Source organism: Burkholderia sp. PU8-34 (genome assembly GCF_053427725.1).
The window spans coordinates 54,313-110,044 of sequence record NZ_JBSAXC010000006.1; the positions used below are offsets into that span (position 1 = coordinate 54,313).

At 67.1% G+C, this 55,732-nt stretch carries 50 protein-coding genes and 1 pseudogene (1 of these 51 cut by a window edge); 25 read left to right on the forward strand and 26 right to left on the reverse strand.

Annotated features, from left to right (window positions below; all coding sequences use genetic code 11):
- Positions 1–25: 25 nt before the first annotated feature.
- Positions 26–511: a YajQ family cyclic di-GMP-binding protein gene (locus ACV22Z_RS16395; RefSeq protein WP_176077091.1), complete on the reverse strand. Its 486-nt coding sequence runs from the start codon at positions 509–511 to the stop codon at positions 26–28.
- 142 nt (positions 512–653) lie between these two features.
- On the opposite strand from ACV22Z_RS16395, the gene murB reads away from it, so the two are divergent.
- From murB to ACV22Z_RS16410, 3 genes are all read left to right on the forward strand, one after another.
- Positions 654–1,697 carry a UDP-N-acetylmuramate dehydrogenase gene (gene murB / locus ACV22Z_RS16400; RefSeq protein WP_448077344.1) on the forward strand — a complete coding sequence of 348 codons (1,044 nt, stop codon included), beginning with the start codon at positions 654–656 and terminating at the stop codon, positions 1,695–1,697.
- A gap of 243 nt (positions 1,698–1,940) precedes the next feature.
- Positions 1,941–2,315: an ArsR/SmtB family transcription factor gene (locus ACV22Z_RS16405; protein WP_448077345.1), complete on the forward strand. Its 375-nt coding sequence runs from the start codon at positions 1,941–1,943 to the stop codon at positions 2,313–2,315.
- Positions 2,312–3,394, forward strand: coding sequence for an SRPBCC domain-containing protein (locus ACV22Z_RS16410; RefSeq protein WP_448077346.1), 1,083 nt, complete (start codon positions 2,312–2,314; stop codon positions 3,392–3,394). Before ACV22Z_RS16405 ends, ACV22Z_RS16410 begins: the two co-directional genes overlap by 4 nt.
- 199 nt (positions 3,395–3,593) lie before the next feature.
- On the opposite strand, the gene argF is transcribed toward ACV22Z_RS16410, so the two are convergent.
- On the reverse strand, positions 3,594–4,523 hold the full coding sequence (gene argF, locus ACV22Z_RS16415; protein ID WP_448077347.1) for an ornithine carbamoyltransferase: 930 nt from the start codon (positions 4,521–4,523) through the stop codon (positions 3,594–3,596).
- A gap of 410 nt (positions 4,524–4,933) precedes the next feature.
- Here argF and ACV22Z_RS16420 point away from each other — a divergent pair, with 410 nt between their 5' ends.
- Complete coding sequence (locus ACV22Z_RS16420; protein WP_448077348.1) at positions 4,934–5,257, forward strand: DUF3579 domain-containing protein; 324 nt, start codon at positions 4,934–4,936, stop codon at positions 5,255–5,257.
- A gap of 153 nt (positions 5,258–5,410) precedes the next feature.
- Here the strand turns inward: ACV22Z_RS16420 and rpsT are convergent, their stop codons facing one another.
- Positions 5,411–5,683: a 30S ribosomal protein S20 gene (rpsT, locus tag ACV22Z_RS16425; RefSeq protein WP_006398494.1), complete on the reverse strand. Its 273-nt coding sequence runs from the start codon at positions 5,681–5,683 to the stop codon at positions 5,411–5,413.
- Positions 5,684–5,984: 301 nt separating this feature from the next.
- On the opposite strand from rpsT, the gene murJ reads away from it, so the two are divergent.
- Positions 5,985–7,535, forward strand: coding sequence for a murein biosynthesis integral membrane protein MurJ (gene murJ, locus ACV22Z_RS16430; protein WP_448077349.1), 1,551 nt, complete (start codon positions 5,985–5,987; stop codon positions 7,533–7,535).
- Positions 7,536–7,543: 8 nt separating this feature from the next.
- Positions 7,544–8,386, forward strand: a complete 843-nt coding sequence (locus ACV22Z_RS16435) for a SirB1 family protein (RefSeq protein WP_448077350.1) — start codon at positions 7,544–7,546, stop codon at positions 8,384–8,386.
- Between the two features lie 104 nt (positions 8,387–8,490).
- Here the strand turns inward: ACV22Z_RS16435 and ACV22Z_RS16440 are convergent, their stop codons facing one another.
- From ACV22Z_RS16440 to lpxK, 5 genes are all read right to left on the reverse strand, one after another.
- Positions 8,491–9,249: a 3-hydroxyacyl-CoA dehydrogenase gene (locus ACV22Z_RS16440; protein WP_448077351.1), complete on the reverse strand. Its 759-nt coding sequence runs from the start codon at positions 9,247–9,249 to the stop codon at positions 8,491–8,493.
- A 185-nt stretch (positions 9,250–9,434) separates the two neighbouring features.
- Entirely contained in the window at positions 9,435–10,097 is a 663-nt protein-coding gene (adk, locus tag ACV22Z_RS16445; protein ID WP_448077352.1) for an adenylate kinase, read from the reverse strand.
- A 213-nt stretch (positions 10,098–10,310) separates the two neighbouring features.
- Positions 10,311–11,096, reverse strand: coding sequence for a 3-deoxy-manno-octulosonate cytidylyltransferase (kdsB, locus tag ACV22Z_RS16450; RefSeq protein WP_448077353.1), 786 nt, complete (start codon positions 11,094–11,096; stop codon positions 10,311–10,313).
- A gap of 154 nt (positions 11,097–11,250) precedes the next feature.
- Positions 11,251–11,445: a Trm112 family protein gene (locus ACV22Z_RS16455; RefSeq protein WP_006482216.1), complete on the reverse strand. Its 195-nt coding sequence runs from the start codon at positions 11,443–11,445 to the stop codon at positions 11,251–11,253.
- Entirely contained in the window at positions 11,426–12,454 is a 1,029-nt protein-coding gene (lpxK, locus tag ACV22Z_RS16460; protein WP_448077354.1) for a tetraacyldisaccharide 4'-kinase, read from the reverse strand. Before lpxK ends, ACV22Z_RS16455 begins: the two co-directional genes overlap by 20 nt.
- A gap of 461 nt (positions 12,455–12,915) precedes the next feature.
- Between lpxK and xseA the strand changes: the two genes are divergently transcribed.
- Together xseA and sodB are read left to right on the forward strand one after the other, a co-directional pair.
- Complete coding sequence (gene xseA / locus ACV22Z_RS16465) at positions 12,916–14,298, forward strand: exodeoxyribonuclease VII large subunit (RefSeq protein ID WP_448077355.1); 1,383 nt, start codon at positions 12,916–12,918, stop codon at positions 14,296–14,298.
- 181 nt (positions 14,299–14,479) lie between these two features.
- The gene (gene sodB, locus ACV22Z_RS16470; RefSeq protein WP_017333980.1) at positions 14,480–15,058 is read left to right on the forward strand and encodes a superoxide dismutase [Fe]; all 579 of its coding nucleotides are present in this window, start codon (positions 14,480–14,482) and stop codon (positions 15,056–15,058) included.
- Between the two features lie 372 nt (positions 15,059–15,430).
- Here sodB and ACV22Z_RS16475 read toward each other — a convergent pair whose 3' ends face one another.
- Positions 15,431–16,132, reverse strand: a complete 702-nt coding sequence (locus tag ACV22Z_RS16475; protein WP_448077356.1) for a hypothetical protein — start codon at positions 16,130–16,132, stop codon at positions 15,431–15,433.
- Between the two features lie 436 nt (positions 16,133–16,568).
- Here ACV22Z_RS16475 and ACV22Z_RS16480 point away from each other — a divergent pair.
- Both ACV22Z_RS16480 and ACV22Z_RS16485 read left to right on the forward strand, forming a co-directional pair.
- A pseudogene (locus tag ACV22Z_RS16480) lies at positions 16,569–17,381 on the forward strand (MFS transporter); the annotation flags it as partial.
- 35 nt (positions 17,382–17,416) lie between these two features.
- Positions 17,417–17,560: a hypothetical protein gene (locus ACV22Z_RS16485; RefSeq protein ID WP_448077357.1), complete on the forward strand. Its 144-nt coding sequence runs from the start codon at positions 17,417–17,419 to the stop codon at positions 17,558–17,560.
- Positions 17,561–17,714: 154 nt separating this feature from the next.
- Here the strand turns inward: ACV22Z_RS16485 and ACV22Z_RS16490 are convergent, their stop codons facing one another.
- Positions 17,715–18,422: a Crp/Fnr family transcriptional regulator gene (locus ACV22Z_RS16490; RefSeq protein WP_448077358.1), complete on the reverse strand. Its 708-nt coding sequence runs from the start codon at positions 18,420–18,422 to the stop codon at positions 17,715–17,717.
- Positions 18,423–18,504: 82 nt separating this feature from the next.
- Between ACV22Z_RS16490 and ACV22Z_RS16495 the strand changes: the two genes are divergently transcribed.
- The 3 genes from ACV22Z_RS16495 (at position 18,505) to ACV22Z_RS16505 (ending at position 20,790) form a co-directional block, all read left to right on the forward strand.
- A complete protein-coding gene (locus tag ACV22Z_RS16495; RefSeq protein WP_448077359.1) occupies positions 18,505–19,032 on the forward strand; it encodes an Mpo1 family 2-hydroxy fatty acid dioxygenase in 528 nt (175 codons plus the stop codon).
- Positions 19,029–20,048, forward strand: coding sequence for a 2-dehydropantoate 2-reductase (locus tag ACV22Z_RS16500; RefSeq protein ID WP_448077360.1), 1,020 nt, complete (start codon positions 19,029–19,031; stop codon positions 20,046–20,048). Before ACV22Z_RS16495 ends, ACV22Z_RS16500 begins: the two co-directional genes overlap by 4 nt.
- A gap of 115 nt (positions 20,049–20,163) precedes the next feature.
- A complete protein-coding gene (locus ACV22Z_RS16505) occupies positions 20,164–20,790 on the forward strand; it encodes a class I SAM-dependent methyltransferase (RefSeq protein WP_448077361.1) in 627 nt (208 codons plus the stop codon).
- Positions 20,791–20,820: 30 nt separating this feature from the next.
- On the opposite strand, the gene ACV22Z_RS16510 is transcribed toward ACV22Z_RS16505, so the two are convergent.
- Positions 20,821–22,095: an EAL domain-containing protein gene (locus ACV22Z_RS16510; protein WP_448077362.1), complete on the reverse strand. Its 1,275-nt coding sequence runs from the start codon at positions 22,093–22,095 to the stop codon at positions 20,821–20,823.
- 195 nt (positions 22,096–22,290) lie between these two features.
- A complete protein-coding gene (gene mdtD / locus ACV22Z_RS16515; protein WP_448077363.1) occupies positions 22,291–23,727 on the reverse strand; it encodes a multidrug transporter subunit MdtD in 1,437 nt (478 codons plus the stop codon).
- Positions 23,728–23,967: 240 nt separating this feature from the next.
- On the opposite strand from mdtD, the gene ACV22Z_RS16520 reads away from it, so the two are divergent.
- Complete coding sequence (locus ACV22Z_RS16520) at positions 23,968–24,291, forward strand: DUF2917 domain-containing protein (RefSeq protein ID WP_448077364.1); 324 nt, start codon at positions 23,968–23,970, stop codon at positions 24,289–24,291.
- Positions 24,292–24,439: 148 nt separating this feature from the next.
- Positions 24,440–25,834, forward strand: coding sequence for a CoA transferase (locus ACV22Z_RS16525; RefSeq protein ID WP_448077365.1), 1,395 nt, complete (start codon positions 24,440–24,442; stop codon positions 25,832–25,834).
- A gap of 111 nt (positions 25,835–25,945) precedes the next feature.
- Here the strand turns inward: ACV22Z_RS16525 and ACV22Z_RS16530 are convergent, their stop codons facing one another.
- Positions 25,946–26,692: a GntR family transcriptional regulator gene (locus tag ACV22Z_RS16530; protein ID WP_448077366.1), complete on the reverse strand. Its 747-nt coding sequence runs from the start codon at positions 26,690–26,692 to the stop codon at positions 25,946–25,948.
- 209 nt (positions 26,693–26,901) lie between these two features.
- Here ACV22Z_RS16530 and ACV22Z_RS16535 point away from each other — a divergent pair, with 209 nt between their 5' ends.
- Positions 26,902–27,747 carry an aldo/keto reductase gene (locus ACV22Z_RS16535; RefSeq protein ID WP_448077367.1) on the forward strand — a complete coding sequence of 282 codons (846 nt, stop codon included), beginning with the start codon at positions 26,902–26,904 and terminating at the stop codon, positions 27,745–27,747.
- A gap of 28 nt (positions 27,748–27,775) precedes the next feature.
- Here the strand turns inward: ACV22Z_RS16535 and ACV22Z_RS16540 are convergent, their stop codons facing one another.
- The 6 genes from ACV22Z_RS16540 to ACV22Z_RS16565 all read right to left on the reverse strand — a co-directional run bounded on the left by ACV22Z_RS16540 (position 27,776) and on the right by ACV22Z_RS16565 (position 35,203).
- Entirely contained in the window at positions 27,776–29,611 is a 1,836-nt protein-coding gene (locus ACV22Z_RS16540; protein ID WP_448077368.1) for a hypothetical protein, read from the reverse strand.
- 274 nt (positions 29,612–29,885) lie between these two features.
- Positions 29,886–30,911 carry a HoxN/HupN/NixA family nickel/cobalt transporter gene (locus ACV22Z_RS16545; protein ID WP_448077369.1) on the reverse strand — a complete coding sequence of 342 codons (1,026 nt, stop codon included), beginning with the start codon at positions 30,909–30,911 and terminating at the stop codon, positions 29,886–29,888.
- A gap of 209 nt (positions 30,912–31,120) precedes the next feature.
- Positions 31,121–33,235 (reverse strand): elongation factor G, encoded by a 2,115-nt coding sequence (gene fusA, locus ACV22Z_RS16550; RefSeq protein WP_448077370.1) that lies wholly within the window; start codon positions 33,233–33,235, stop codon positions 31,121–31,123.
- 208 nt (positions 33,236–33,443) lie between these two features.
- A complete protein-coding gene (locus ACV22Z_RS16555; protein ID WP_448077371.1) occupies positions 33,444–33,944 on the reverse strand; it encodes a DUF192 domain-containing protein in 501 nt (166 codons plus the stop codon).
- A 189-nt stretch (positions 33,945–34,133) separates the two neighbouring features.
- Complete coding sequence (locus ACV22Z_RS16560; RefSeq protein WP_448077372.1) at positions 34,134–34,355, reverse strand: hypothetical protein; 222 nt, start codon at positions 34,353–34,355, stop codon at positions 34,134–34,136.
- A gap of 269 nt (positions 34,356–34,624) precedes the next feature.
- Complete coding sequence (locus ACV22Z_RS16565) at positions 34,625–35,203, reverse strand: pseudouridine synthase (RefSeq protein ID WP_448077373.1); 579 nt, start codon at positions 35,201–35,203, stop codon at positions 34,625–34,627.
- 275 nt (positions 35,204–35,478) lie between these two features.
- Between ACV22Z_RS16565 and icd the strand changes: the two genes are divergently transcribed.
- Positions 35,479–36,735, forward strand: a complete 1,257-nt coding sequence (gene icd / locus ACV22Z_RS16570) for an NADP-dependent isocitrate dehydrogenase (RefSeq protein ID WP_448077374.1) — start codon at positions 35,479–35,481, stop codon at positions 36,733–36,735.
- A 274-nt stretch (positions 36,736–37,009) separates the two neighbouring features.
- The gene (locus ACV22Z_RS16575) at positions 37,010–39,238 is read left to right on the forward strand and encodes an NADP-dependent isocitrate dehydrogenase (protein ID WP_448077375.1); all 2,229 of its coding nucleotides are present in this window, start codon (positions 37,010–37,012) and stop codon (positions 39,236–39,238) included.
- 121 nt (positions 39,239–39,359) lie between these two features.
- On the opposite strand, the gene ACV22Z_RS16580 is transcribed toward ACV22Z_RS16575, so the two are convergent.
- Positions 39,360–39,584: a hypothetical protein gene (locus tag ACV22Z_RS16580; protein ID WP_448077376.1), complete on the reverse strand. Its 225-nt coding sequence runs from the start codon at positions 39,582–39,584 to the stop codon at positions 39,360–39,362.
- 580 nt (positions 39,585–40,164) lie between these two features.
- On the opposite strand from ACV22Z_RS16580, the gene ACV22Z_RS16585 reads away from it, so the two are divergent.
- Positions 40,165–41,754 (forward strand): multicopper oxidase family protein, encoded by a 1,590-nt coding sequence (locus ACV22Z_RS16585; protein ID WP_448077377.1) that lies wholly within the window; start codon positions 40,165–40,167, stop codon positions 41,752–41,754.
- Positions 41,755–41,926: 172 nt separating this feature from the next.
- Here ACV22Z_RS16585 and ACV22Z_RS16590 read toward each other — a convergent pair whose 3' ends face one another.
- The gene (locus ACV22Z_RS16590; RefSeq protein WP_004196460.1) at positions 41,927–42,130 is read right to left on the reverse strand and encodes a cold-shock protein; all 204 of its coding nucleotides are present in this window, start codon (positions 42,128–42,130) and stop codon (positions 41,927–41,929) included.
- 547 nt (positions 42,131–42,677) lie between these two features.
- Here ACV22Z_RS16590 and clpS point away from each other — a divergent pair.
- The 4 genes from clpS to ACV22Z_RS16610 all read left to right on the forward strand — a co-directional run bounded on the left by clpS (position 42,678) and on the right by ACV22Z_RS16610 (position 47,828).
- Positions 42,678–42,992, forward strand: a complete 315-nt coding sequence (gene clpS, locus ACV22Z_RS16595) for an ATP-dependent Clp protease adapter ClpS (protein ID WP_448077378.1) — start codon at positions 42,678–42,680, stop codon at positions 42,990–42,992.
- Positions 42,989–45,289, forward strand: coding sequence for an ATP-dependent Clp protease ATP-binding subunit ClpA (gene clpA / locus ACV22Z_RS16600; RefSeq protein WP_448077379.1), 2,301 nt, complete (start codon positions 42,989–42,991; stop codon positions 45,287–45,289). The genes clpS and clpA overlap by 4 nt, the downstream gene beginning before the upstream one ends.
- A gap of 104 nt (positions 45,290–45,393) precedes the next feature.
- Complete coding sequence (locus ACV22Z_RS16605; RefSeq protein ID WP_448077380.1) at positions 45,394–46,773, forward strand: amino acid permease; 1,380 nt, start codon at positions 45,394–45,396, stop codon at positions 46,771–46,773.
- A gap of 284 nt (positions 46,774–47,057) precedes the next feature.
- The gene (locus tag ACV22Z_RS16610; protein WP_448077381.1) at positions 47,058–47,828 is read left to right on the forward strand and encodes a COG4705 family protein; all 771 of its coding nucleotides are present in this window, start codon (positions 47,058–47,060) and stop codon (positions 47,826–47,828) included.
- Positions 47,829–47,881: 53 nt separating this feature from the next.
- On the opposite strand, the gene dut is transcribed toward ACV22Z_RS16610, so the two are convergent.
- From dut to ACV22Z_RS16635, 5 genes are all read right to left on the reverse strand, one after another.
- The gene (gene dut / locus ACV22Z_RS16615) at positions 47,882–48,328 is read right to left on the reverse strand and encodes a dUTP diphosphatase (protein WP_448077382.1); all 447 of its coding nucleotides are present in this window, start codon (positions 48,326–48,328) and stop codon (positions 47,882–47,884) included.
- Positions 48,329–48,399: 71 nt separating this feature from the next.
- Positions 48,400–49,611 (reverse strand): bifunctional phosphopantothenoylcysteine decarboxylase/phosphopantothenate--cysteine ligase CoaBC, encoded by a 1,212-nt coding sequence (gene coaBC, locus ACV22Z_RS16620; RefSeq protein WP_448077383.1) that lies wholly within the window; start codon positions 49,609–49,611, stop codon positions 48,400–48,402.
- Positions 49,612–49,691: 80 nt separating this feature from the next.
- A complete protein-coding gene (lspA, locus tag ACV22Z_RS16625; RefSeq protein ID WP_448077384.1) occupies positions 49,692–50,192 on the reverse strand; it encodes a signal peptidase II in 501 nt (166 codons plus the stop codon).
- A gap of 2 nt (positions 50,193–50,194) precedes the next feature.
- Positions 50,195–53,032 carry an isoleucine--tRNA ligase gene (gene ileS / locus ACV22Z_RS16630; RefSeq protein WP_448077385.1) on the reverse strand — a complete coding sequence of 946 codons (2,838 nt, stop codon included), beginning with the start codon at positions 53,030–53,032 and terminating at the stop codon, positions 50,195–50,197.
- Positions 53,033–53,133: 101 nt separating this feature from the next.
- Complete coding sequence (locus ACV22Z_RS16635) at positions 53,134–54,126, reverse strand: bifunctional riboflavin kinase/FAD synthetase (protein WP_448077386.1); 993 nt, start codon at positions 54,124–54,126, stop codon at positions 53,134–53,136.
- Between the two features lie 122 nt (positions 54,127–54,248).
- On the opposite strand from ACV22Z_RS16635, the gene purN reads away from it, so the two are divergent.
- Together purN and ACV22Z_RS16645 are read left to right on the forward strand one after the other, a co-directional pair.
- Positions 54,249–54,911, forward strand: coding sequence for a phosphoribosylglycinamide formyltransferase (gene purN, locus ACV22Z_RS16640; protein WP_448077387.1), 663 nt, complete (start codon positions 54,249–54,251; stop codon positions 54,909–54,911).
- Positions 54,908–55,732: the 5' portion of an RsmB/NOP family class I SAM-dependent RNA methyltransferase gene (locus ACV22Z_RS16645; RefSeq protein ID WP_448077388.1), read on the forward strand. Its footprint extends 459 nt past the window's final position; the window shows 825 of its 1,284 coding nt (coding positions 1–825); its start codon is at positions 54,908–54,910; its stop codon lies off the right edge, out of view. The genes purN and ACV22Z_RS16645 overlap by 4 nt, the downstream gene beginning before the upstream one ends.

The window sequence follows — 55,732 nt, forward strand, 5'->3', positions numbered from 1 at the left end:
CGGCCCGGCGGCAGCACGCGACCGGTCAGTCGCGGAAGTTGTTGAAGTCGAGCGGGGTGTCGGTCACGTCCTTGCGCAGCATCGCGATCACGCTTTGCAGGTCGTCGCGCTTCGCGCCCGACACGCGCACCGCGTCGCCCTGGATGCTCGCCTGCACCTTGATCTTGCTGTCCTTGACGAGCCGCACGATCTTCTTCGCGAGATCGCCGGTCACGCCTTTCTTGACCGTCACGACCTGCTTGACCTTGTCGCCGCCGATCTTCTCGATCTTGCCGTAATCGAGGAAGCGCACGTCGACGTTGCGCTTCGCCATCTTGCCGATCAACACGTCCTTGACCTGGCCGAGCTTGAAATCGTCGTCGGCGAACAGCGTCAGTTCGCGTTCCTTCTGCTCGACGCGCGCGTCCGAGCCCTTGAAGTCGAAGCGCGTCGAAATTTCCTTGTTCGACTGCTCGATGGCATTCTTTACTTCGATCATGTTCGCTTCGCTGACGACGTCGAACGATGGCATGGCATTCTCCCTGTAAAACACGCGGGCCCGGCTCACGCACGGGCACTCGCTATAATTGCGGACTGTTTGCCATTTTACCGGTGCCCCTTCGTTTGCCCAAGGCCGGCCGCGCGCCGCCGGGCACGCATGACCGCGATTGCCGATGCTTCCAGCCGATTCCACCCTGTCGCTGCTCCCCGACCATCCGCTTGCCGCGCACAACACGTTCGGTTTCGACGTGAAGGCGCGGCTGGCCGCGCGCGTGACGCACGCGGACCAGTTCGCGGCGCTGCATCACGACGCGCGCGTCGCCGGTCTGCCGCACCTCGTGCTCGGCGGCGGCAGCAATGTCGTGTTCACGCGCGATTTCGACGGCCTCGTGCTGCTCGACGAAATCGCCGGCCGCCGCATCGTTCGCGAAGACGATGACGCGTGGTATGTCGAGGCGGGCGGCGGCGAGACCTGGCACGCGTTCGTCGCGTGGACGCTCGAGCACGGCATGCCGGGCCTCGAGAACCTCGCGCTGATTCCCGGCACGGTCGGCGCCGCGCCGATCCAGAACATCGGCGCGTACGGGCTCGAGATGAAGACGTATTTCGATTCGCTCGTCGCCGTCGAGCTCGCGACGGGGCGCAGCGAGCGCTTCGATGCCGCGCGCTGCGCGTTCGGCTATCGCGACAGTTTCTTCAAGCGGGAAGGCCGCGCGCGCTTCGCGATCGTGTCGGTGACGTTCCGGCTGCCGAAGCGCTGGACGCCGCGGCTCGGCTACGCGGACGTCGCGCGCGAACTCGATGCGCGCGGCATCGCGCAACCCGCGGCAACGGCGCGCGATGTGTTCGATGCGGTGGTCGCGATCCGCCGCGCGAAGCTGCCCGATCCGCTCGCGCTCGGCAATGCGGGCAGCTACTTCAAGAATCCGGTGATCGATGCCGCGCAGTTCGACGCGCTGCGCGCGCGGGTGGCCGACGTCGTGTCGTATCCGCAGCCGGACGGGCAGGTGAAGCTCGCGGCCGGCTGGCTGATCGACCGCTGCGGCTGGAAGGGCCGTACGCTCGGCGCCGCGGCCGTGCACGACCGCCAGGCGCTCGTGCTCGTCAACCGAGGCGGCGCGACGGGGGCGGACGTGATCGCGCTCGCGCGCGCGATCCAGGACGACGTGTTCGCGAAATTCGGCGTCGAGCTGGAGCCGGAGCCGGTTTGTCTGTGAGCCGGGCCGCCACGCCCGCGTGACGGCACCGCGCCGGCTGTCGCCGATCGCACCCGGCAAGCAGTCCCTTTTTTTCTCGAAGCTCGCCGGTCGCGCGACCGGCGTGTCCCGCATCGCGCGGCGCCGCTCGGCGGCGATGCGCGCCTTTCCATTCTGCTGCTCGCTCGTCCACGTCGTCGCGTCGCCCCGACCCACGCCCGTCACTTCCTTGACTCTCATTTAACCTTGAGGTTAAATGAAATCATGCGCTCCACATCCGATTCCCTGTCTGCGGTGTTCTCTGCACTGGCCGACCCCACCCGCCGCGCGATCCTGCTGCGGCTGGCCGAGGGCGCGGCGCCCGTCAGCGAGCTGGCCCGGCCGTTCGACATGTCGGCGCCGGCGATCTCGAAGCATCTTCGCGTGCTGTCGGACGCAGGGCTGATCGAGAGGGAAGTCAATGCGCGCTGGCGAATCTGCCGGTTGCGCGCGGACGGGATGCGCGATGCGCACGGATGGCTCGAAGCCTATCGGCAATATTGGGAAGAGAGCCTCGATCGACTGACGGCGTTCGTCGAACAATCGTGCGCGGGCGGCACGGCCGGCGACGACGTCCCACCTCGGCGGGAGAAGTCATGAGTCAGGCAGCGACGTTTCATCTCGAATTGAACCGGTTCATCCGCGCGCCGCGCGAGCGTGTCTTCGACGCGTTCACGAACGAAACTGCGCTGGCGACCTGGCATTGTCCGCGAGGGATGAGCGTGATCGAAGCGAGCGCCGACGCGCGGGTCGGCGGCAAGTACCGCATCGTGATGGGCGGGCGCGACGGTTCGCGGCACATCGCGGGCGGCGAATACCAGAAGGTCGATCGCGTGGACTTTCTGGCGTACACATGGGCTTGGGAGGTCGGGGCGATGCCGGCCGACCTGAAGACGCTGATCGAGGTCACGTTCACCGACCAGGACGGCGGCACGCATCTGCACATGCGTCACAGCGGCTTTCCGAGCGAGCAGGAGCGCGATTCGCACATGGGCGGGTGGCAATCGGTGTTCAACCGGCTCAACGATCTGCTGGACCCGGAGGGCAGCGCGGGAACCGTCGTCGTGTTCGGCGATCCGCGCAGCAGCTATTGCCGTACGGTGCGCATGGCGCTCGCGGAAAAGGGCGTCGCGTACGCGCTGCAGCCGCTGCCGCCGCATTCGCCGGAAGTGCTCGCGCACAACCCGTTCGGACGCATCCCGGCATTCTGCGACGGTCCGATCGAGTTCTATGAAACGCGGGCGATCCTCGGCTACATCGATGAAGCGTTCGACGGCCCGAGCCTGCTGCCCCGGTGGGGCGCCACCGCGCATGCGCGCGGCGAGCAATGGATCAGCCTGATCAACTGCCACGCGTACGACGCGATGGTGCGCCGCTACGTGCTGCAGTACGTCTTCCCGAAGGGCGAGGGCGGCCAGCCCGATCGCGCGGTGATCGACGCGGCGCTGCCTGACATCGACAAGCATCTGCAGGTGTTCGACGCGGCGTACGGCGGCCGCGATTACCTGGTCGGCGGCGAGCTGTCGATGCCGGATCTGTTTCTGGCGCCGATCCTGGCTTACGTCGGCATGTTTCCCGAAGGGGCGGAATTGCTGCAGAAGTACCCGAACGTCACGCGTGCGCGGGCGGTGATGCGCGAGCGGCCCAGCTTCGGCGCCACCCAGCCGGCCTTGGGCTGAGCGCGGTGCGCCGGCGCGGGCGTTCATTTCGCGCATGCGATCGTCGTACGCCAGGCGGGCGCGCGGCTCGCCTGTGTCCATGAGGGCCGCATGATGCGCGCGAATGTCGATTTCCCCGCGTCGAGGCGCATGAGCGTGGCACGCGGCAAAATAAAAAGCGCCGGTCGGCGACCGGCGCTCGTGGGGCAACGCGTATGCGTCAGTGCTTCAGCCGGCCGAGCAGCAGGAACTCCATCAGCGCCTTCTGCACGTGCAGGCGGTTTTCCGCCTCGTCCCAGACGACGCTCTGCGGGCCGTCGATCACGCCGGCCGTCACTTCCTCGCCGCGGTGCGCGGGGAGGCAGTGCATGAAGAGGGCATCGGGGTTCGCGTGGCCCATCATCTCCTCGTCGACGCACCAGTCGGCGAACGCCTGCTTGCGCGCTTCGTTCTCGGCCTCGAATCCCATGCTCGTCCACACGTCGGTCGTCACGAGATCGGCGCCCTTGCACGCTTCGTTCGGATCGTCGACGACTTCGTAAAACGGCGCGCTTTCCGGCGCGACCAGCTTCATGTCGAGTGCGTAGCCGGGCGGCGTGGACAGGCGCAGCTTGAAGCCGAGGATCTGCGCGGCCTCGATCCACGTATAGAGCATGTTGTTCGCGTCACCGACCCAGGCCACCGTCTTGCCGGCGATCGGGCCGCGGTGCTCGTAGTACGTGAAGATGTCGGCGAGCACCTGGCACGGATGGTATTCGTTGGTCAGGCCGTTGATCACCGGCACGCGGGAGTTGTCCGCGAAGCGCTGGATGATCTCCTGCTCGAACGTGCGGATCATGATGATGTCGACCATCCGCGAGATCACCTGCGCGGAATCCTCGACCGGCTCGCCGCGGCCGAGCTGCGTGTCGCGGGTGCTCATGAACACGGCGTGGCCGCCGAGCTGGAAGATGCCGGCTTCGAACGACAGCCGCGTGCGCGTCGAGTTCTTCTCGAAGATCATCGCGAGCGTGCGGTCGTGCAGCGGGTGATAGGTCTCGTAGTTCTTGAACTTGCGCTTCAGGATTCCCGTGCGTTCGAGCACGTACTCGTAGTCTTCCAGCGAGAAATCCTTGAACTGCAGGTAGTGACGAATGGTTTTGGCGGTCATGAAACGAAATGCGGCGGGTCTCACCCGGCCGCAGGGCCGGACGGCACCGCCGTCGGGTGTGGATAACTCAAAGCAGCATAAAGGATTTTCTGTGCTTTGACGAGCCGGGCCGAAAAGCGGGGCTGGATCGAAGTGCGTGGCGCGCGATCGCGGGCCAGCGGGCACGAAACGACGCGCGATGCCGCGCTGCGGTATAATCCAAAAGTTTTCTCCAGCCCGGCAGGCAAGCCTCATTCGCGCGCTGCCGGACACAAGCCGTGCGCTGCACAAAACCGGTGCGGCGTGCCGGGAAGCGCGCCAGCGGCCCGCCTGCGGGTGCGCACGGGCGCCACCGGCGTCATGCCTGCTTTGTGTTTGCGTGTCCAGGCGCCGTTGCCTGCGCATCGCCGGGCCGTCACTTGGGTAACCACATGGCTGAAACCCCTCCGACCGAATACTTCATCCAGGGCATCACGAAAGACGGGAAGAAATTTCGCCCGAGCGACTGGTCGGAGCGTCTTGCTGGCGTGATGTCGTGTTTCGGGCCCGGTGCAAGCGGGCCGAATGCCAGGCTCAAATATTCGCTGTACGTGCGTCCGACGATGCTCGGCGACACGAAATGCGTGATTCTCGATTCCCGTCTGCGCGACGTCGAGCCGATGGCGTTCGATTTCGTGATGAACTTCGCGAAGGACAACCACCTCGTCGTCACCGAGGCGTGCGAACTGCCTGACTACGCGAACCACAAGAGCTGAGCAGCCGGGCGAGGGCGCCTGCCGCGCCCGCCCGGTTCGTTCCGCCGCGGCCTTTCCGGCAGTGGACGGTGCAAAACAAAAAAGCCCGCGAATGCGGGCTTTTTTGTCGATCGCAGGAAACAGGGGCGCCCGCGCGAGGCGGGCACACCGGACTTACGCTGCTGCCTGCAGGCCCTTGACGGCTGCGGCGAGGCGGCTCTTGCTGCGAGCGGCCTTGTTCTTGTGAACGATCTTCTTGTCGGCGATCGTGTCGATCGTCTTCACGGCAGCCTTGAACAGCTCGGCAGCCTTTGCCTGGTCGCCGGCATCGACTGCCTTGCGAACGGCCTTGATCGCGGTACGGAATTTCGAGCGCAGCGCCGAGTTGTGCGAGTTTGCCTTCGCGGCCTGGCGGGCGCGCTTGCGTGCTTGTGCGGAGTTAGCCATGACGGTTCCTTATCCTGTCCTGTTTCCAGAGCTTGGAGCCTGACGGCCAAGCGCTGCTTTTCGATCCGTCCCCTGAGAACGATTGCCCAGGGGCACATAAAAAACGTTGGTTTTATCCGAGGCCCGGACACGGAAGCGGCAGGTGCCGCGTATGTAACAGGCTCAGAAACCGGCGATTATAGCAACAAAATCAAGCGCGTGGCAAGTTTGACGTCCGATGAGGATGCAGGCGGGGGCCGCGGGCGTCCTTTTCGTCGTTCGGCCGTGACGCGCCGCACAACCTCCGTATAATAAGCGCCCCATGAATCTATTCCGAGCCCTGCTGACGGTCAGCGGCTTCACGCTGCTGTCGCGCGTGACCGGACTGGCCCGTGAGACGCTGATCGCCCGTGCGTTCGGTGCCAGTCAATATACCGACGCGTTCTACGTCGCGTTCCGCATCCCGAACCTGCTGCGCCGCCTGTCCGCGGAAGGCGCGTTCTCGCAGGCGTTCGTGCCGATCCTTGCCGAGTTCAAGAACCAGCAGGGGCACGACGCGACGAAGGCGCTCGTCGACGCGATGTCCACCGTGCTTGCGTGGGCACTCGCCGTGCTGTCGGTGGTCGGCATCGTCGGCGCGACGTGGGTCGTGTTCGCGGTCGCGTCCGGCTTGCGCACCGACGGCCAGGCGTTCCCGCTGGCCGTCACGATGACGCGCATCATGTTCCCGTACATCGTGTTCATTTCGCTGACGACGCTCGCGTCCGGCGTGCTGAACACGTACAAGAGCTTCTCGCTGCCTGCGTTCGCGCCGGTGCTGCTGAACGTCGCGTTCATCGTCGCGGCCGTGTTCGTCGCGCCGCACCTGAAAGTGCCCGTGTACGCGCTCGCGTGGGCAGTCATCGCCGGCGGCGTGCTGCAGTTCCTGGTCCAGCTGCCGGGCCTGAAGAAGATCGACATGGTGCCGCTGGTCGGCCTCAACCCGATGCGTGCGCTGCGGCATCGCGGCGTGAAGCGCGTGCTCGCGAAGATGGTGCCGGCCACCTTTGCGGTGTCGGTCGCGCAGCTGTCGCTGATCATCAACACCAACATCGCGTCGCGGCTCGGGCAGGGCGCGGTGTCGTGGATCAACTACGCGGACCGCCTGATGGAGTTCCCGACCGCGCTGCTCGGCGTCGCGCTCGGCACGATCCTGCTGCCGAGCCTGTCGAAGGCGCACGTCGACGCGGATGCGACCGAATATTCGGCGCTGCTCGACTGGGGGCTGCGCGTGACGTTCCTGCTCGCCGCGCCAAGCGCGCTCGCGCTGTTCTTCTTCGCCGAGCCGCTCACCGCCACGCTGTTCAACTACGGCAAGTTCGACGCGCATACCGTCACGATGGTCGCGCGTGCGCTCGCGACCTACGGGATCGGTCTCGTCGGCATCATCCTGATCAAGATTCTCGCGCCGGGCTTCTATGCGAAGCAGGACATCAAGACGCCGGTGAAGATCGCGGTCGGCGTGCTCGTCGTCACGCAGCTGTCGAACTACGTGTTCGTGCCGCTGATCGCCCATGCGGGCCTGACGCTCAGCATCGGCGTCGGCGCTTGCCTGAACTCGCTGCTGCTGTTCCTCGGCCTGCGTCGGCGCGGTATCTACCAGCCGTCGGAGGGCTGGCCACGCTTCTTCGCGCAGCTCGCAGGCGCGTCGCTCGTGCTCGCCGGCACGATGCACTGGTTCGCGATCAGCTTCGACTGGACCGGGCTGCGCACGCAGCCGCTCGCGCGCATCGCGCTGATGGCCGCGTGCCTCGTGCTGTTCGCTACACTATATTTCGGTATGTTGTGGGTGATGGGCTTCAAATACGCTTACTTCAGAAGGCGCGCCAAGTGACGACCGCAATGACCCGGGTCCTCGATTATTTCAGTACGCTCGTGGCGGACGACGACAGCCTGCCGGTGACCGAGGCCGCGCTTTCGCTTGCGCAAGATGCGTACCCGGATCTCGACCTGCAGGGCACGCTCGCCGAACTCGACATGATCGCGGCGCGGTTGCGCCGGCGGGTTGCCGACGACGCCGTCCTGAAGGACCGGGTCGTCGCGCTGAACGATTTCTTCTTCCGCGAGCTCGGCTTCGCCTGCAATCACAACGATTACTACGATCCTGACAACAGCCACCTGAATGTCGTGCTGAGGCGGCGGCGCGGGATCCCGATCTCGCTGTCGGTGCTGTATATCGAACTGGCCGAGCAGATCGGCGTGCCGGCGCGCGGCGTGTCGTTTCCCGGCCATTTCCTGCTGCGCGTCACGCTGTCGGACGGCGACCTGATCATCGATCCGACCAACGGCCATTCGCTGTCCGAGGCCGAGATGGTCGAAATGCTGGAGCCGTACGTCGCGCGGGCGGCGGGCGCGGTGGACAGCGCGTTGCGCGCGCTGCTGCAGCCGGCGACGAGCCGCGAGATCATCGCGCGGATGCTGCGCAACCTGAAGACGATCTATCTGCAGACGGAACGCTGGCAGCGGCTGCTCGCCGTGCAGCAGCGGCTCGTGATCCTGCTGCCGGAACATCTCGACGAGGTGCGCGACCGCGGTTTCGCATATGCGCGGCTCGACTACCTGCGGCCGGCGCTCGAGGATCTCGAACGGTATCTCGGCGAGCTGCCGGACGCGGAAGACGCGAGTGTCGTGGAATCGCAGGTGACCGAATTGCGGCAGCGGATGCAGCGCGGTGACGAAGACTGAGCGAAGACTGACCGTTTCGCCGCACCCATGCTAAACGCCCGCCATGCGCATTGCGCGCGTCGCGGGCGTTTTTGCTGGTACGCGTGAAGCGCGTTGTCAGGACGTCATTTCGGCTGCATCCGGATCGCGCCATCGAGGCGGATCACCTCGCCGTTGAGCATCGGGTTCTCGACGATCTGCCGGACCAGCAGCGCGTATTCGGCCGGCTTGCCGAGCCGTGGCGGGAAAGGCACCATCGCGCCGAGCGCGTCCTGCACGTCCTTCGGCATGCCGAGCAGCATCGGCGTCTCGAACAGGCCGGGCGCGATCGTCATGACGCGGATGCCGCTGCGCGACAGGTCGCGCGCGATCGGCAGCGTCATGCCGGCAACGCCGGCCTTCGATGCCGCATACGCAGCCTGGCCGATCTGGCCGTCGAAGGCCGCAACCGACGCGGTGCTGATCACCACGCCGCGCTCGCCGTCCGCGTTCGGCGCGTTCGCCGCCATTGCGACGGCGGCGAGACGGATCATGTTGAACGTGCCGACGAGGTTCACGCTGATCGTCTTCGCGAACACGTCGAGCGGATGCGCGCCGTCCTTGCCGACAGTCTTCGCGGCGGGCGCGATGCCTGCGCAGTTCACGAGGCCGCGCAGCGTGCCCGCGCGCGTCGCGGTGTCGACCGCGGCCTGCGCGTCGTCCTCGCGCGACACATCGCAGCGGACGAACACGCCGCCCAGTTCGCGCGCCAGTGCTTCGCCTGCTTCCTCGTTCAGGTCGGCGAGCACGACCTTGCCGCCTTCGTGTGCGAGCATCCGCGCCGTGCCGGCGCCGAGGCCCGATGCGCCGCCCGTGATCAGAAAGACGTTCCCGCGAATCTCCATGACTGTCCCCTTGGTGGTAGGTAAAGGCGGCGACCTGCGTGCAAGCCGGCAGTGTCGGGATCGATCCGGTCGATTGTAAGGGGCGCCGGCGTGTGCCGGCGCAATGAGAACGTCCGTGCGAATCGGACGCGCACGAAAAAAAACCGCCCGGGACGGGCGGTTTTCTTCAAGGCGGGACGCGCGGCTTACTTCAGCGCGTCGAACGCACGGTCGCGGATCTCGTCGACGGCGCCGAGACCGGAGATCTTCCGGTATTGCGGCGCCTTCAGGCCGTTCTCCTCGCCGCGCGTTGCCCAATCGCCGTAGTAGGTGATCAGCGGCTTGGTCTGCGCTTCGTACACTTCGAGGCGCTTCTTGACCGTTTCTTCCTTGTCGTCGTCGCGCTGGATCAGTGCTTCGCCCGTCACGTCGTCCTTGCCCTCGACCTTCGGCGGGTTGAATTTGACGTGGTACGTGCGGCCCGAGGCCGGGTGCGTGCGGCGGCCGCTCATGCGCTCGATGATTTCCGAGAACGGCACGTCGATCTCGAGCACGTAGTCGATCGCGACGCCGGCGTCCTTCATCGCGTCGGCCTGCGCGATCGTGCGCGGGAAGCCGTCGAACAGGTAGCCGTTCGCGCAGTCCGCTTCCTTCAGGCGCTCCTTGACGAGGCCGATGATCAGCTCGTCCGGCACGAGCTTGCCGGCGTCCATGAAGCCCTTCGCCTCGACGCCGAGCGGCGTGCCGGCCTTCACGGCCGCACGCAGCATGTCACCCGTCGAGATTTGCGGGATGCCGAATTTTTCCTTGATGTAGTTTGCCTGGGTGCCCTTTCCCGCGCCGGGCGCGCCCAACAGGATCAAACGCATGGTGATATCTCCAGTATGTAGATTCGTGTGGCGAGACTCGAAGGCGTCGGCGACGCAGTGCGCGGCAGCTTGCCTGGCACGCGGCGGACCGGTCTGACGCGGCGCGTCGGCTCAAGCGACGCGCGGCTGCCGGCAGGGCCGCGGTGAGGTCAAGCGGGCACGCGCGGATCGCGGACGGCTCGCACAATCGCCTGATTATGCCATGGGTTTTTTTTATTCCGGCCGAAAAAGGGCCTGCACGCGCGCAAGATCGGCCGGCGTGTCGATGCCGGCCTCCGGCGCGCGCTCGGTGATCAGCACCGCAATCCGTTCGCCATGCCACATCGCGCGCAGCTGTTCGAGTTGCTCGGCCTGCTCGATCGGCGCCTGCGCGAGCGACGGATACGTGCGCAGGAAGCGCGCGCGATACGCATAGAGGCCGATATGCCGATACACCGGAAAGGTCGGCGCGGGCATGGCCGACACGTCCGGCCAGTGCGGCTGGTACGCATCGCGGCTCCACGGAATCGGCGCGCGCGAGAAGTACAGCGCGACGCCCTGCGCGTCGAGCGCGACCTTCACGACGTTCGGGTTGAACACGTCGGCCGCGGCGTGGATCGGGTGCGCGGCAGTCGCGATAGCGCATGCGGGATGCGCGGTGAGGTGCGACGCTACGTCGCGGACCAGCACCGGGTCGATCAGCGGTTCGTCGCCCTGCACGTTGACGACGACCGTGTCGTCGCTCCAGCCGAACGCAGCCGCGACTTCGGCGAGACGGTCGGTGCCGGACGGATGGTCGGCGCGCGTGAGCACCGCGTCGAAGCCGTGGTCGCGCGCGGCGTCGAGCACGCTCTGCGCGTCGGACGCGACGAGCACTTGCTGCGCGCCCGCTTCGCGCGCCCGTTCGGCGACGCGCACGACCATCGGCTTGCCGCCGAGATCGGCGAGCGGCTTGTTCGGAAGCCGGGTCGAGGCGAGCCGGGCGGGAATGACGGCGATGAAGGGCTGCGGGTGAGTCATCGGACAGGCAAATCGTATGAGGAAGGCGGCGGGCGGCGCGTGCGCAGCGCCCGCCGGGCGGCCGGGCCGCATGGGGCCCGGGCCGGGTTCACCGGACCAAATTCAGCGACCAAATTCAGCGACCAAATTCAGCGGCCAAATTCAGCGGCCAAATTCAGCGGCCGGCCGGATCGACCGGCGTGCCTTCGACGGTCTGGCGCGCTTCGTCGACGAGCATCACGGGGATGCCGTCGCGGATCGGGTAGGCGAGCTTGTCGGCGTTGCAGATCAGTTCCTGCGCGGCGCGGTCATAGTGGAGCGGGCCTTTGCAAATAGGGCACACGATGATTTCAAGCAGGCGAGCGTCCACGGAGTTTCTCCACAACGAGGGCAATGAGGCGAGGATCGAGCGCGGCTTCGACCGGGACGACCCAGATCCGAACGTCGCGCCAGGAAGCGCCCAATTTTACTGCATCCTTCTCGGTGATCAGGATCGTGTCGACCTGCTCGTCGACGAACGGATTGTCCGCGAACGCGTAGTGATCGGGCAGCGCGCGGGTCGCGGGCGCGAGGCCCGCCGCGCGCAGCGTCGCGAAAAAGCGCTCCGGCGCGCCGATGCCGGCCGCCGCGAGCACGCGCTCGCCGGCGAACTGCGACAGCGGGCGGCGCAGCGCCGGCCGGTCGAGATGCCAGGCGGCGCCGGGCGCGAGCTTCAGTGCGTACGTGTCGGGCCACGGCGGCAGCGCGCCGCTGTACGGATCGTTGACGAGCGTCGCGTCGCGATGCCGCGACAGCGGTTCGCGCAGCGGCCCGGCCGGCAGCAGGAAGCCGTTGCCGCCGAGGCGGTGGTCGAACACGACGAGCTCGACCGTGCGCGCGAGACGGTAGTGCTGCAGGCCGTCGTCGCTGACGATCACGTCGACGTCCGGATGCGCGGCGCGCAGCGCCTGCGCGGCGGCGACGCGGTCGGGGCACACCCACACCGGCGCGCCGGTACGGCGGGCGATCAGCAGCGGCTCGTCGCCGGCCTCGCTCGCGCGCGACGCGGCCGTTACCGCGGTCGGCGTCCGGACGTTCGCGCCGTAGCCGCGCGACACGACGCCGGGCGTGAAGCCCGCCGCGCGCAGCGCATCGACGAGCGCGATCACGGTCGGCGTCTTGCCGGTGCCGCCGACGGTCACGTTGCCGACCACGACAACGGGCACGCCAACGTCGACCGTCTTTTGCCAGCCTTGCGCATAGGCCGTGCGGCGCAGCGCCGCGCACAGGCCGAACACGCACGCGACCGGCGTGAGCGCCCACGCGAGCGCGCCGCGGCGCTGCCATTCGCGTGTGAGGCGCGCCTCGAGGCGGGCGAGCGGGCCGCCGGGCGCGCTCATCGGGCGAGGCGCGGCGCGCGCGGCGCCACGGCGTGGAACGGGGTCGTCAAGGCGAATTCTCCGTATTCTCCGTTGTTGCGGTGCGAGCCGCGGGTTCTCTCGGAAGGCGGCACTCTAGCGCGCGGCACGCCGGCGGGGCAAGCGTCACCGGACTTTACCGCTGGCGGGGACGGATCGGGCGAGCCTGTGGATAACTCTGTGAAAAACCCGCCCGTCGAATGCCGCACACGCCCGTCCGGTGGGCCTCGAATCGGATGAGAATCATTCCGAAAGATCCAAAACCATATAAAAATCAATGCGTTGGCATCAATTGTCTGGCGTTTTGCGGGGTTTTTTGCGGGTTTTGGCAGGCGAATGCCGGCATGTGGACACTTTTCGCGTTGTGCAATGCACTCGTGCGCCGCTGGACGCCCGGCCGATGTCGGACTATCGTGTCGCCGCCAGCATTCATCCGATCGTCCATGCTCTCCGATTCCCCTTTTGCCGCGCCGGGCGCGGCGCGCGGCGGCGATGAAGTCATCCCCGTCTCGGCGCTCAACCGCGCGATTTCCACGATGCTCGAGCGCTCGTTCCCGTTGTTGTGGGTCGCGGGCGAAGTGTCGAACTTCACGCGCGCCGCGAGCGGCCACTGGTATTTCTCGATCAAGGACCAGCAGGCGCAGATGCGCTGCGTGATGTTCCGCGGCCGCGCGCAGTATGCGGAATTCACGCCGCGCGAAGGCGACCGGATCGAGGTGCGCGCGGTGGTCACGATGTACGAGCCGCGCGGCGAGGTGCAGCTCAACGTCGAAGCCGTCCGGCGCACCGGGCAGGGGCGCCTGTTCGAGGCGTTCCTGCGGCTCAAGGCGCAGCTCGAGGCCGAGGGCCTGTTCGCGCCCGAGCGCAAGCGGCCGCTGCCCGCGCATCCGCGGGCGATCGGCATCGTCACGTCGCTGCAGGCCGCTGCGCTGCGCGACGTGCTGACGACGCTCGCGCGCCGCGCGCCGCACATTCCGGTGATCGTCTACCCGGCGCCCGTGCAGGGGGCCGGCTCGGCCGAGAAGCTCGTCGCGGCGGTCGAGACCGCCAACGCGCGGCGCGAGGTCGACGTGCTGCTCGTGTGCCGCGGCGGCGGCTCGATCGAGGATCTGTGGTCGTTCAACGACGAAGCGCTTGCGCGCGCGATTGCCGCGAGTGCGTTGCCGGTCGTCAGCGGCGTCGGCCATGAAACCGATTTCACGATCGCGGATTTCGCCGCCGACGTGCGCGCGCCGACGCCGACCGGCGCGGCCGAGCTCGCGAGCCCGCAGCGCGCGCTGCTGCTGCGCGAGGTCGGCGACCGGCAGGGCGCGCTCGCGCGCGGGATGCGCCGCACGCTCGAGCAGCGCGCGCAGCAGCTCGACTGGCTCGCGCGCCGGCTCGTGAGCCCGGCCGAACGGCTGCAGCGGCAGCGCACGCACGTCGAGCAACTCGCGGTGCGTCTCGCGTCCGCGGCGGCACGGCCCGTGCGCGACGCGCGCGCGCGGTTCGCGCTTGCGCAGCTGCGCTGGCAGCGCGCGCGGCCCGACGTGACGCAGCCGCGCCACGCGCTCGCCGGGCTGTCGCAGCGCCTCGCGGTCGCGCTGCAGCGCCGTCACGAGCGCAACACGGCGCGCGTCGCAGCCTGCGCGGCGCGGCTCGAGGTGCTGAGCCCGCAACGCACGCTCGAGCGCGGCTATGCGGCGCTCATCGATGCGCAGACGGGCCGCGCGGTGCGCGCGCCGAGCGCGCTGAAGCCGCAGCGGCGCCTGACCGTGCATCTCGCCGAAGGCTCGGCAGACGTGTCGCTCGCCGACGTGCAGCCGCGGCTGTCGGATACGTTCTGACGGAATGGCCGGCGCAGGCGGCGCGCATTTGTTCACCACATCGGACGATGCGCGAACGCCGGTTTTCCGCATACCGCGGATAAATGGCCCGCGAGTTTGCGGGGTTATTCTTCCTCGCCTACAATCGGACGCTCGGCAGCATTCAACACAGCCTCCCTACATACTCAACGAAGGAATCGCCATGGCTCATACGCTCCCGCCGCTCCCGTACGCTGAAGACGCACTCGCGCCGACCATCTCGCAAGAGACGATCCAGTACCACTACGGCAAGCATCACCAGGCTTATGTGACGAACCTGAACAACCTGATCCCCGGCACGGAATTCGAAAACCTGTCGCTGGAAGAGATCGTGAAGAAGTCGTCGGGCGGCATCTTCAACAACGCCGCGCAAATCTGGAACCACACGTTCTTCTGGAACAGCCTGTCGCCGAACGGCGGCGGCGCACCGACGGGCGCGCTCGGCGACGCGATCAACGCGAAGTGGGGTTCGTACGACGCATTCAAGGAAGCCTTCACGAAGGCTGCAGTCGGCACGTTCGGCTCGGGCTGGGCATGGCTCGTGAAGAAGGCCGACGGTTCGCTCGACATCGTGTCGACGAGCAACGCGGCAACGCCGCTGACGACGGCAGACAAGGCGCTGCTGACGATCGACGTGTGGGAACACGCGTACTACATCGACTACCGCAACGCGCGTCCGAAGTTCGTCGAAGCGTTCTGGAACATCGTGAACTGGGATTTCGCCGCGAAGAACTTCGCGTAAGTCACCGACACTGTTCCGTCACAATAAAGTTTGGAAACGGCAACAAAGTTTGGGACGTTGACGGGGTGACCCGCAACAAACTTTGGAAATCGTAACCGATCTGAAGGCCCTCCGTCGCGAGGGCCTTTTTGCTTCTTCGTGGATTTCCGCGGATGTTGCTTACCGGCCCCTTGCCGCTGTCCACCATCGCTTGACTCGAGCGTCCGATTTTCGGTGTGGATTCAATCGGTCGAGTCTCTTGGACGCCGCAACGCCGCACAACGAATAGTGGCCGAAGGCACACGAAAAAGGCTGTCCGCAGCGAGACAGCCTTGTTAGAGGACTACCGAAGTCTTGGGATTTAGCACAAGCGCGTCGACGCCCGCGCACGAGTTACTGCCAATCCGTCAACTCTTGCCGCGTCAGATCAAAGTCCTCCGGGTCTACCATCAAGTGCTCGACCGCGTGCACGAACCATGCCCCGTTCTTGAATACGTAGCACACGAAGTGGTGCGAATCGTCGGCGTCGCCTTGCTCGAGCAGATGAAGTACGCAGTTGTCCACTACTGCAGTCGAGTACGCCGACCCATCACCATACATCTCATCGTCGAAGGCGTACCACTCACGACCGACACGGAAAAAGCGGAGGTACTTTCCCTGATGAACGTTTCCTGCGTGCAAACGGACCCACTCGATCTGGTCGCCACGCTGATTCGCTTGCGCGGTCACAGTGCTTACTGTGTCGGCTGTCAAATTCGGATACATGGGCAAGCGTCCCGATTGGACAGCTTGAGTTGCTGTCATGATCATTTGATGTTCCTCAAAGTCGGAATTGGCGGTGACTTCAATGGCAGTGGCGGCAATGTTGGCAACAACATCGACGATCTGGCCATACTCCGCTCGAAGTCTTTCCATCCGCGAGGACACGATCTGCGGGGGGGGCAACTTTCCGGCACGCTCGGCCGCGATCGCGGCACTGTAGTTCCGGTCGACCAACAGATTTGATACTAGGTCGCGCCCGCGAGCCATCGACAACTTAAAGCCAGCCGCATTTACGGCGCTGCGAACGTCATCGATGATGATCTTGATGGACATGGGGACTTCGAGTGGTCAGCAGGCGATCCGATTAAAGCCCATGCTGACGCTGAAAAGTCACCATGAGAAGAAGGAGTCGCAGTCGAAGTCGGATCAACTTACCCAGCGGGGTCCGCAATTGCTTGCAGCTGGAAACTATTGTACACCGCTTGCGCCCGTTGATAAGGCTCAGTGCCAAGAGTCTCGGCGACACGGACGTCCGCTTAGTAGCGAAGCGGTCACGCAAGTGACGGAGTGGCGAACGCCGGCTCTTGGCCAATCGCCAACGGTCAGCCCCGCGTTCCCCGGTAATCTGCGATGGGTTCTTTTTGCTCGGATTTCGACGGCCGCGCCAGCAGACAAATACGGTGCGGGGGAGCTTGACGATTGTCTCGCGTCAGTAGCGCCTTACAACACTGTGATATGAGTATGCGTCGTCGATCGGTTCTATCATGACGGTGTGCTCACCGCGGTGTGGGTGATCGTCTACGCGTGGTACTTCGCCGACGATCCGCGCCGGCACCGCCACATGTCCGCCGATGAGGCAGCCGACCTGCCGCCTGCCCGCGCCGACGCTGCCGCCACGGTGCGCGCTCGCACGCCGTGGCGGCGGCTGCTCGCGCGCATCGCGCCGACGATGGTCGTGTACTTCTGCTATGGCTGGACCGGGTGGCTGTTCTTCACATGGCTGCCGACCTTCTTCATGCACGGCCGCGGCCTCGACCTGAAACAGTCCGCATTTTTCTCGGCCGGCGTGTTTCTGTCGGGCGTCGTCGGCAATACGGCGGGCGGCGTGCTGAGCGATCGCGTGCTGAAGCGCACCGGCAACGTCGTCGCCGCGCGCCGCAACGTGATCATCGTCGCGTTCGTCGGCGCGCTCGCGTTCCTCGTGCCGGTGCTGTTCGTCAAGTCGCTGACGTTGACCGCGGTGTCGATGAGCGTGTCGTTCTTCTTCCTCGAGATGACGATCGGTCCGATCTGGGCGGTGCCGATGGACATCACGCCGCAGCACGTCGGCGTCGCGAGCGGCCTCGTGAACGCGGGCTCCGCGGTCGCGGGCATCTTCACGCCGATCGTGTTCGGCTTCGTCGTCGACCGCACCGGAAGCTGGACGCTGCCGTTCGCGGGCTCGATCGCGCTGCTCGTGCTCGGCGTCGCGATGACGTTCTTCATGCGGCCCGACATCCCGCTGCGCGACGATGCGCACGCGGTGCACCCAGTGCACGCAGACGATGCGGAATACGAACTGACCGGGCCGTCCGGACACTGAACACGGAGTAGGCATCGAGGAACCTGCCACGCTTCATGACCTCGCCGGCGCTCGATGCCGCGACCCGCAAGGCCCTGCGGCGCTTGCTGCCGTTTCTCGTGCTGATGTACATGCTCGCGTTCGTCGATCGCGCTCGCGATGGCGCAGCGGCATCGGGCGATCAGCCGACGCGGTCGTGACGGGCGCGGCCTGCCGATATCGCGACCGAGGCCGATATCAGTCGGGCATGTGTGGGTTATGGGTCGCGCTTTGCGCGGGCATGCGGCCTCGCGCGCCGGATGGGCAGCGCGGCGCGCGGGCGGGCCGCAGCAAAACCGCCCGGCGGCCCGCCGGTCAGTCTGCGCCGGCTTGCAGCCCGCTCGCGCGACGCAGCGCGCGTACATCGACAAGCTCGATTTCACCGACGTGCAGTCGCACGACACCGTCCGCCTCGAGCGACTTCAACAGCTGATTCGTCGTCTGCCGCGTCAGCGACAGCATGGCCGCGAGCTTTTCCTGCGACAGCCGGATGCGCGTGCGGCCGGCGCTGATGCCGCCGTAGCCGTCGGCGATCATCAGCAGGCGCGCGGCAAGCCGCTGCGCGGCCGGCATCACGCTCATCGCTTCGACGGTCAGGAAGCTGAGCCGCAGCTTCTGCGCCATCAACAGCGCGAACTGCCGCCAGTATTGCGGCGTCGCGTCGAGCATCGCGAGCAGCGCCGCCTGCGGCACGTGCAGCAGCAGCGCGTCGTCGAGCGCGATCGCGTCGTGCGTGCGCGGCAGGCCGTCGAACAGCGCGATCTCGCCGAACCACGTGACCGGCTCGGCAACCGTCAGCAGCGCTTCCTTGCCCTGCGGATCGACCGCGCCTATCGTGAGGGAACCGCACAGCACCGCATACAGCCCGCATGGCGGGTCGCCGCGGCGGAACAGCGCGTGGCCGGCCGGCAGGCGGCGCAGCGCGGCATGCGCGAGCAGCTCCGCGCGCAGTGCGTGCGGCAGCGCGGCAAACCACGGGTGCGCGTCGAGTTGCGGCAGGTAGCGGTCGAGGGGCTCGGGCATGGGCGGCGCGATGTCGGGTAGGCGACAGAAGCTCTCCGGCGTGACGGGCATCATAGCGCGCAACGAACGACAAGGAGACGCGATGAAAACGCTCGAAGACCATCTATCCCGATATGCGGCCTATCACCGCGATGCACGCAACATTGCGACGCACCTGGTCGGCATTCCGATGATCGTGTTCGCGGTCGAGGTGCTGCTGTCGCGGCCCGCGCTCGGCACGCTGGCGGGCGTCGCGCTGTCGCCGGCGCTGCTGCTTGCGATTGCGTTCGCCGTGTTCTACCTGCGTCTCGACCTGCGCTTCGGCGCCGTGATGACGGCGCTGTTCGCGCTCGGCCTGTGGGCCGGGCAGACGGTGGCGATGCTGCCGATTGCGCATTGGCTCGGGATCGGCATCGGCGCGTTCGTCGTCGGCTGGATCGTGCAGTTCGTCGGGCACTGGTTCGAGGGACGCAAGCCCGCGTTCGTCGATGATCTGGTCGGCCTGGCGGTCGGGCCGCTGTTCGTCGTCGCCGAAGTCGCGTTCTTCGCGGGGCTGCGCGGCGACGTGCGGCGCGCGGTCGAGGAGCGGGCGGGGCCCGTGCATGGCGGCGCGCACGACGTGCACGTATGACCATGCCGACACCTCGCATCTGCGTGCTCGGCGCGGGCGCCGTCGGCTGCTATCTCGGCGGCCGGCTCGCGGCGGCCGGGCAGGGCGTCCGGCTGATCGGCCGCGCACGGATCGGCGACGCGATCCGCACGCACGGGCTGACGCTGTCGGACCTTCACGGCTATCGTGCGCGGGTCGCACCGGCAGACGTCGCGTTCGACATCGATGACGCCGCCGCGGGCGACGCGCAGCTCGTGCTCGTCACCGTGAAATCGGCGGCGACGCCGGAGGTCGCGGCGCAGCTTGCCCGCGTGCTGCGGCCCGGCACGCTCGTGATCAGCTTCCAGAACGGTGTATGCAATACCGACACGTTGCGCGCTGCGTTGCCGCAGGCCACCGTGCTTGCCGGGATGGTGCCGTTCAACGTGATCGAACGCGGGCCGGGCGCGTTTCACCAGGGTTCGTCGGGCCTGCTCGCGGTCGACGCGGCGCCCGCGCTGCAGCGGTATGCCGGCGCGTTCGCGCGTGCCGGGCTGCCGATCGCACTGCACCGCGACATGCCCGCCGTGCAGTGGGCAAAGCTGCTGTTCAACCTGAACAACGCGGTCAATGCGCTCGCGAACCTGCCGCTGCGCGACGAGCTCGCGCAACGCGCGTATCGCCGCTGCCTCGCGCTCGCGCAGCGCGAGGCGCTGCGCTGGCTGCGGCAGGCCGGGATCCGGCCGGCACGTGTGACGCCGCTGCCCGCCACGTGGGTTCCAGCGGTGCTCGATGCGCCCGATCCGGTGTTCCGCGTGCTCGGCGCGCGGATGCTCGCGATCGATCCGCTCGCGCGTTCGTCGATGTCGGACGACCTGGCCGCGCGCCGCCCGACCGAAATCGAGTGGATCAACGGCGAGGTGGTGCGGCTCGCCGCGCGCTTTGGCGCGTCCGCCCCCGTGAACGCGCGGCTTTGCGCGCTCGTGCACGATGCGGAAGCGGCTGCAGAACGGCCGGCCTGGCGCGGCGATGCGCTGTGGGCGGCGCTGGCGGGGTGAGCATCGTGGTGCACGCACGTCTCGCCCCCGCCGGATTCGCGCCAAGCGACTCCGCGCTGCGCAAGGACTAAAATTGGGGGCGCGTCATGTGACGCCCTTGCGGAGCGCAATCGCCATGGTGGATCGCCCGACTCTCGATGCCTACGATGCTTACGCGGCAGACTACGCGCAGACCTGGCTCGACGAGGGCCCGCCCGACGACACCTACGCGCTCCTCGAGCAGCATTTCGCGCCGGGACCGACGGCGGACGTCGGCTGCGGCGCGGGACGCGACACCGCGTGGCTCGCGGCGCGCGGTTTCGACGTGCGCGGCTACGACGCGAGCACCGCGCTGCTCGACGAGGCGCGGCGGCGCCATCCTGACCTCCCGTTCGAACACGCGGTGCTGCCGGCGCTCGCCGGCGTGCCGTCCGGCGCGTTCCGCAACGTGCTGTGCGAGACCGTCGTCATGCACCTGGATCATGCGGAAGCAGTGGCCGCGGCCGCGCGGCTCGTCGAGCTGCTGATGCCCGGCGGCACGCTGTACATGAGCTGGCGGGTGGCGGGAAACGGTTCGCTGCGCGACGAGCGCGGGCGCCTGTACACGGCGCTCGACGGCGCCCGGATGCGCGCCGCGCTCGGCGATGGCGTACGGGTGATCGACGAGCATGAAGTCGTCAGCGCGTCGTCCGGCAAGCGCGTGCACCGGCTGATCGTCCGCAAGGCGGACGCCGCGCAGCATGCCAATCCGTCGCCTGCATGAACGGTCCGGTTGCCGCCGGCCGAGCGGCGCTCAGTTCCGGTGGAACGCGGCTTCCCAGTTGATGTCGACGCACAGCACCTGCATCCCGCTTGCAGCGGGCGCCGCGATCGATGCGGTCACGCACAGGTGTGCTTCGTTGATCGACAGATACGGCGGCGTCAGGTGCACGCGGCCCGGCGCGCGCATCGCGTGGATGAAGTACGGCCGGCGTTCCCAGCTCGCGCCTTCCGAATGCAGCAGCGGGCGGAAGCGTTTCGCGCGCTGCGACAGGCTGCAGCACGCCAGTACGTTGTCGCCGATCTGCCGCCCCGACGCGTCGAGCAGGAAGCAGCGTGCGGTTTCCGGCAGGCCGAGCACCGTGGCGGCCGCCTCGGTGAGCGTCTCGCCTGCGCTGAGCTTCGTGCCGGCCTCTTCGAGCGCGGCGACATACGGCGCGAGCCGCGTCGCCTGCTGGCGCTCGCGTTCCGCGACGCGCAGGCGCAGCGCCGCCGACAGCGTATCCATGCAGCCCGCCGCCGCCTGTGGCTGCACGGGGTCGACGCTCGGCCCCGCGAAGTATTGGCCCTGCACGAAATCGACGTTGCATTCGAGCGCGATCAGCGCGTCGCGCTCGGTCGACAGGCCGCCCATCAGCACGAGCTGGCCGGATTCGTGCAGCAGCGACACGAGCCCCGGCAGCACGCGCTCGAGGTGCGAGTGCTCGCTCGCCTGCGCGAGGATCCCGCGGTCGAGCGTGACGATGTCGGGATGCAGGTGCCACACGCGGTCGATGTTCGAGTGCTTCGCGCCGAAGCCGCCGAGCGCGATCAGGAAGCCGGCCTTGCGCAGGCCGTCGACGATCGCCGCATAGCGCGGCGTCTCGCCGCCGGCCTGCTCGGGCACCTCGAGCACCACGCGTTGGGGCGGCAGGCCGAGCGCCTTCAGGTTCGCGAGCAGCGCGTCGCCGTAGACGGTATCCATCAGCGCCGCCGGATGCAGGCTCAGGAAGAGCCATTCGTCATGGCTGTCGAATGCGTGAAAATTGCCGAGATGCAGCGACTCGGCGAGCCGGCCGAGCTCGAGCAGGTCGCCGCGCCGCGCGGCCTGCGTGAAGACCTCGTGCGACGCGACCTGGCGGCTTTCCTCGTCGTGCGCGCGCAGCGACGCGTGATAGCCGATCGCGCGCCGGTGCGACACGGAGAACACCGGCTGGAACACGCTGAACACGGTATAGCCGCCGTACAGCACGGTGCGCCGGTTGCCGTCGTCGCCGGCGACGGGGCGGGGCGGCTGGAAGCCGGGGGGATCGATTTCGATCATGCTCATGATGTCGGCCGAGGGAAGGCTGCCAGTTTACCTACAGAATAGGCGAGCAAGAAGCGTGCGCAACGGCGCAGCCGGTGCGTCGGGCCGTCGCGGCGCGAGGTGCGGTGCGAGGCGCCGTGCGGATGGCGGCTGCCGATGCACCGTCGTGGTGCGTCGTGCGTCGGGACGACGCCCGGTGTGCGCCGCGCGCACGTATCATGCGCGTTCCGACGGATCGGTCTTGCGTGCGGCGCCGCGGATCTCCGGCGCGAGTTGCGCGAAGATCCACGCGGACGCCGCGGTGATGAGGCCGACGCAGATGAACGTCGCGTGGAACGCGGGCAGCGTGTTGCTCGGGGTCACGGTGCGCAGCATCCCGGTGAAGGTCGCGAGCAGCGCGCCGGCGACCGTCACGCCGAGGCTCATCGACAGCATCTGCACGAGCGAGAACAGGCTGTTGCCGCTGCTCGCGCCGCCCGTGCCGAGATCCTTCAGCGTCAGCGTGTTCATCGCGGTGAACTGCATCGAGTTGAAGCCGCCGAACAGCGCGAGCTGCGCGACCTTGAGCCACACGGGCATCGCATCGCGCATCAGCGCGAAGCTTGCCATCATCACGCCGACCATGATCGTGTTCGCGAGCAGCACCTTGCGGTAGCCGTGCTGCGTGATGAGGCGCGTGATGATGCGCTTCGAGAACATCCCCGCCGCCGCGACGGGCAGCATCATCAGTCCCGCCTCGAACGCGGTGTAGCCGAGGCTCACCTGCAGCAGCAGCGGGATCAGGTACGGCATCGCGCCGCTGCCGATCCGCGCGAACAGGTTGCCGAGCAGGCCGACGCTGAACGTGTGGATCCGGAACAGCTCGAGCGAGAAGATCGGCTGCGTTGCGCGCACCGCGTACAGCCCGTATGCGACGAAGCACGCGAGGCTCAGGATCAGCAGCACGAGCACCGCCGCGTGCTGCATGCCGAGGTCGGCGAGCCCGTCGAGCGACAGCGAGATCGCAACCATGCCGATCGTCAGCAGCAGGTAGCCTTTCAGGTCGAAGCGCCCGACCGCCGGATTGCGCGCGTCGGGCATCGAGTACCAGGTGGCAATGCAGCCCGCGACGCCGACCGGCACGTTGATCAGGAAGATCCAGTGCCACGACGCGATCTTCACGAGCCAGCCACCGAGGGTCGGGCCGATCAGCGGGCCGATCAGTCCGGGAATCGCGACGAACGACAGCGCGGACAGGTAGCGCTCGGCCGGAAACGTGCGCAGCACCGCGAGCCGCCCGACCGGCAGCAGCATCGCGCCGCCGATCCCCTGCAGCACGCGGAACACGACGAGCTGCGTCAGCGTGTGCGCGTTCGCGCACAGCAGCGAGCCGAGCGAAAAGACCAGGATCGCGCTGAAGAACACGCGCCGCGTGCCGAGCGTGTCGGCGAGCCAGCCGGAAACCGGGATCATCACGGCCATCGTCAGCGAATACGCGATCACGACCGACTGCATCCGCAGCGGCGATTCGCCGAGGCTCGCGGCCATCGACGGCAGCGCGGTGTTGACGATCGTTGCGTCGAGCGTCTGCATGAAGAAGCCCGTCGCGACGAGCCAGAGCATGACCGTGAGGTTTTTTTCGCCGGAGGCGGTGGCGGGCGGGCGTTGGAACATGGGGCGAGGGCGGGGTGCGCGAACGCGGGACAGCCAACATTGTAGGGAAAGCTGCCGTGCGATGCAGTTTCGACCCCGTGTCCGGGCGCGCGAGGCGCCGTTGCGCCGGCAACCCGACCGGACGCCCGTTCGCTGGCTGGCCAGTACAGTTCAGCCACAAGTGTCTTCAACCGTATCTGTGCGTGTGCTGCTGCTGTCCGGAATACTGAACGTGTCCGATGAAGCGACCAGGAGGCGGCCATGCGTGAACTGCGACTCTACGTACTGGATGGCGACGAGCCCGCCGGGCGGTGGCGGATGATCGACCGCACGTCGCTGCAGGTGGCGGACGGGGAACTGTGGGTAACGGTCGAAGGCGAGCTGGCCGATCACTGGCTGCGGCCGGGCGACACGCTTGCGTTCGCGCGCGGGATGCGGGTCTGGATCAGCGCCGGGCCGCGCGGCGCGACCTTCGCGTTCGGTCCCCGGGACGTGCCGGCCGTCGTGCGCGACGACGCGTGGCGGCAGCGTATCGTCGCGTGGGGCGGGCGCCGCCGTGAGGCCGCCGCGTCGCTGCCGGCGTAGAGGCATGTGCGGCCCAGCCGGGCGGTGGCACGGGCGCGCAAGGCCGGGCACGGCGATGCGTCGCGTGTCGATTCGTGCGATCCGGATTGAACACGCGCGCGACGAAATCTAGACTCGATTTCGTATCCGGCTCGCGTCGCACACGATCATGACTCCCGCACTCGCATTGACGCATCTGTGGCAACTCGCGCACGGCGACCCCGGCGCGCTCGCGCGTGTCGCCGTCACCGGGCAGGACCCGGCACTGCCGTCGGCATACCACGTCGGCACGCTCGCCGCGGCGACGATCGCGGCGGCCGGGCTCGCCGCCGCCGAATGCCATCGCCTTCGCACCGGCATCGCGCAGCATGTCGACGTGTCCGTGCGCGACGCGCTCGTCGCGTTTCGCAGCGAGCGCTATCTGCGCGTCGACGACGGGCCGCCGCCCGAACTGCGTCATCCGGTAACCGGCTTCTACGCGACACGCGATGCGCGCTGGATCCAGCTGCACGCGAATTTTCCGCATCACCTGCGCGGCATCCTCGCGGTGCTCGAATGCGCGGGTACCCCCGCCGACGTCGCCGCGGCGATCCGCACCTGGGACGGCGCGACGCTAGACGCTGCACTCGCGGATGCGGGGCTCTGCGCGGCACTGATCAGAACACCTGACGAATGGGCCGCACACGAACACGCGCGTGCCGTCGACACGCTTCCGCTGTTCGAGATCGAACGCATTGGCGATGCGCCCGTGCAGCCGATCGGCCGCGGCGACGCGACGCGGCCGCTCGCCGGCGTGCGCGTGCTCGATCTGACGCGCATCATCGCGGGCCCGGTCGCCGGCCGCACGCTCGCGTCGCACGGCGCGCAGACGCTGCTCGTGAACAGCCCGCATCTGCCGAACATCGCACCGCTCGTGATCGACAACGGGCGCGGCAAGCGCTCCGCGTGGATCGACCTGCGCGAGGGCGCGGGTGTCGACGAACTGGATCGGCTGGCGCGTGATGCGGACGTGTTCCTGCAGGCGTACCGTCCCGGTGCGCTCGCGGCGCGCGGCTTTGCGCCGGACGCGCTGACGGTGTCGCGGCCCGGTATCGTGTACGTGTCGATTTCCGCGTACGGGCATGCGGGGCCGTGGTCGCAGCGACGCGGTTTCGACAGCCTCGTGCAGTCGGCGAGCGGGATCGCGTGGCGCGAGCAGCACGCTGTGCATGCGGACCGGCCGCGGCACCTGCCGTGCCAGGCGCTCGATCATGCGACCGGCTATCTCGCAGCATTCGGCGCGATGATGGCGCTGGCGCGGCGCGCGCGCGAAGGGGGGAGCTGGCACGTGCGGCTGTCGCTCGCGCAGGCGGGCCGCTGGCTGCAGTCGTTCGGCCTCGTGCCGGATGGCGCGCACGCGAGCGACCTGGCGCCCGACGACGTGCGCGACCGGCTCGACCGGACGGCATCGCCGTTCGGCACGGTCGATGCGGTGCGGCCGGCCGAACGCCTGTCGGCGACGCCGCCGTACTTCGCACTGCCGCCCGTGCCGCTCGGCACGGACGAAGCGCGGTGGATGGACTGACTAGCGCGCATGCCCGCGGTTGTGACGGGCTCGCGCGCATGCATTGCGACGCGGCGCCTGCCCGCAGGACCGGCACGTGCGATGCGGGCAGAGCCTGATGCGTGAACGCAGTTACTTGCGCAGCTCGACGACGAAGTCGTAGTAGTCGTTGCGGCAATAGGTGTCGGTCAGCTCGATCGCGCGCTGGTCGGCCGTGTAGCCGATCCGGGTGATCAGAAGCAGCGCGTCGTGCGGCGCGATGCCCATCTGCCGTGCGATCTCGTCGGTCGCGTTGACTGCGCGGAAGTGCTGCAGCGCGCGCACGATCGGCGTGCCGCGCGCTTCGAGGTAGCTGTACAGCGAGTCGCCGATTGCCTGCGGATCGGGAATCAGCGTGGCGGGGAACGTGGAGTTTTCGACCGCCATCACGATGCCGTCCGCGAGGCGCAGACGTTTCAATCGTGTAACCGAAGCCGTCGGCGACAGGCCGAGCTGAATCACTTCGTCGCGGTTCGCGGGCTGGATTTCGCGCGCGAGCCATTGCGAACTTGGCTTGAAACCGCGGCGTTCGAGCATCTCGCTGAAGCTCGACAGGCGCGACAGCGGATCCTCGTAGCGCGGCTGGATGAAGTTGCCCGCGCCCTGCGTGCGCCGGATCATCCCTTGCTCGACGAGGAGCGCAATCGCCTTGCGCGCGGTGATGCGCGACACGCCGAGCGCTTCCGACAGCACGCGCTCGGACGGCAGCGCTTCGCCGGCCGTCCAGCGGTTGTCGTGAATCGCTTCGCCGAGCTTGCGGGCGAGCTGCAGATAGAGCGGAGTGTCGTTGTCCGGGTCGGGGCGCAGGTCCTGCCAGCGGTCGTCCGTCGTTGCCTTCATGGAATGGGTGTCGTTCAGGTTGCGGCCATTCTAAGTCATCATGCGGTGCCGTTATAGCCGGTTTTTGCCGTGCAGCAGTCGGGCGCGGCGCCGAATGGCTACACTGACGCATCGGATTCGATGCCACCGCTGCCGCGAGTGGCCACGATTCAGTCACGATTCAGCCACGAATCAGCGACGAATCAGCGACGATTTAGCAGCGAGGAACCATGACAGACACGATCGCCACGGTCGTCCTGCCTGATGGCGAGACGATCCCGAAGCTGGGGCAGGGGACCTGGGAGATGGGCGAGCGTTCGTCCCGACGCGCGGACGAGATCGCCGCGCTGCGCGAGGGCATCGCGCTCGGGATGACGCTGATCGACACCGCGGAGATGTATGGCGAAGGTGCGACCGAGGATCTCGTCGGCGAGGCGCTCGCCGGCTTGCGCGACGACGTGTTCCTCGTCAGCAAGGCGTACCCGCATCATGCGAGCCGCCGGGGTGTCGTGGCCGCATGCGAAGCGAGCCTCAAGCGCCTGCGCACCGATCGCCTCGATCTCTATCTGCTGCACTGGCGCGGCTCGGTGCCGCTCGAGGAAACGGTCGAGGGATTCGAGGCGTTACGCCGCGCGGGCAAGATCCGCCACTGGGGCGTGAGCAATTTCGACACGGCCGACATGGAGGAACTCGTCGACGAAGCGGGCGGCACCGCGTGCGCGACCAACCAGATCCTCTACAACATCGCGCGGCGCGGACCGGAATTCGACTTGCTGCCTTGGCTCGCAGCGCGCCGGATGCCGGCGATGGCCTATAGCCCGGTCGACCACGCGCGCCTGCCGAAACGTTCGCCGCTCGACGAGATCGCGCGGTTGCGCGGCGTGTCGGTCGTGCGCGTCGCGCTCGCCTGGGTGCTCGCGCAGCCCGGCGTGTTCGCGATCCCGAAGGCGGCGCGGATCGAGCACGTGCGCGACAACCGCGCCGCGCTCGATCTCGTGTTGAGCGATGACGAGCGCGCGCAGCTCGACGCGTACTTCCGTCCGCCGCGCAGCAAACGCGCGCTCGAAATGCTCTGACCACGGCGACGCCGCGCGGCGCCGAGGGTCAATGGCCGTTGCCGTGGCCGCCGCCACTGCCGTTGCCACCGTTGCCGCCGTTGCTGCCGCCATTGCCGTTGCCATTACCAACGCCGTTGGCACCACCGTTGCCGGCGCCACCACTCCCGTTGCCATTGCCGTTGCCGCCGCCATTGCCATGGCCGCCGTTGCCGTGACCACCGCCATTGCCGCCACCGTTGCCGCCGCCGTTGCCGCCGCCGTTGCCGCCGCCGTTGCCGCCGCCGTTGCCGCCGCCGTTGCCGCCGCCGTTGCCGCCGCCATTGCCGCCGCCGTTGCCACCGCCGTTGCCATTGCCGTGACCACCGCCATTGCCGCCACCGTTGCCGTTGCCGTGACCACCGCCGTTGCCGCCGCCATTGCCGCCGCCATTGCCGCCGCCATTGCCGCCGCCGTTGCCGCCACCGTTGCCGCCACCGTTACCACCGCCGTTACCACCGCCGTTGCCGCCGCCGTTGCCGCCGCCGTTGCCGCCGCCGTTGCCGCCGCCGTTGCCACCGCCGTGACCACCGCCATTGCCGCCACCGTTGCCGTTGCCGTGACCACCGCCGTTGCCGCCACCGTTGCCGCCGCCATTGCCGCCGCCGTTGCCGCCACCGTTGCCGCCACCGTTGCCGCCACCGTTACCACCGCCGTTACCACCGCCGTTACCACCGCCGTTGCCGCCGCCGTTACCGCCACCGTTGCCGTTGCCGTGACCACCGCCATTGCCGCCACCGTTGCCGCCGCCGTTACCACCGCCGTTACCACCGCCGTTGCCGTTGCCGTTGCCGTGACCACCGTGTCCGCCGTGGCCTCCACAGCCGCAGTCTCCGCCACCCGAAGTGCCGCCACCCGAAGTGCCGCCACCCGAAGTGCCGCCGCCCGAAGTGCCGCCGCCCGAAGTGCCGCCGCCCGACGTGCCGCCGCCCGACGTACCGCCGCCCGACGTACCGCCGCCCGAAGTGCCGCCGCCCGACGTGCCGCCGCCCGACGTGCCGCCGCCCGACGTGCCGCCGCCCGACGTACCGCCGCCCGACGTACCGCCGCCCGACGTACCGCCGCCCGACGTACCGCCGCCCGACGTGCCGCCGCCCGACGTGCCGCCGCCCGACGTACCGCCGCCCGACGTACCGCCACCCGAAGCACCGCCACCCGACGTACCACCGCCCGAAGCACCGCCACCCGACGTACCACCGCCCGAAGCACCGCCACCCGAAGTGCCGCCACCCGAAGTGCCGCCACCCGAAGTGCCGCCGCCAGAAGTACCACCGCCCGAAGTGCCGCCACCAGAAGTCCCGCCGCCAGAACTCCCGCCGTTTCCACCGCTGCCCGACGCGTTGCCTGCGGAGTTGCCGCCACCGCGACCATTTCCAGTCGTGCCGCCGGAGGTCGAACCCGTCGTCCCGCCGACTGCGGTACCTGCCGGCCCGACGGCGCCATTTCCGCTGTTTCCGCTGCTGCTACTTCCACTGCCACTACCCGGGCTGCCGCCACTTCCGACTCCGCTTCCGCCGTTGCCTCCCACGCCGACGGCGGCGAGATGGGAGCCCGATCCGCACGCGACAGTGTCGCCGGCGCAAGGCGTCGCCAGGTCCGCGAGCAGCTTCGTGACGTCAGTATCGGCGGACGCATCGAGCGTGCCGGCCGGCATCGCGTTCTGCGCGATTTGCAACGGTGTGGAGAACGGCACGGCGTCGCGAGACTGCCCGGTGCTCAGCCCCGGGGGCGTAGTCTCTTGCGCGATTGCAAAGGTGCCGCAGCAGCACGCGAATGCGGCTGCCGCCAGCAAGGTCGCGCGCGAGCATCGTCCCGCCGCGCGGAACGGCTTTTTCGTCTTATGCATCATTGGCCTCCCGAAGCGCGCGATCCCCGTCGCCGCGCGGCTTCATGCGTGTGGTGCCCAGGGGCCAGAAGATGCGTTGTCGTTTCGGCGGCCGATTTCGTCCCGCCTGGTCGTGACCAGCCGGAAACGTCGATCGGCACGCGGGCCCGCCGTGCGAACCCGTTACTGCGATAACCGTGCCATCGGCCGCTCACGCCCGTCGCGCAAGGCGTGAGCCCATCGCGCGATCAGCGCTGATACGTCGGTGGAGGCGTTTGGTTTCCGAAATGAAACATCAGGAGGAAGCGCGGCGCGCCGGCGCATCGGCAGCACGTCGCCAGCAGTGGAACATGATCGAGGCGATCCGGCAGACCACGAACAGCGCGACGATCCCGTAGCCGAGCGCGCCGAACCGCTCGCCGGCCGCGTCGAGCGCGTCGCGCACGGGGCCTGTCAGCGCGAGCCTGTTGGCGAGCAGGCCGGCTGCCTCGATGCCGCCGATTGCGAGCGCGACCGCCGCGGACACGAACGTGATGCTCGCGTTGTAATGGAGCTTGCGCTGCGGATCGTCCATCGCCCAGCCATATGCGTGGATCATCAGCACGTTGTCCGTTGAATCGATCAGCGTCATGCCGGCCATGAACGGCGCGGGAAACAGCAGGATCGCGTAGAGCGGCAGGATCTGACTCGCCTGCGCGGCGGCGATCGCAAGCAGGCCGCTTTCGGTTGCAGTATCGAAACCGAGGCCGAACAGCACGCCGACCGGATACATGTGCCAGCTCTTCGAGACGAACCGGAACAGCGGACGCAGCAGGCGCGCGACGAAGCCGGCGGGCCGGTGCGTGTGCATGGTCTCCGCGTCGGCACTGTCGGGCGCGCGGTGGTGGCGCCGCCATACGTCGCGCAGGATCGCGAGGTTCATGCCGGCCAGCACGAGCAGGAACGTCGCGAACACCGCGGTGCCGAGCGTGCCGTCGATGTCGCGAAACCCGTCGAAACGGTCGCGCAGCGCGAACGCGGTCAGCTCGACGCCGAGCGCCGCGGCGACGACGATCTTCGAATGGCCGAGCGAGAAGAACAGGCCGACCGTCAGCGGACGCTGCCCGTCCTGCATCAGCTTGCGGGTCGCGAAGTCGATCGCGGCGATGTGATCGGCATCGACCGCGTGGCGCAACCCGAGGGCGTAGGCGATCGCCGCCGTGCCGAGCAGCAGCGGCCGATCGCGCAGCGCCGCGAGCGCCCACAGCCGGACGGCGGCATTGGCGGCGAGCAACCCCGCATAGAGCATCAGCAAGCGGCGCAGGGCAGGGGTGCGCAGCATCGGCGTGAATTCATCCGATGGAATGCCGTGCATGGTGTCACGCGCGAAAATGCGCGCCCGCCCGGTCAAAACCGTCGTGCACGCGACGTGCCGATTGCGGCTGCGGCGAGCGCTTCGCCGGAGCCCCGTCGTATGTCCAGGCAGTGCACGACGAAAAAAAAGCCCGTCCGCGAACGGACGGGCTTCGGATGCTGCAGCGGCTGCCGACGTTACCGCGTATCGGTGCGCTTCGCGTTGATTACTGCTTCCGACACGTTCGTCGGCGTCTCCGCGTAGTGCTTGAACTCCATCGTGTAGGTCGCGCGGCCCTGCGTCGCCGAACGCAGCGACGTCGAATAGCCGAACATCTCCGCGAGCGGCACCTCGGCGCGCACCAGCTTGCCGCCGCCGCCCGCGATGTCCTCCATCCCCTGCACGATGCCGCGTCGGCTCGACAGGTCGCCCATCACGTTGCCCATGAAGTCCTCGGGCGTCTCGACCTCGACCGCCATCATCGGCTCGAGCAGCACCGGCTTCGCGCGGCGCATCGCTTCCTTGAACGCCATCGAGCCGGCCATCCGGAACGCGTTTTCGTTCGAGTCGACGTCGTGGTACGAGCCGAACGTCAGGTGCACCTTCACGTCGACGACCGGGTAGCCCGCGAGCACGCCGCTTTTCAGCGTTTCCTCGATGCCCTTGTTGACCGCCGGGATGAACTCGCGCGGAATCACGCCGCCCTTGATCTCGTCGAGGAATTCATAGCCCTTGCCGGGGTTCGGCTCGAGCTTGATCACCGCGTGACCGTACTGGCCGCGGCCGCCCGACTGCTTGACGAACTTGCCCTCGACGTCGTCGGCGACGGTGCGCACCGTCTCGCGATACGCAACCTGCGGCTTGCCGACCGTCGCTTCCACGCCGAACTCGCGCCGCATCCGGTCGACGATGATTTCGAGGTGCAGCTCGCCCATCCCGGAGATGATCGTCTGGCCCGATTCCTCGTCGGTCTGCACGCGGAACGACGGATCTTCCTGCGCCAGGCGGTTCAGCGCGAGGCCCATCTTTTCCTGGTCGGCCTTGGTCTTCGGCTCGACGGCCTGCGAGATCACCGGCTCGGGGAATTCCATCTTCTCGAGGATGATCGGCTTGCCCGGATCGCACAGCGTGTCGCCCGTGGTCGCTTCCTTCAGGCCGACCGCCGCGGCGATGTCGCCCGCGCGCACCTCCTTGATTTCCTTGCGCTCGTTCGCGTGCATCTGCAGGATCCGGCCGAGCCGTTCCTTCTTGTCCTTCGTCGGGTTCAGCACCGTGTCGCCCGATTCGACCACACCCGAGTACACGCGGAAAAAGATCAGCTGGCCGACGAACGGGTCGGTCATGATCTTGAACGCGAGCGCGGAGAACGGCTCGTCGTCGCTCGGATGACGTTCCGCTTCGTTGTCGTTCAGATCGTGGCCGAGGATCGCGGGCACGTCAGCGGGCGACGGCAGGTAGTCGATCACCGCATCGAGCATCGCCTGCACACCCTTGTTCTTGAACGCGCTGCCGCAGAGCATCGGCACGATCTCGTTCGCGATCGTGCGCTTGCGCAGCGCGGCCTTGATTTCTTCCTCGGTCAGCGAGTTGTGGTCGGTCAGGTACTTCTCGAGCAGCTCCTCGCTCGCCTCGGCCGCAGCCTCGACCATCTTCTCGCGCCATTCGTGCGCGAGCTCGACGAGGTTCGCCGGGATGTCCTCGTACGTGAACTTCACGCCCTGGCTTTCGTCGTCCCAGACGATCGCCTTCATCTTCACGAGATCGACGACGCCCTGGAAATGGTCTTCCGCGCCGACCGGAATCTGGATCGGCACGGCGACGCCTTTCAGGCGCTCGCCGATCTGCCGCTGCACGCGGAAGAAGTCGGCGCCGACGCGGTCCATCTTGTTGACGAACGCGATGCGCGGCACCTTGTACTTGTTCGCCTGGCGCCACACGGTTTCGGACTGCGGCTGCACGCCGCCGACCGAGTCGTAGACCATGCATGCGCCATCGAGCACGCGCATCGAACGCTCGACCTCGATCGTGAAGTCGACGTGCCCGGGGGTGTCGATGATGTTGATCCGGTGTTCCGGATAATTGCCGGCCATGCCCTTCCAGAACGCGGTCGTCGCGGCCGACGTGATCGTGATGCCGCGTTCCTGCTCCTGCTCCATCCAGTCCATCGTGGCCGCGCCATCGTGCACTTCGCCGATCTTGTGGCTCACTCCGGTATAAAACAGGATGCGCTCGGTAGTCGTGGTTTTGCCGGCATCGATGTGAGCGCTGATCCCGATATTGCGATAGCGCTCGATGGGGGTTTTGCGGGGCACGTGAACCTCCAGTGGTTCGGGTCGTAAGCCGGCCGGCTGCGCCGGTCCGGGGAAATCAAGCGAGATTTAAAGCATAGCGCTTGCGTGTGGCTTTTGCAGATGCGGGCCGCGCAGCCGGAATCAAGACGCGCGGCGGGCGAAAAAAAAGCCGGCGCGCGGAAGGCGGCCGGCCTGCGGGCATGCGCGGCGATGCGCCGCGGCGGTGCCGTCACTGCGGTTGCGGCAGCCCGTCGAGCTTCATGCCGGGCTTGATGCCCTTCGCCGCGAACCAGCCCTTGCTCATCTCGAGCGCATAGACGCCGTTGTTGCGCGGGCAGTGGTTGTTGGTCGTCTCGGCCTGCATCTCGTCGATGTCGGTGACCGTGCCGTCCGCGCGGATGAACGCGATCGACAGCGGGATCAGCGTGTTCTTCATCCAGAAGCAATGCACGGCGTTCTCGTTGAACACGAACAGCATCCCTTCGTTCGGCGCGAGCTGCGAGCGGTACATCAGCCCCTGTTCGCGGTCGGCATCGTTGGCCGCGACGGCCGCATCGATCACGTACATGCCGGCGCGCAGCTTGGCGCGCGGAAACTCGCTCGGCTGCTTGGCGCCGGGCGGCATCTGCGCGACAGCGGATTGCATGCCGAACGCGGCGACGGCGAGCGCGGCGGGAAACACGGCGGCGCGCGCAAGGCGGCCGAGCGACGAGCGCAGGGAGAATCGCACAGCAAGGCTCCTTTCGGAAAATCGAGACCCGCATGGTACGCGATGCGTATCGACGGGAACAAATCGGGCGGGCACAAAACGGCGGCCACAAAAAAGAAAAAGGCAGATCGCCTTGCGGTGACCTGCCTTTCAACGCCGTAAGAACGGCAACAACGTGTTCTTGACTGCGTTATTTTACAACTTGCTTGCTTAGTTCGAAGCAGCTGCCGGAGCTTCGGCTTCGCTTGCAGCCTTCTTAGCAGCGTGGTGCTTCTTAGCTGCGTGGTGCTTCTTGTGCATTGCCTTCTTTGCCGGTGCCGAAGCAGCTTCTGCCGGAGCAGCAGCAGCCGGTGCAGCGGCCGGAGCCGAAGCTTGTGCGAAAGCAGCCGTTGCGAAGAGACCAGCGACCAGAGCGGCGATCAGTTTGTTCATGTTGTGTTCCTCAGCTTTTAGTTAATTAACCAAATGACCCGGCATAGGAGTCATGACGTCTAACGGTGCCATCCACCTTTCGGTTGACAGACGCTCCGAGAAATTTCTCATTGCGCTGCAGGCGCCGAATCGTATTCGAAAAAAACGTCGCTTTCGTGACGCAAACGCGGTTCGGCTGCCAATGCCGGATAGCTCAGGGTGGCATCTGCGTCGTTTAACGCGCGATCTTCGCAGGCGGTTGACGAAAAAATTCACGCATCACGGAAATGTCATTCGATGCGCGCGAAACCGTCCCATGGCGCCCGCGGCGGCAGCTCGATTGTTTCTCCCGGTGCAATGCCGAGCGCGAATATGTCGAGCGCGCCAATGCCGACGCGCACGAGACGCAAGGTCGGAAAGCCGACCGCCGCGGTCATCCGGCGTACCTGGCGGTTCTTGCCTTCGGTGATGGCGAGCTCGATCCACGTGGTCGGGATCGCTGCACGGTAGCGGATCGGCGGGTTGCGCGGCCACAGCGCGGCGGGCGGCTCGATGAATTCGGCGCGGCACGGGCGCGTCACGTAGTCGCCGAGATCGACGCCGCGCGCGAGCGCCTTCAGGTCGGCCGGCCCGGGCGCGCCGTCGACCTGCGCCCAGTAGCGCTTGACAAGCTTGTGGCGCGGTTCGGCGATGCGCGCCTGCAGCGCGCCGTCGTCGGTGAGCAGCAGCAGCCCCTCGCTGTCCGCGTCGAGCCGGCCGGCCGCGTAGACGCCGGGCGTTTTTACCCAGTCGCCGAGCGACGGCCGCGTCTCGTGCGCGGAAAACTGGCAAATCGTGCCGAACGGCTTGTTGAGGGCGATCAGGGTCATGGCGGCGCGCGTGCCCGGCGCGCCGGACGGGCGGGGCGGGCGGTCTATGGCAAATGGCGGAATCTTAATGCATAATACGGAACGCCAAGTCCTCTGTCTTATATAAGACATAAGGGAAGACTTGATACGCAGCGCCGCGCTTCGCGCCGCCGTGCCCGATAGGGGCGCTAGAATAGCGGCTCGCTGCAGCAGTCTCGGGAGACGCCATGCCGCGCTCCCGTCACGCGCAGCTTTCGACCAGCCTTACCTGCTCAGCCACGTCACTGGAGTCGATCATGCCGTATCAGCACATCAAGGTTCCGGAGGGCGGTGACAAGATCACCGTCAACAAGGATTACACGCTCAACGTTTCCGATCAGCCGATCATTCCCTACATCGAAGGCGACGGTACGGGCTTCGATATCACCCCGGTCATGATCAAGGTCGTCGATGCGGCGGTCGAGCGGGCGTACAAGGGCAAGCGCAAGATCCACTGGATGGAGATCTTTGCGGGCGAGAAGGCGACGAAGGTCTACGGTCCGGACGTGTGGCTGCCGGACGAAACGCTGCAGGTGCTGAAGGAATACGTGGTGTCGATCAAGGGGCCGCTGACGACCCCGGTCGGCGGCGGCATCCGCTCGCTGAACGTCGCGCTGCGCCAGGAGCTCGACCTGTACGTGTGCCTGCGCCCGGTCCAGTATTTCAAGGGCGTGCCGTCGCCGGTGCGCGAGCCGCAAAAGATCGACATGGTGATCTTCCGCGAGAACTCGGAAGACATCTACGCGGGCATCGAATGGGCGGCCGGCTCGGAGCAGGCGAAGAAGGTCATCAAGTTCCTGCAGGACGAGATGGGCGTGAAGAAGATCCGCTTCCCGGAGACGTCGGGCATCGGCGTCAAGCCCGTGTCGACGGAGGGCACCGAGCGGCTCGTGCGCAAGGCGATCCAGTATGCGATCGACAACGATCGCAAGTCGGTCACGCTGGTGCACAAGGGCAACATCATGAAGTTCACGGAAGGCCTGTTCCGTGACGCCGGCTACGCGCTCGCGCAGAAGGAGTTCGGCGGCGAACTGATCGACGGCGGCCCGTGGATGCGCGTGAAGAACCCGAAGACGGGCGGCGAGATCGTCATCAAGGATTCGATCGCCGATGCGTTCCTGCAGCAGATCCTGCTGCGCCCGGCCGAGTACGACGTGATCGCGACGCTGAACCTGAACGGCGACTACATCTCCGACGCGCTGGCCGCGCAGGTCGGCGGCATCGGCATCGCGCCGGGCGCGAACCTGTCGGATTCGGTCGCGATGTTCGAGGCGACGCACGGCACCGCGCCGAAGTACGCGGGCAAGGATTACGTGAACCCCGGTTCCGAAATCCTGTCGGCCGAAATGATGCTGCGCCATCTCGGCTGGACCGAGGCGGCCGACGTGATCATCGCCGCGATGGAAAAGTCGATCCTTCAGAAGCGCGTCACGTACGACTTCGCGCGCCTGATGGAAGGCGCGACGCAGGTGTCGTGCTCGGGCTTCGGCGAAGTGCTGATCGAGAACATGTAAGTCCCTCCGGGGTGCGCCGGCGCATGGCCGGCCACCCCGGCGCCTACTGCCGGCGCCGGGGTGTTTCGTGGTTGGCAGGTTTGGCAGGGCCGTCCGGTGCCCGGATCACGGCGCCGCATCGCGGCCCGCGTGCCCTGCAAGGTAGAACATGACGGCCCTCGCAACGCCGGCGCCCTAGACGCGCGCCTCCCCTTACGCGACCGACCCGGTCGCCCTCCCGTCGGTTACCGCCGGCGATCTTCAGTCCCAATTTTCACGTAGCAACGCATCGACCATGTCCACTTCGCCCAAGATCATCTACACCCTCACCGACGAAGCGCCCGCGCTCGCGACCTACTCGCTGCTGCCGATCGTCAAGGCCTTCACGCGTTCATCCGGCGTCGCCGTCGAGACGCGCGACATCTCGCTCGCCGGCCGCATCATCGCCGCATTCGCGGACGTCCTGCCGTCCGAACAGAAGGGATCGGACGATCTGGCCGAACTGGGCCAGCTCACGCTGAAGCCGGAAGCCAACATCATCAAGCTGCCGAACATCAGCGCATCGGTGCCGCAGCTGAAGGCCGCGATCGCCGAACTGCAGGCGCAGGGCTACAAGCTGCCCGCGTATCCGGAAGAGCCGGCGACCGATGAAGAGAAGGCCGTCAAGGCCCGCTACGACAAGATCAAGGGCAGCGCGGTGAACCCGGTGCTGCGCGAAGGCAACTCGGATCGCCGCGCGCCGCTGTCGGTCAAGAACTATGCACGCAAGCATCCGCACAAGATGGGCGCGTGGAAGTCCGACTCGAAGGCGCACGTCGCGCACATGAGCGAAGGCGACTTCTACGGCAGCGAGAAATCGGCGCTGCTCGCCGACGCCGGCAACGTGAAGATCGAGCTGACGAAGGCAGACGGCACGAAGCAGGTCTTGAAGGAAAAGACGGCCGTCAAGGTGGGCGAGATCATCGACGCGTCCGTGATGAGCAAAAAGGCGCTGCGCAGCTTCCTCGAAGCGCAGATCGCCGACGCGAAGGCGCAGGACGTGCTGTTCTCGCTGCACCTGAAGGCGACCATGATGAAGGTCTCCGATCCGATCCTGTTCGGCCACGCGGTGTCGGTGTTCTACAAGGACGCGCTCGCGAAGCACGCCGACGCGCTCGCGCAGGCCGGCTTCAACCCGAACAACGGTATCGGCGATCTGTACGCGCGCCTGAAGGACCTGCCGGCCGACACGCGTGAAGCGATCGAAGCCGACATCAAGGCCGAATACGCAGTGCGCCCGCGTCTCGCGATGGTCAACTCGGACAAGGGCATCACCAACCTGCACGTGCCGAGCGACGTGATCGTCGATGCGTCGATGCCGGCGATGATCCGCGAATCGGGCTGCATGTGGGGCCCGGACGGCGCGCTGTACGACGCGAAGGCCGTGATTCCGGACCGCTGCTACGCGGGCGTCTACCAGGTCGTCATCGAGGACTGCAAGCAGCACGGCGCGTTCGATCCGGTCACGATGGGCAGCGTGCCGAACGTCGGCCTGATGGCGCAAGCGGCAGAAGAATACGGTTCGCACGACAAGACGTTCCAGATCCCGGCGGACGGCGTCGTGCGCGTGACCGACGAAGCGGGCAAGGTGCTGCTCGAGCATGCGGTCGAAGCGGGCGACATCTGGCGCATGTGCCAGGCGAAGGACGCGCCGGTGCAGGACTGGGTCAAGCTCGCGGTGAACCGCGCACGCGCGACCGGCGCTCCGGCCGTGTTCTGGCTCGATCCGGCGCGCGCGCACGACGCGCAAGTCATCGCGAAGGTCGAGCGCTACCTGAAGGATCACGACACGAACGGCCTCGACATCCGCATCATGACGCCGGAAGACGCGACCCGCTTCTCGCTCGAGCGCATCCGCGCGGGCAAGGACACGATCTCGGTGACGGGCAACGTGCTGCGTGACTACCTGACCGACCTGTTCCCGATCATGGAACTCGGCACCAGCGCGAAGATGCTGTCGATCGTGCCGCTGATGGCGGGTGGCGGCATGTTCGAAACGGGCGCCGGCGGTTCCGCGCCGAAGCACGTCCAGCAGTTCGTCGAAGAGGGCTTCCTGCGCTGGGATTCGCTCGGCGAATTCCTCGCGCTCGCCGCCTCGCTCGAACACCTCGGCCACGCGTACCAGAACCCGAAGGCGCTCGTGCTCGCGAAGACGCTCGACCAGGCAACCGGCAAGTTCCTCGACGAGAACAAGTCGCCGGCGCGCAAGGTCGGCGGCCTCGACAACCGCGGCAGCCACTTCTACCTGTGCCTGTACTGGGCGCAGGCGCTTGCTGCGCAGACCGAGGATGCCGCGCTGCAGGCGCAGTTCGCCGGTGTCGCGAAGGCGCTTGCCGACAACGAGGCGCGCATTCTCGAGGAGCTGTCGGGCGCGCAGGGCAAGCCGCAGAGCATCGGCGGCTACTATCGCCCGAACGTCGACCTGACGAGCCAGGCGATGCGCCCGAGCGCGACGCTGAACGGCATCGTCGACGCTGTCGCCTGACGATCTGCGCGGACGCGATTGCGCGGCTCGCTGCCGCGGGCATCACGCCCCGCGGCCGGCCGCCCCGCTGAAAAGAAAAACGCCCCGGACGCCCGGGGCGTTTTCGTTGGAGGCTTGCCGCTCACACGTGGACGATTTCCCATTCCGCGATTTCGTGCGGCACTTCGAGCGTTGCCGTGTCCAGTTCGGACAATTGCGGGCAGTCGCCGCGAGAGATGTGGTCTGCGGCAAGCTCGGGGCACGAGAACGCGCCGAGCAGGGCATTGCCGAACGTCGCTTCCCAGCCGCCGTTACCCGGCAGGATGTAGAACGACCCGAGCGCTGAACCAAAGCGAAATCCCATCATTTCCGTTCTCCCTATCTGATCACACGCGTTTCGATTCCGTGGCGCCTGCTGCCGATTCGGCAGACTCTGGCTCGACTGGCGGTCGCGTCGGGTTCGTCGGTGGTGCGTGTCGAACTTCGTTGCGTAACGTCAGTGCATGTGAAGAAGTCTACGTCCGCACCCCGTTCGGATGGTGCATGTAGAATCGCTGCTCGAAACAAAAATTTCCTTTTAAAAACATATGCTTGATTTCTCGCTCCCATATTGCGGAACGATTTTTGGCATCGCGAAACAGAAAATTTGTGCCGTGCACCACGAATTTTTATAACGCAGGGGGTCGTTCCGCATCGTGAAATTTTGGGTGTTTTGCGGACAATGCGCTGGAGCCACGGCCAATCGTGCTGGCGAACGGGCGGTTCGGCGGCTTGCCGGACGTCGACGCCTGCGGGGATCGCCTGCCGGTGTGCGACGTTTCGCCGCTCGATCGGCGCTGCCGAATTTCGGTGCAGGTGCCCGGTTATGATGACGCGGGCAACGGGCACCGGCATCGCACCGGACGACGGCTTCCCGAACAACGCCCGTCAAGAACGAGGAACGATTGATGATACGCAGAGCATTCCTGTCGCGCGCCGTCGGCGCTGCCGTCGCATCGCTGTTCGCGCGCGGCGCTTGGGCGCAGCACGCGGCCCATGCGGGCATGGCCGACATGGAGCAGATGGACGACATGCCCGGCATGTCGTCGCACGGACAGCATGCGAAGGCGGCACAGCCGGCCCCGCTCGCGGCTGCCGAAGCACTGCCGGCCGGCGCGCCGCTGGCGTCGCTGCGCACGCTCGCGAACGAGAGCCGCGAGCCCGGGACGTTCCGCGCGACGCTCGTCGCGCAGCCGGTTGCGCGAGCGCTGCTGCACGGCGCGCGGCCGACGACGTTCTGGCAATTCGGCGCGGGTACGCAGGGCCCGGTCGTCGGGCCGCTGATCGATGTCCGCGAGGGCGATACGGTCGAGATCCGGTTCGTGAACCGGTTGCCGCAGCCGTCGACGATCCACTGGCACGGGCTGCCGGTGCCGCCCGACCAGGACGGCAATCCGTCCGATCCGGTCGCGCCGGGCGCGTCGCAGGTCTACCGCTTCACGTTGCCGAAGGGGAGCGCGGGGACGTACTGGTATCACCCGCATCCGCACCTGATGACGGCCGAGCAGGTATTTCGCGGGCTGGCCGGGCCGTTCGTCGTGCGCGCGGCCGACGATCCGCTCGCCGGCTGGCCGGAGCGGAACCTGTTCGTGTCCGATCTGAAGCTCGCGCGCGACGGCACGATTCCGCCGAACGACATGATGGACTGGATGAATGGCCGGGAAGGGCAGTTCGTGCTGGTCAACGGCGCGCGCCGGCCGCGCATCGACGTCGCCGGCGACGAACGCTGGCGCGTATGGAACGCATGTAGCGCGCGCTATCTGCGGCTTGCGTTTGACGACGGACGCGCGTTCGAGCAGGCCGGCACCGATGGCGGGCTGTTCGACGCGCCGCGCCGCGTCACGTCGCTGCTGCTCGCGCCGGGCGAACGCGCGGAGTTGCTGGTGCGTGCCGGCGACCGCGCGTCGCGCGCGGTGCTGCAGGCGGCCGAATACGACCGGCGCAAGATGGCGATGTCTGACGCCGGGCACGGCAGCCTGCCGCCGGATCCCGCGATGCCGCTGGCCGACGTTGCGTTCGCACCGGCCGCCGCGCGAGCGCTGCCGTCGACATTGCGCGCGGTGCCTGCGCTCGGCGAGCCGGCAGCGCACAAGGAGATCGCATTCGGCGAGGAAATGGACATGGACGCGATGATGGGCGCGCCGGTGCACGGCCGTCCTGCGGGCATGCGCTTCACGATCAACGGCGACACGTACGCGCCGCACCGTGCGACGTTGACGAGCCGTGTAGGTGATGTCGAGCGCTGGACGATCCGCAACGACACCGACATGGATCACCCGTTCCATCTGCACGGCACGCAATTCCAGGTGATCGAGCGCGCGTCAAACGGCACCCGCACGCCGGAACCGTTCCGCGCGTGGCGCGACACGGTGAACGTGCAGAGCGGCGAAACCGTGACGATCCTCTCCACGCAAGACATGCGCGGAGAGCGCATGTTTCACTGCCACATCCTCGAGCACGAGGATCTCGGCATGATGGGTACGCTGAAGGTCGTGTGACGTGTCGCCGGCGTCGGCGCCGTGCCGGATGAACGCGGGCGATCTGCGTGTCCGGCACGACAATCGCGGGTCGGGCGACTGTATTAGGTGAAAAGGCCGGCCAATCGAAAGCGGGCCGCAAAAAAAGAAACCCGGCGTTGAGCCGGGTTCCTTCGTCCGAAATCCGTTGCCCTCAGGCCGCCTGGATGTTCGAAGCTTGCTTGCCTTTCGGTCCTTGCACGACCTCGAAGCTGACCTTCTGGCCTTCCTTCAGGGTCTTGAAGCCCTGCATGTTGATGGCCGAGAAGTGTGCAAACAGATCCTCACCGCCCTCGTCGGGAGTGATGAAACCGAAGCCCTTCGCGTCATTGAACCATTTGACAATACCAGTTGCCATACCTACTTCCCCTGTCACACAGTCGCTACTTACCACGAGCACGCTCGAAAAGCTAAACGACCCGAAAATACAGCCGTTCCCCCCTCACAAGCTCACCTCGGCCTTTCTCTTCTCGCTTCGCCATTCAGACAAATTGAAAAAAGTGCCAGCTTGATTGTTGGCGCTCTTTATTGGAGTGTCAAGAGAATTTTTAGACGTATAGAGGGACGTTGTAAAGAACCCATTTTCAGGGTTTTTCCGGCTTTGCTTGGCAGCATGCGGCCAAGCGCGCGCACTTGAAAAGTCGCATAATCGGCTCATATACCAGGCTCGAGTGACACGCGTTCGAGCCGTCCCTGCTTGTGGGATACTGGATGCGGACGCGACGTCGCGGTGCGATTCTCCGTGACGGAACGTGTCTCGCGCCATGCGTGAAAGCCGGCACCGCAGCCGGCTTTCGTATGGCGCGACAGCAAGCGTGTGATTCCGGGGTTCCGGGGAGGGCACCGGCCAGTCGGTCGGGTTATGGCAGGATTGCGGGCCTGTCCGAGTTGTTTAGAATGGGTGTATGGCGATTATCCCGGACAAGCAGGACAGTACCGTCCTGGAACGCAAGCAGCAGAAAACGAAGCCGCCTTCGATGTACAAGGTGGTGCTGCTCAACGACGACTTCACGCCGATGGAATTTGTCGTGATGGTCGTGCAGGAGTATTTCAGGAAGGATCGCGAGACGGCCACGCAGATCATGCTGAAGGTCCATCGCGAAGGGCGAGGGGTTTGTGGGGTCTATACGCGGGACATCGCGTCGACCAAGGTTGAGCAAGTCGTTACCCATGCGCGGCAGGCCGGGCATCCGCTGCAGTGCGTGATGGAGGAAGCATGATTGCCCAGGAATTGGAAGTCAGCCTGCACATGGCGTTCATGGAAGCACGCCAGGCGCGCCATGAGTTCATAACGGTCGAGCATCTGCTGCTGGCCCTGCTGGATAATCCGACGGCGGCCGAGGTGTTGCGCGCTTGCGCGGCGAACATCGAGGACCTGCGTCAGAACCTGCGCAATTTCATCCACGACAACACGCCTACCGTCCCGGGCACCGACGATGTCGATACCCAGCCGACGCTCGGCTTTCAGCGCGTGATCCAGCGCGCGATCATGCACGTCCAGTCGACGTCGAACGGCAAGAAGGAAGTCACCGGCGCGAACGTGCTGGTCGCGATCTTCGGCGAGAAGGATTCGCACGCCGTCTACTACCTGCAGCAGCAGGGCGTCACGCGTCTCGACGTCGTGAACTTCATCTCGCACGGCATCGCGAAGACGAACAGCGGCGAAGCCGCGAAGTCGAGCGACGCGAACGCGGAAAGCGAAGATGCGAACGCGCAGAAGGAAACCCCGCTCGCGCAGTTCACGCAGAACCTGAACCAGATGGCAAAGGACGGCCGCATCGATCCGCTGATCGGGCGCGAGTCCGAAGTCGAGCGTGTCGTGCAGGTGCTGTGCCGCCGCCGCAAGAACAATCCGCTGCTCGTCGGCGAAGCCGGCGTCGGCAAGACTGCGATCGCGGAAGGGCTCGCCTATCGCATCACGCGCGGCGAAGTGCCGGACATTCTCGCGAATGCGCAGGTCTACTCGCTCGACATGGGCGCGCTGCTCGCGGGCACCAAGTATCGCGGCGATTTCGAGCAGCGCCTGAAGACGGTGCTGAAGGAACTGAAGGAGCGCCCGCACGCGATCCTGTTCATCGACGAAATCCATACGCTGATCGGCGCCGGTGCGGCGTCGGGCGGCACGCTCGATGCGTCGAACCTGCTGAAGCCGGCGCTGTCGTCGGGCACGCTCAAGTGCATTGGCGCTACGACGTTCACCGAGTACCGCGGCATCTTCGAGAAGGATGCGGCGCTGTCGCGGCGCTTCCAGAAGGTCGATGTGACCGAGCCGACCGTCGAGCAGACGGTCGCGATCCTGCGCGGGCTGAAGTCGCGCTTCGAGGAGCATCACGGCGTCAAGTATTCGTCGGGCGCGCTGTCGGCCGCGGCCGAACTGTCGGCGCGCTTCATCACCGATCGTCACCTGCCGGACAAGGCGATCGACGTGATCGACGAGGCGGGCGCCGCACAGCGCATCCTGCCGAAGTCGAAGCAGAAGAAGACGATCGGCAAGAGCGAGATCGAGGAAATCATCTCGAAGATCGCGCGCGTGCCGGCGCAGAGCGTGTCGCAGGACGACCGCAGCAAGCTGCAGACGCTCGATCGCGACCTGAAGAGCGTCGTGTTCGGGCAGGATCCGGCGATCGACGCGCTCGCGGCATCGATCAAGATGGCGCGCGCGGGCCTCGGCAAGCTGGACAAGCCGATCGGCGCGTTCCTGTTCTCCGGCCCGACCGGTGTCGGCAAGACCGAAGTGGCGCGCCAGCTCGCGTTCACGCTCGGCATCGAGCTGATCCGCTTCGACATGTCGGAATACATGGAGCGCCACGCGGTGAGCCGCCTGATCGGCGCGCCGCCGGGCTACGTCGGCTTCGACCAGGGCGGCCTGCTGACCGAAGCCGTCACGAAGAAGCCGCACTGCGTGCTGCTGCTCGACGAAATCGAGAAGGCGCATCCGGACATCTTCAACGTGCTGCTGCAGGTGATGGACCACGGCACGCTGACGGACAACAACGGCCGCAAGGCGGATTTCCGCAACGTGATCATCATCATGACGACGAACGCGGGCGCCGAGTCGATGCAGAAGGCGTCGATCGGCTTCACGACGCGCCGCGAAACCGGTGACGAGATGGCCGACATCAAGCGTCTGTTCACGCCGGAGTTCCGCAACCGTCTCGACGCGATCATCAGCTTCCGCTCGCTCGATGAGGAAATCATCATGCGCGTGGTCGACAAGTTCCTGATCCAGCTCGAGGATCAGCTCCACGAGAAGAAGGTCGACGCGCTCTTCACCGACGCGCTGCGCAAGCATCTCGCGAAGCATGGCTTCGACCCGCTGATGGGCGCGCGGCCGATGCAGCGGCTGATCCAGGACACGATCCGCCGTGCGCTGGCCGACGAGCTGCTGTTCGGCAAGCTCGTCAACGGCGGTCACGTGACGGTCGACGTCGACGAAAACGACAAGGTGGCGCTGTCGTTCGACAAGCTGGCTCCTCCGCCGCAGAAGCCGAATGAAGAGGCGGTCGAAGTCGAATAAGCGATAATTGCACGTTTCAAGCCAACGGCGCGGGAAGTCTTCCGCGCCGTTTCGTTTTATCTGGCGCCGGCGGCGCGAGCGTGGGTGCAGGGAGTGAGGAAGCGGTGACTCAACAACAACGGACGTTCGACAGCATCGTCGAGCGCGAACAAGGGCTGCGCCACGCATTGTCGTCGGGGCAGATGGCGATGATCGCGATCGGCGGCGCGATCGGCACGGGGCTGTTCCTCGGCAGCGGATTCGCGATCGGGCTCGCCGGCCCGAGCGTGATGATCTCGTATGCGATCGGCGCGCTGATCGCGCTGCTGCTGATGGGCGCGCTCGCGGAAATGACCGTCGCGCACCCGACCGCCGGGTCGTTCGGCGCGTATGCGGAGCATTACGTCGGCCCGTTCGCCGGTTTTCTCGTGCGCTATGCGTACTGGTTCGCGGTGGTGTTCGCGATCGGCACCGAGATCAGCGCGATCGCGGTGTTCATGAAGTTCTGGTTCCCCGCCGTGCCGGGCTGGTACTGGGTCATCGGCTTCTCGGCGCTGCTGATCGCCGTCAACCGGTCGAGCGTCACGCTGTACGGTTCGGTCGAATATGCGTTCTCGATGCTGAAGATCGCGGCGATCATCGCGTTCATCGTGCTCGGCGCGTATTTCGTCTGGTCGGCGCCGGCCGCGTCCGGCATCGGCTTCGCGAACTACACCGAGCACGGCGGCTTCCTGCCGAAGGGGCCGTGGGGCACGTGGGTCGCGGTGATCGTCGCGATCTTCAGCTACATGAGCATCGAAGCGGTCGCGATCGCGGCGGGCGAGGCGCGCGATCCGCAGCACGCGGTCACGCGCGCGTTCCGCTCGACGGTGTTCCGGCTCGTGCTGTTCTACTTGCTGACGTTGGCGCTGATGCTCGCGATCGTGCCGTGGACGCAGGCGGGCACCGACGAAAGCCCGTTCGTGAAGGTGATGGCCGCGACGCGCGTGCCGTATGCGGCGGGCGTGATCAACTTTGTCGTGCTGATCGCCGCGCTGTCGGCGATGAACAGCCAGCTCTACGTGACGACGCGGATGATGTTCAGCCTGTCCCGCGCGCGGCTCGCGCCGGCGCTGTTCGGCCGGCTCGGCGCGAACGGCGTGCCGCGCGCGGCGCTGTGGGTGTCGACGAGCGGTGTCGCGGTCGCGGCCGTGCTCGTCGCGCTGTCGCCGGACACCGCGTTTACCGTGATGATGGCGATCGCGATGTTCGGCGCGCTGTTCACGTGGCTGATGATCTTCGTCACGCATCTGCGCTTCCGCCGGCGTTACCGCGGCCCGGCGCTCGCGTTCCGGATGTGGTGGCATCCGTTCGGCAGCCTGCTCGGTGCCGGCCTGCTCGCCGCGATCCTCGTGACGACGGCATTCACGCACGAATTCCGGATGACGATGGCGGTCGGCGTCGTGTTCGTCGTGCTGCTCACGCTCGCGTACGTGTTGCATTACCGGCACCAGCACGCGCGCTGACGGCTGGGCGGGCCGGCGCGGTGCACGCTGCGGCCGGCCTCGGGCGGCGCCGCACGGCAGGCCGCGTGGCGCGCGGTGGAGTTCGGACCCCGCGCGAACACGCTCGTTGCGCGCCGCTCCCGCACGTGATGCCGGATGACAACGCCGCATCGAGGACGCCAAGCACGCCAAGCACGCCAAGCACGCGTTAACGACGCGTTAAGGAAGCGTTGGTTACCATTCGATCCGTCTGCAAGGCGATGCGGTGTCAACCGCGTCGCCGCGTATTCCTGCATGAGGTTCGAATGAAAAAATTGCCCGAAATCACGCTGGCGTTCTGGATCATGAAGATCTGCGCGACCACGCTCGGCGAAACCGGTGGCGACCTGCTGTCGATGACGCTGAACGTCGGCTATGCAGTGAGCTCGATCCTGCTGTTCGGTTTCTTCCTCGTCACGCTCGGCGCACAGCTGAAGACGACGCGCTATCGTCCGGCGATCTACTGGGCGGTGATCGTCGCGACCAGCACCGCCGGCACGACGATGTCCGACTTCATGGATCGCACGCTTGGCCTCGGCTATGCGGCCGGTTCGTCGATTCTCGTCGCGATCCTGCTGGCGATCTTCGCGGTGTGGCGCCTGACCGGCGAGTCGCTATCGGTGGATGAAATCCGCACGCGCAAGGTCGAGCTGCTTTACTGGGTCGCGATCCTGTTCTCGAATACGCTCGGCACCGCGCTCGGCGATTTCCTCGCGGACAGCTCGGGCCTCGGCTTTGCCGGCGGCGCACTGCTGATCGGCGGCTTGCTCGCCGTGATCGTGCTCGCGCATTACTTCACGCGGATCTCGGGCGTGTTCCTGTTCTGGGCCGCGTTCGTGCTGACGCGTCCGTTCGGCGCGACGGTCGGTGACCTGCTGACGAAGCCGGTCGCGAAGGGCGGCCTCGCGCTCGGCACGATCGGTTCGTCGGCGGTGCTGTTGAGCGTGCTGGTGGCGTTGGTCATCTACGCGATGATCGCGCAGCGGCGGCAGCCGACACCGGCGGTCGTGCGGATCGCGCAGCCGGTCGAAGAGTGATGCTGAAGGGCTGAACGGGAAGGGGCGGCACGTATGTGCCGCCCTTTTGTCGTTCAATGACGGCCGGTGCTGCCGAAGCCGCCTTCGCCGCGATCGCTCGAGGCGAAATCGCTGACGATGTTGAACTGCGCCTGCACGACCGGCACGATCACGAGCTGCGCGAGGCGCTCGAACGGGTTCAGCACGAACTCCGTCTGGCCGCGGTTCCACGTCGAGATCATCAGCTCGCCCTGGTAGTCCGAGTCGATCAGGCCGACCAGGTTGCCGAGCACGATGCCGTGCTTGTGGCCGAGGCCCGAGCGCGGCAGGATCAGCGCCGCATAGCCGGCGTCGGCGAGATGGATCGCGAGGCCGGTCGGCACGAGCACGGTCTCGCCCGGCTTCAGCGTGAGCGGCGCGTCGAGGCATGCGCGCAGGTCGAGGCCGGCGCTGCCGGACGTCGCATAGGCGGGCAGGTAGTCGCGCATGCGCGCGTCGAGGATCTTCAGGTCGAGTTTCATGCAGTCGTCGAATGGCAAAGAATGGAGCGCGGCGGCGGGCAGGCCGCCGCGCGTGTCGTCAGATGACGCGGTCAGATCAGGCGGTTGTCGGGCAGGCGCTTCGCGATTTCCTCGACGAGCACGTGCGCGAGTTCGTCCTTCGGCGCGCGCGGCAGGCGCGTGATGCCGGATGCTTCGAACAGCACGACTTCGTTGTCGTCGCGGCCGAACGTCGCCGGGCCGAGGTTGCCGACGAGCAGCGGCACGTTCTTGCGCTTGCGCTTCTCGTCGCCGTGCACGTCGAGATCACCGCTCTCGGCCGCGAAGCCGACGCAGAACGGCGGGTCGGGCAGCGCGGCAACCGACGCGAGGATGTCCGGGTTCTCGACGAATGTCAGCGCGGGCATCTTGCGGTCGGCGGTCTTCTTCATCTTGTGCTCGGCCGGCTGCGCGACGCGCCAGTCGGCCACCGCGGCCACCGCGATGAAGATGTCGGCGTCGGCCACCGCATTCATCACCGCGTCGTGCATCTGCTGCGCGGTCTGCACGTCCTCGCGGTAGACACCCCACGGTGTCGCGAGCGCGACCGGGCCGGCGACCAGATGCACTTCTGCGCCGGCCTGCTGCGCGGCGCGTGCGAGCGCGAAGCCCATCTTGCCGCTGGAGCGGTTCGTCAGCCCGCGCACCGGGTCGAGCGGCTCGAACGTCGGGCCGGCCGTGATCAGCACGCGCCGGTGCGCAAGCCGCTTCGGCTGGAAGTGCGCGACGATCGCCTCGTAGATTGCTTCGGGCTCGAGCATCCGGCCGTCGCCGACTTCGCCGCACGCCTGTGCGCCCGAATCGGGGCCGAGCACCGACACGCCGTCGGTGCGCAGTTGCGCGACGTTGCGTTGCGTGGCCGCGTTCTGCCACATCTGGCGGTTCATCGCGGGCACGACGAGCAGCGGACAATCGCGTGCGACGCACAGCGTCGACAGCAGGTCGTCCGCGAAACCGTGCGCGAGCTTCGCGAGGAAGTCGGTCGACGCGGGCGCGATCACGATCGCGTCGGCTTCGCGCGACAGGTCGATGTGCGCCATGTTGTTGTCGATGCGCGCGTCCCACTGGCTCGTGTAGACGGGCCGGCCGGACAGCGCCTGCATCGTGACGGGCGTGATGAACTGGGTCGCGGCTTCCGTCATCGCGACCTGCACGGTCGCGCCGGCCTTGGTGAGCAGGCGCGTGAGCTCGGCGATCTTGTAGCAGGCGATGCCGCCCGTCAGGCCGAGGACGAGATGTTTTCCTGCGAGTTCCGCGTGTGCCAACTCGGGCCTCCGAAGGGGTCGATCAAGACGGCCGGCGCGGGGCCGGCCGTCGACGCAGAGTATGCGCGCTTTATGCGGGCTTAGTGCGTGCCGCGCACGCGACGCAGTTCGTCGTAGATCAGCAGTACCGCGCCGACCGTGATCGCGGAATCGGCGAGGTTGAACGCCGGGAAATGCCACGCGCCGACGTGGAAATCGAGGAAGTCGATCACGTGGCCGTAGACGAGCCGGTCGATCACGTTGCCGAGCGCGCCGCCGAGGATCAGCGCGAGCGACAGGCTGAACAGGCGCTGCTGGCCGTGGCGCTTCAGCAGGAAGCAGATCACCAGCGTCGCGCCGATGCCGAGCGCGGTGAACGCCCAGCGCTGCCAGCCGCCCGCGGTCGACAGGAAGCCGAACGCGGCGCCGCGGTTGTAGACGAGCACGAGATTGAAGAACGACGTCAGCGCATGCTGCGCGCCGTATGCGAAGGTCTTCAGGATCGCGATCTTCGTCAGCTGGTCGAACAGGATGACGATCAGCGAAATGCCGAGCCACGGCGCGAGCGCGCCACTTGTCGATTTCGACAGGGTTTTCGCCATATTTACGCTGCGCTCCGGGTTTCGCCGTTTTCAAACAGGTTCGAGAAGCAGCGGCCGCACAGCGTCGGATGATCGGCGTGCGCGCCGACGTCGTCGCGGTAGTGCCAGCAGCGTTCGCACTTCTGGTACTTCGATGCGGCCACGTCGACGCTTTCCTGCGCTTCGTCGTCGACCTTGACGACAGTGGCCGCCGACGTGATCAGCACGAACTTCAGATCGTCGGCGAGGCTCGCGAGCGCGTCGTAGCGCGCGCCGCTCGCATGAACGGTCACTTCCGCCTGCAGCGACGAGCCGATGCGGTTCGCGGTGCGGGCTTCCTCGAGCGCCTTCGTGACGTTGCCGCGCACGTCGCGCAACAGCGTCCACTTCGCGATCAGCGCGTCGGCGTCGGCGACTTCCGGATACGCGTAGTACGTTTCCGTGAAGATCGTGTCGCTCGCCGGCTGGAACACCTTCCACGCTTCTTCGGCGGTGAACGACAGGAACGGCGCGAGCACGCGCAGCAGGCCCTGCGTCAGGTGGTAGAGCGCCGTCTGCGCGGAGCGGCGCGCCTTCGAATCGGCCGCGCTCGTGTACAGGCGGTCCTTCAGCACGTCGAGGTAGAAGCCGCCGAGATCTTCCGAGCAGTACGTCTGCAGCTTCGCGACGACCGGGTGGAACTCGTACTTCTCGTAGTGCGCGAGCAGCTCGGTCTGCAGCTGCGTGGAGAACGCGACCGCGTAGCGGTCGATCTCGAGCCACTCGCTGACCGGCAGCGCGTGCTGCGCGTAGTCGAAGTCGGACAGGTTCGCGAGCAGGAAGCGCAGCGTGTTGCGGATGCGGCGATAGCCTTCCGTCACGCGCTTCAGGATCTCCTCGGAGATCGCGAGCTCGCCTGAGTAGTCGGTCGACGCGATCCACAGGCGGATGATTTCCGCGCCGAGGCGGTTCGCGACTTCATGCGGATCGATGCCGTTGCCGAGCGACTTGCTCATCTTGCGGCCTTCGCCGTCGACCGTGAAGCCGTGCGTGAGCAGGCCCTTGTACGGCGCGCAGCCATCGAGCATCGATGCGGTCAGCAGCGACGAGTGGAACCAGCCGCGGTGCTGGTCCGAGCCTTCGAGGTACAGGTCGGCCGGGAATTGCAGGTCGTCCTTGTGCGAGCCGCGCAGCACGTGCCAGTGCGTCGTGCCCGAGTCGAACCATACGTCGAGCGTGTCGCGGTTCTTCTCGTACATGTTCGCGTCGTCACCGATCAGCTCGCGCGGATCGAGCGTCTGCCATGCCTCGATGCCCGACTGCTCGACGCGCTTCGCGACTTCCTCGAGCAGCTCGAGCGTGCGCGGATGCAGCTCGCCGGTTTCCTTGTGCACGAAGAACGCCATCGGCACGCCCCATTGGCGCTGGCGCGACAGCGTCCAGTCCGGGCGGTTCTCGATCATGCTGTGCAGGCGCTGCTTGCCCCACGACGGGTAGAACGCGGTCGCGTCGACGCCCGCGAGCGCGGTTTCGCGCAGCGTCGCGCCACCGTCTTGCGGCGTCACGTCCATGCCCGCGAACCACTGCGACGTCGCGCGATAGATGATCGGCGTCTTGTGGCGCCAGCAGTGCATGTAGCTGTGCGTGTACTTCTCGTTGCGCAGCAGCGTGCCGGCGGCGTTCAGCGCGTCGACGATCTTCGGGTTCGCGTCCCAGATCGACAGGCCGCCGAACAGCGGCAGCGATTCGATGTAGCGGCCGTCGCCCATCACCGGGTTGATGATGTCCGAATCGGTCATCCCGTGCGCCTTGCAGGATACGAAGTCCTCGACGCCGTAGGCGGGCGACGAGTGCACGACGCCGGTACCGGTGTCGGTCGTCACGTAGTCGCCGAGATAGACGGGCGACGTGCGCTTGTAGCCGGGGTGGGCCGCAGCGAGCGGGTGATTGAAGCGCAGGTTGACGAGCTTCTCGCCGAGCGTCGTCGCGACGACGCGGCCCGTCAGCTTGAAGTCTTCCATGCACGCGGCGACACGCTCTTCCGCGATGATCAGCAGGCCGCGCTCGGTGTCGACGAGCGCGTAGACGATCTCCGGATGGAGGTTGAGCGCCTGGTTCGCCGGGATCGTCCACGGCGTGGTGGTCCAGATCACGATGCCGCCGTCGGCACGCGGCAGCGCCGGCAGGCCGAATGCCTGCGCGGTCTTCTCCGGCTCCGCGAACGTGAACATCACGTCGATCGTCGGGTCGGTGCGGTCCTTGTACTCGACTTCCGCCTCGGCCAGCGCCGAGCCGCAGTCGAAGCACCAGTTCACGGGCTTCAGCCCGCGATACACATAGCCCTTCTCGATGATCTTGCCGAGCGCGCGGATTTCGCCCGCCTCGTTGGCGAAGTTCATCGTCTTGTACGGGTTGCGCCAGTCGCCGAGCACGCCGAGCCGCTTGAAGCCGACTTTCTGCTTCTCGATCTGCTCGGTCGCGTACGCGCGCGCCTTGCTCATCACCTCGGCCGCCGGCAGCGACTTGCCGAACTGCTTCTCGATCTGGATCTCGATCGGCATCCCGTGGCAGTCCCAGCCCGGCACGTACGGCGCGTCGAAGCCCGCCATGTTGCGCGACTTGACGACCATGTCCTTCAGGATCTTGTTCACCGCGTGGCCGAGGTGGATGTCGCCGTTCGCATACGGCGGGCCGTCGTGCAGGATGAACTTCGGCCGGCCCTTGCTGGCCGCGCGGATCTTCTCGTAGAGGCCGCGCTCTTCCCATTCCTTGACCCACTGCGGCTCGCGCTTCGGCAGGTCGCCGCGCATTGGGAACGGCGTGTCGAGCAGGTTGACCGGATACTTGGCCTGCGGTTTCGAATCGGCTTTCTTGTTGCTCATGATGAGATCGCTATCAAATCGGGGGACGCTCGTGCGTCGTGAATCGGGAGTGCGCGCGCAGCGGCGGCGCCGGGGTGCGGCGCATTGCGCCGCCGGCGGGGTCAGCTAATTCGGTCGGTGGCCGACGTCGAGAAGCCGGTCGCGCGGCTGCCGGGCGCATGGCCGTGCGCCGCGAAATACGCGCGCGCGTTCGCGACGTCTTGCGCGATCGCGCGCGACAGCGCTTCGAGATCGTCGAACTTCGCCTCGTCGCGCAGCTTCTGCAGGAATTCGACGCGCACGAGCTTGCCGTACGCATCGCCGTGCCAGTCGAGCAGGTGGACTTCGAGCAGCACGCGGCCCGAATCGACGACGGTCGGGCGCAGGCCGAGGCTCGCGACGCCGGGCAGCGGGGTGTCGGCGAGGCCGTGGACCTGGACGACGAAGATGCCCATCAGCGCCGGCCGCTTGTGCGCGATCGGCAGGTTCAGCGTCGGGAAGCCGAGGTCGCGGCCGAGCTTCAGGCCGTGCGTGACGTGGCCGCTGATCGCATAACCGTGGCCGAGCGCCTGCGCGGCCGCGGCGAGATCGCCCGCCGCGAGGGCGGCGCGCACGCCGGAGCTGGAGATCCGCGTGCCGTCGTCGCCGGCGACCGTGCCCATTTGCTCGACCTCGAAACCGTGCTGCTCGCCGGCCGCCTTCAGCGACTCGAACGTGCCTGCGCGCTTCGCGCCGTAGCGGAAATCGTCGCCGACCATCATCCAGCGCGTGTGCAGGCCGCCCACCAGGGTGCGCTCGACGAACGCCTCCGGCGACTGGCTCGCGAACGTATGGTTGAAGTGCTCGACGACCACCCGGTCGACGCCGTTCTCGCGCAGCGCCTCGAGCTTGTCGCGCAGCATCGCGATGCGCGGCGGCGCGCTCGCCGGATTGAAGAACTCCCGCGGGTGCGGCTCGAAGGTCATCACGCAGACGGGCAGGCCGCGCGCGTCCGCTGCCGCGCGCACGCGCGCGAGCAGGGCCTGGTGGCCGCGATGGACACCGTCGAAGTTGCCGATCGTCAACGCGCACGGGGCGCGGCTTTCGGCATTGGGCAGGCCGCGGAAGACTTTCACGATAGCGGAGGCAGCGTCGGGGTAGGGGCGGACGGATGCCGCAAAGCAGAAGATTATAAACGTTCGGGCGGGCAGGCGGCTGAGGAGGCGGGAAACGGGAGGCCGAATGGTAAAATTCGCGGATGAAAAAACTCGTCATCTTGATTTCCGGTCGCGGCAGCAACATGGAAGCCATCGTCCGCGCGTGCGCGCAGGAGCGGTGGCCTGCCGAGGTTGCCGCCGTGATCGCCAACCGGCCCGACGCGGCCGGCCTTGCCTTCGCGGCGTCGCACGGGGTTGCGACCGCGGTGGTCGACCACCGGTCGTTCGACGGCCGCGACAGCTTCGATGCGGCGCTCGCTGACGAGATCGACCGCTTCGCGCCCGATCTCGTGATCCTCGCCGGCTTCATGCGGATTCTGACGCCCGCATTCGTCAAGCGGTTTGAGGGTCGGATGCTGAACATCCACCCGTCGCTGTTGCCGAGCTTCAAGGGCATCCATACGCACCAGGCCGCGCTCGACGCGGGCGTCGCGCTGCACGGCGCGTCCGTGCATTTCGTCATCCCCGAACTGGACAGCGGCGCGATCGTCGCGCAGGGCGCGGTGCCGGTGCGCGCGGGCGACGACGCGGCCGCACTCGCGCAGCGGGTGCTGGCGGTCGAGCACGTGCTGTATCCGCGTGCGGTGCGCTGGTTCGTCGAGGGGCGCCTGCGCCTCGAGGGCGGCCGGGCGGTGGTGGCGCCGGACGAGGCGCGCTGGATTTTCGCGGACGAACCGCAACCCAAGACGAGCGAGGGCGTATGAAGCTGCACGGATTCCTGATCGGCCAGACCGAGACCCTGTTGGCCGAAGTGCTGAAGTTCGCCGGCCCGGCCGACGCCACGACGAGCCGGTTCTTCCGCGCGCACCCGAAGCTCGGGCACGCGGAGCGCGGCGTGATCGCGGAGGCCGTGTTCGCGGTGCTGCGCCGGAAGATGGAGTTTGCACACCTCGCCGAGAGCGGCACGGGCAGCCCCGCGCGGCGCCTGGCGCTGCTCGGCCTGATGCAGACGATGGGCCGCAACGCGCTGAGGCCGTTCGTGTCCGATACGGAGGCCGCGTGGCTCGAGCACGTGTCGAAGATCGACCCGGCGAGCCTGCCGGTGCGGATTCGCACGAACCTGCCGGACTGGATCCATCAGGCGCTCGCGACGCGCTTCGACGCCGATGAGCTCGCGCAGCTCGCGGCGGCGCTCAACTACCCGGCGCCGCTCGATCTGCGCGCGAACGCGCTGAAGGCGACCCGCGACCAGGTGATCGACGCGCTGCGCGCGAACGGCATCGACGCCGGCGCGACGCCGTTCGCGCCGAACGGCGTGCGCGTCGTCGGCAAGCCGGCGCTCACGCGCCTGAAGCTGTTCGAGGAGGGCCAGATCGAGGTGCAGGACGAGGGCAGCCAGCTGCTGTGCTCGCTCGTCGCGCCGCGCCGTGGCGAGATGGTCGTCGATTTCTGCGCGGGCGCGGGCGGCAAGACGCTCGCGCTCGGCGCGATGATGCGCTCGACCGGGCGCCTGTACGCGTTCGACGTGTCCGAGAAGCGGCTCGCGAAGCTGAAGCCGCGTCTGGCGCGCAGCGGGCTGTCGAAC

What these genes read in the sequence shown, in the direction of transcription:
- ACV22Z_RS16395 (WP_176077091.1), bottom strand. Translation starts at nt 511, where the DNA reads ATGCCATCGTTCGACGTCGTCAGCGAAGCGAACATGATCGAAGTAAAG.
- murB (WP_448077344.1), top strand. Translation starts at nt 654, where the DNA reads ATGCTTCCAGCCGATTCCACCCTGTCGCTGCTCCCCGACCATCCGCTT.
- ACV22Z_RS16405 (WP_448077345.1), top strand. Translation starts at nt 1,941, where the DNA reads ATGCGCTCCACATCCGATTCCCTGTCTGCGGTGTTCTCTGCACTGGCC.
- ACV22Z_RS16410 (WP_448077346.1), top strand. Translation starts at nt 2,312, where the DNA reads ATGAGTCAGGCAGCGACGTTTCATCTCGAATTGAACCGGTTCATCCGC.
- argF (WP_448077347.1), bottom strand. Translation starts at nt 4,523, where the DNA reads ATGACCGCCAAAACCATTCGTCACTACCTGCAGTTCAAGGATTTCTCG.
- ACV22Z_RS16420 (WP_448077348.1), top strand. Translation starts at nt 4,934, where the DNA reads ATGGCTGAAACCCCTCCGACCGAATACTTCATCCAGGGCATCACGAAA.
- rpsT (WP_006398494.1), bottom strand. Translation starts at nt 5,683, where the DNA reads ATGGCTAACTCCGCACAAGCACGCAAGCGCGCCCGCCAGGCCGCGAAG.
- murJ (WP_448077349.1), top strand. Translation starts at nt 5,985, where the DNA reads ATGAATCTATTCCGAGCCCTGCTGACGGTCAGCGGCTTCACGCTGCTG.
- ACV22Z_RS16435 (WP_448077350.1), top strand. Translation starts at nt 7,544, where the DNA reads ATGACCCGGGTCCTCGATTATTTCAGTACGCTCGTGGCGGACGACGAC.
- ACV22Z_RS16440 (WP_448077351.1), bottom strand. Translation starts at nt 9,249, where the DNA reads ATGGAGATTCGCGGGAACGTCTTTCTGATCACGGGCGGCGCATCGGGC.
- adk (WP_448077352.1), bottom strand. Translation starts at nt 10,097, where the DNA reads ATGCGTTTGATCCTGTTGGGCGCGCCCGGCGCGGGAAAGGGCACCCAG.
- kdsB (WP_448077353.1), bottom strand. Translation starts at nt 11,096, where the DNA reads ATGACTCACCCGCAGCCCTTCATCGCCGTCATTCCCGCCCGGCTCGCC.
- lpxK (WP_448077354.1), bottom strand. Translation starts at nt 12,454, where the DNA reads ATGAGCGCGCCCGGCGGCCCGCTCGCCCGCCTCGAGGCGCGCCTCACA.
- xseA (WP_448077355.1), top strand. Translation starts at nt 12,916, where the DNA reads ATGCTCTCCGATTCCCCTTTTGCCGCGCCGGGCGCGGCGCGCGGCGGC.
- sodB (WP_017333980.1), top strand. Translation starts at nt 14,480, where the DNA reads ATGGCTCATACGCTCCCGCCGCTCCCGTACGCTGAAGACGCACTCGCG.
- ACV22Z_RS16475 (WP_448077356.1), bottom strand. Translation starts at nt 16,132, where the DNA reads ATGTCCATCAAGATCATCATCGATGACGTTCGCAGCGCCGTAAATGCG.
- ACV22Z_RS16485 (WP_448077357.1), top strand. Translation starts at nt 17,417, where the DNA reads ATGACCTCGCCGGCGCTCGATGCCGCGACCCGCAAGGCCCTGCGGCGC.
- ACV22Z_RS16490 (WP_448077358.1), bottom strand. Translation starts at nt 18,422, where the DNA reads ATGCCCGAGCCCCTCGACCGCTACCTGCCGCAACTCGACGCGCACCCG.
- ACV22Z_RS16495 (WP_448077359.1), top strand. Translation starts at nt 18,505, where the DNA reads ATGAAAACGCTCGAAGACCATCTATCCCGATATGCGGCCTATCACCGC.
- ACV22Z_RS16500 (WP_448077360.1), top strand. Translation starts at nt 19,029, where the DNA reads ATGACCATGCCGACACCTCGCATCTGCGTGCTCGGCGCGGGCGCCGTC.
- ACV22Z_RS16505 (WP_448077361.1), top strand. Translation starts at nt 20,164, where the DNA reads ATGGTGGATCGCCCGACTCTCGATGCCTACGATGCTTACGCGGCAGAC.
- ACV22Z_RS16510 (WP_448077362.1), bottom strand. Translation starts at nt 22,095, where the DNA reads ATGAGCATGATCGAAATCGATCCCCCCGGCTTCCAGCCGCCCCGCCCC.
- mdtD (WP_448077363.1), bottom strand. Translation starts at nt 23,727, where the DNA reads ATGTTCCAACGCCCGCCCGCCACCGCCTCCGGCGAAAAAAACCTCACG.
- ACV22Z_RS16520 (WP_448077364.1), top strand. Translation starts at nt 23,968, where the DNA reads ATGCGTGAACTGCGACTCTACGTACTGGATGGCGACGAGCCCGCCGGG.
- ACV22Z_RS16525 (WP_448077365.1), top strand. Translation starts at nt 24,440, where the DNA reads ATGACTCCCGCACTCGCATTGACGCATCTGTGGCAACTCGCGCACGGC.
- ACV22Z_RS16530 (WP_448077366.1), bottom strand. Translation starts at nt 26,692, where the DNA reads ATGAAGGCAACGACGGACGACCGCTGGCAGGACCTGCGCCCCGACCCG.
- ACV22Z_RS16535 (WP_448077367.1), top strand. Translation starts at nt 26,902, where the DNA reads ATGACAGACACGATCGCCACGGTCGTCCTGCCTGATGGCGAGACGATC.
- ACV22Z_RS16540 (WP_448077368.1), bottom strand. Translation starts at nt 29,611, where the DNA reads ATGCATAAGACGAAAAAGCCGTTCCGCGCGGCGGGACGATGCTCGCGC.
- ACV22Z_RS16545 (WP_448077369.1), bottom strand. Translation starts at nt 30,911, where the DNA reads ATGCTGCGCACCCCTGCCCTGCGCCGCTTGCTGATGCTCTATGCGGGG.
- ACV22Z_RS16560 (WP_448077372.1), bottom strand. Translation starts at nt 34,355, where the DNA reads ATGAACAAACTGATCGCCGCTCTGGTCGCTGGTCTCTTCGCAACGGCT.
- ACV22Z_RS16565 (WP_448077373.1), bottom strand. Translation starts at nt 35,203, where the DNA reads ATGACCCTGATCGCCCTCAACAAGCCGTTCGGCACGATTTGCCAGTTT.
- icd (WP_448077374.1), top strand. Translation starts at nt 35,479, where the DNA reads ATGCCGTATCAGCACATCAAGGTTCCGGAGGGCGGTGACAAGATCACC.
- ACV22Z_RS16575 (WP_448077375.1), top strand. Translation starts at nt 37,010, where the DNA reads ATGTCCACTTCGCCCAAGATCATCTACACCCTCACCGACGAAGCGCCC.
- ACV22Z_RS16580 (WP_448077376.1), bottom strand. Translation starts at nt 39,584, where the DNA reads ATGATGGGATTTCGCTTTGGTTCAGCGCTCGGGTCGTTCTACATCCTG.
- ACV22Z_RS16585 (WP_448077377.1), top strand. Translation starts at nt 40,165, where the DNA reads ATGATACGCAGAGCATTCCTGTCGCGCGCCGTCGGCGCTGCCGTCGCA.
- ACV22Z_RS16590 (WP_004196460.1), bottom strand. Translation starts at nt 42,130, where the DNA reads ATGGCAACTGGTATTGTCAAATGGTTCAATGACGCGAAGGGCTTCGGT.
- clpS (WP_448077378.1), top strand. Translation starts at nt 42,678, where the DNA reads ATGGCGATTATCCCGGACAAGCAGGACAGTACCGTCCTGGAACGCAAG.
- clpA (WP_448077379.1), top strand. Translation starts at nt 42,989, where the DNA reads ATGATTGCCCAGGAATTGGAAGTCAGCCTGCACATGGCGTTCATGGAA.
- ACV22Z_RS16610 (WP_448077381.1), top strand. Translation starts at nt 47,058, where the DNA reads ATGAAAAAATTGCCCGAAATCACGCTGGCGTTCTGGATCATGAAGATC.
- dut (WP_448077382.1), bottom strand. Translation starts at nt 48,328, where the DNA reads ATGAAACTCGACCTGAAGATCCTCGACGCGCGCATGCGCGACTACCTG.
- lspA (WP_448077384.1), bottom strand. Translation starts at nt 50,192, where the DNA reads ATGGCGAAAACCCTGTCGAAATCGACAAGTGGCGCGCTCGCGCCGTGG.
- ileS (WP_448077385.1), bottom strand. Translation starts at nt 53,032, where the DNA reads ATGAGCAACAAGAAAGCCGATTCGAAACCGCAGGCCAAGTATCCGGTC.
- purN (WP_448077387.1), top strand. Translation starts at nt 54,249, where the DNA reads ATGAAAAAACTCGTCATCTTGATTTCCGGTCGCGGCAGCAACATGGAA.